Origin of the sequence: Citrobacter sp. Cb028 (assembly GCF_030336705.1) — a bacterium.
Lineage (GTDB): Bacteria > Pseudomonadota > Gammaproteobacteria > Enterobacterales > Enterobacteriaceae > Citrobacter > Citrobacter braakii.
Window position 1 is genome coordinate 1 of sequence record NZ_JAOWCZ010000019.1, and the last position, 56,241, is coordinate 56,241.

At 57.6% G+C, this 56,241-nt stretch carries 58 protein-coding genes and 3 pseudogenes (1 of these 61 only partly in view); 11 read left to right on the plus strand and 50 right to left on the minus strand.

Annotated elements, in window-relative coordinates:
- Positions 1–16: 16 nt before the first annotated feature.
- From OGV75_RS00670 to intI1, 4 genes and pseudogenes are all read right to left on the minus strand, one after another.
- Positions 17–714, minus strand: a protein-coding gene (locus OGV75_RS00670; protein WP_095033700.1) for an IS1-like element IS1B family transposase whose coding sequence is annotated in 2 segments (ribosomal slippage) — positions 17–465 and positions 465–714 — 699 coding nt in all. Because the reading frame shifts where the segments join, the coding sequence is not laid out codon by codon here.
- A gap of 191 nt (positions 715–905) precedes the next feature.
- Positions 906–1,550, minus strand: a pseudogene (locus tag OGV75_RS00675) (SulP family inorganic anion transporter); the annotation flags it as partial.
- Positions 1,551–1,626: 76 nt separating this feature from the next.
- Positions 1,627–1,977, minus strand: a complete 351-nt coding sequence (locus OGV75_RS23520; protein WP_000454193.1) for a DUF3330 domain-containing protein — start codon at positions 1,975–1,977, stop codon at positions 1,627–1,629.
- Positions 1,978–2,179: 202 nt separating this feature from the next.
- A complete protein-coding gene (gene intI1, locus OGV75_RS00690; RefSeq protein WP_000845048.1) occupies positions 2,180–3,193 on the minus strand; it encodes a class 1 integron integrase IntI1 in 1,014 nt (337 codons plus the stop codon).
- Between the two features lie 156 nt (positions 3,194–3,349).
- On the opposite strand from intI1, the gene dfrA1 reads away from it, so the two are divergent.
- From dfrA1 to OGV75_RS00715, 5 genes are all read left to right on the plus strand, one after another.
- Complete coding sequence (gene dfrA1 / locus OGV75_RS00695) at positions 3,350–3,823, plus strand: trimethoprim-resistant dihydrofolate reductase DfrA1 (protein ID WP_000777555.1); 474 nt, start codon at positions 3,350–3,352, stop codon at positions 3,821–3,823.
- Between the two features lie 92 nt (positions 3,824–3,915).
- Positions 3,916–4,707, plus strand: coding sequence for an ANT(3'')-Ia family aminoglycoside nucleotidyltransferase AadA1 (aadA1, locus tag OGV75_RS00700; protein ID WP_001206317.1), 792 nt, complete (start codon positions 3,916–3,918; stop codon positions 4,705–4,707).
- 163 nt (positions 4,708–4,870) lie between these two features.
- On the plus strand, positions 4,871–5,218 hold the full coding sequence (locus OGV75_RS00705) for a quaternary ammonium compound efflux SMR transporter QacE delta 1 (protein WP_000679427.1): 348 nt from the start codon (positions 4,871–4,873) through the stop codon (positions 5,216–5,218).
- Positions 5,212–6,051, plus strand: a complete 840-nt coding sequence (sul1, locus tag OGV75_RS00710; RefSeq protein WP_000259031.1) for a sulfonamide-resistant dihydropteroate synthase Sul1 — start codon at positions 5,212–5,214, stop codon at positions 6,049–6,051. Before OGV75_RS00705 ends, sul1 begins: the two co-directional genes overlap by 7 nt.
- Positions 6,052–6,178: 127 nt before the next feature.
- Positions 6,179–6,679: a GNAT family N-acetyltransferase gene (locus tag OGV75_RS00715; RefSeq protein WP_000376623.1), complete on the plus strand. Its 501-nt coding sequence runs from the start codon at positions 6,179–6,181 to the stop codon at positions 6,677–6,679.
- On the opposite strand, the gene OGV75_RS00720 is transcribed toward OGV75_RS00715, so the two are convergent.
- From OGV75_RS00720 to OGV75_RS00760, 9 genes are all read right to left on the minus strand, one after another.
- Positions 6,662–7,237, minus strand: a complete 576-nt coding sequence (locus tag OGV75_RS00720) for a TniB family NTP-binding protein (RefSeq protein ID WP_000344785.1) — start codon at positions 7,235–7,237, stop codon at positions 6,662–6,664. The genes OGV75_RS00715 and OGV75_RS00720 overlap by 18 nt on opposite strands.
- A 2-nt stretch (positions 7,238–7,239) precedes the next feature.
- Positions 7,240–8,919 carry a TnsB C-terminal domain-containing protein gene (locus OGV75_RS00725; RefSeq protein WP_000179844.1) on the minus strand — a complete coding sequence of 560 codons (1,680 nt, stop codon included), beginning with the start codon at positions 8,917–8,919 and terminating at the stop codon, positions 7,240–7,242.
- Positions 8,920–8,993: 74 nt separating this feature from the next.
- Complete coding sequence (locus OGV75_RS00730) at positions 8,994–9,701, minus strand: EAL domain-containing protein (RefSeq protein WP_000204520.1); 708 nt, start codon at positions 9,699–9,701, stop codon at positions 8,994–8,996.
- Positions 9,698–9,934: a broad-spectrum mercury transporter MerE gene (merE, locus tag OGV75_RS00735; RefSeq protein WP_000993386.1), complete on the minus strand. Its 237-nt coding sequence runs from the start codon at positions 9,932–9,934 to the stop codon at positions 9,698–9,700. Before merE ends, OGV75_RS00730 begins: the two co-directional genes overlap by 4 nt.
- The gene (merD, locus tag OGV75_RS00740; protein WP_001277457.1) at positions 9,931–10,293 is read right to left on the minus strand and encodes a mercury resistance co-regulator MerD; all 363 of its coding nucleotides are present in this window, start codon (positions 10,291–10,293) and stop codon (positions 9,931–9,933) included. The genes merE and merD overlap by 4 nt, the downstream gene beginning before the upstream one ends.
- Before the next feature lie 17 nt (positions 10,294–10,310).
- Positions 10,311–12,005: a mercury(II) reductase gene (gene merA / locus OGV75_RS00745; RefSeq protein ID WP_000105636.1), complete on the minus strand. Its 1,695-nt coding sequence runs from the start codon at positions 12,003–12,005 to the stop codon at positions 10,311–10,313.
- A gap of 51 nt (positions 12,006–12,056) precedes the next feature.
- Complete coding sequence (gene merC / locus OGV75_RS00750; protein ID WP_001340589.1) at positions 12,057–12,479, minus strand: organomercurial transporter MerC; 423 nt, start codon at positions 12,477–12,479, stop codon at positions 12,057–12,059.
- 35 nt (positions 12,480–12,514) lie between these two features.
- Positions 12,515–12,790 (minus strand): mercury resistance system periplasmic binding protein MerP, encoded by a 276-nt coding sequence (merP, locus tag OGV75_RS00755; protein WP_000732292.1) that lies wholly within the window; start codon positions 12,788–12,790, stop codon positions 12,515–12,517.
- 13 nt (positions 12,791–12,803) lie between these two features.
- Positions 12,804–13,154 carry a mercuric transport protein MerT gene (locus OGV75_RS00760; RefSeq protein ID WP_001294663.1) on the minus strand — a complete coding sequence of 117 codons (351 nt, stop codon included), beginning with the start codon at positions 13,152–13,154 and terminating at the stop codon, positions 12,804–12,806.
- 71 nt (positions 13,155–13,225) lie between these two features.
- On the opposite strand from OGV75_RS00760, the gene merR reads away from it, so the two are divergent.
- Positions 13,226–13,660, plus strand: a complete 435-nt coding sequence (gene merR, locus OGV75_RS00765) for a mercury resistance transcriptional regulator MerR (protein WP_000429836.1) — start codon at positions 13,226–13,228, stop codon at positions 13,658–13,660.
- Between the two features lie 1,060 nt (positions 13,661–14,720).
- Here merR and tetR(A) read toward each other — a convergent pair.
- The gene (gene tetR(A) / locus OGV75_RS00775; RefSeq protein ID WP_000164043.1) at positions 14,721–15,371 is read right to left on the minus strand and encodes a tetracycline resistance transcriptional repressor TetR(A); all 651 of its coding nucleotides are present in this window, start codon (positions 15,369–15,371) and stop codon (positions 14,721–14,723) included.
- A 105-nt stretch (positions 15,372–15,476) separates the two neighbouring features.
- On the opposite strand from tetR(A), the gene tet(A) reads away from it, so the two are divergent.
- Positions 15,477–16,676 (plus strand): tetracycline efflux MFS transporter Tet(A), encoded by a 1,200-nt coding sequence (gene tet(A), locus OGV75_RS00780; protein WP_000804064.1) that lies wholly within the window; start codon positions 15,477–15,479, stop codon positions 16,674–16,676.
- Between the two features lie 31 nt (positions 16,677–16,707).
- On the opposite strand, the gene OGV75_RS00785 is transcribed toward tet(A), so the two are convergent.
- Both OGV75_RS00785 and OGV75_RS00790 read right to left on the minus strand, forming a co-directional pair.
- Entirely contained in the window at positions 16,708–17,592 is an 885-nt protein-coding gene (locus OGV75_RS00785) for a DMT family transporter (RefSeq protein WP_000058717.1), read from the minus strand.
- 137 nt (positions 17,593–17,729) lie between these two features.
- Positions 17,730–18,122 (minus strand): cysteine hydrolase family protein, encoded by a 393-nt coding sequence (locus OGV75_RS00790; protein ID WP_001351729.1) that lies wholly within the window; start codon positions 18,120–18,122, stop codon positions 17,730–17,732.
- A gap of 3 nt (positions 18,123–18,125) precedes the next feature.
- Here OGV75_RS00790 and OGV75_RS00795 point away from each other — a divergent pair.
- Both OGV75_RS00795 and OGV75_RS00800 read left to right on the plus strand, forming a co-directional pair.
- Positions 18,126–19,877 (plus strand): annotated as a pseudogene (locus tag OGV75_RS00795) (Tn3-like element TnAs1 family transposase); the annotation flags it as partial.
- 62 nt (positions 19,878–19,939) lie between these two features.
- Positions 19,940–20,311, plus strand: coding sequence for a TraX family protein (locus OGV75_RS00800; protein WP_286480256.1), 372 nt, complete (start codon positions 19,940–19,942; stop codon positions 20,309–20,311).
- A gap of 22 nt (positions 20,312–20,333) precedes the next feature.
- On the opposite strand, the gene OGV75_RS00805 is transcribed toward OGV75_RS00800, so the two are convergent.
- The 9 genes and pseudogenes from OGV75_RS00805 to OGV75_RS00840 form a co-directional block, all read right to left on the minus strand.
- Positions 20,334–20,564, minus strand: a complete 231-nt coding sequence (locus tag OGV75_RS00805) for a DUF2767 family protein (RefSeq protein WP_104652438.1) — start codon at positions 20,562–20,564, stop codon at positions 20,334–20,336.
- Positions 20,565–20,748: 184 nt separating this feature from the next.
- A pseudogene (locus OGV75_RS23595) lies at positions 20,749–20,856 on the minus strand (hypothetical protein); the annotation flags it as partial.
- A 539-nt stretch (positions 20,857–21,395) separates the two neighbouring features.
- Entirely contained in the window at positions 21,396–22,304 is a 909-nt protein-coding gene (gene repA, locus OGV75_RS00810) for a plasmid replication initiator RepA (protein ID WP_286480257.1), read from the minus strand.
- Positions 22,305–22,929: 625 nt separating this feature from the next.
- Complete coding sequence (locus tag OGV75_RS00815; RefSeq protein WP_191219959.1) at positions 22,930–23,478, minus strand: DUF2726 domain-containing protein; 549 nt, start codon at positions 23,476–23,478, stop codon at positions 22,930–22,932.
- 32 nt (positions 23,479–23,510) lie between these two features.
- A complete protein-coding gene (locus OGV75_RS00820) occupies positions 23,511–23,834 on the minus strand; it encodes a hypothetical protein (RefSeq protein WP_008324877.1) in 324 nt (107 codons plus the stop codon).
- An 88-nt stretch (positions 23,835–23,922) separates the two neighbouring features.
- Positions 23,923–24,726 carry a DsbA family protein gene (locus tag OGV75_RS00825; protein ID WP_191219957.1) on the minus strand — a complete coding sequence of 268 codons (804 nt, stop codon included), beginning with the start codon at positions 24,724–24,726 and terminating at the stop codon, positions 23,923–23,925.
- 36 nt (positions 24,727–24,762) lie between these two features.
- Positions 24,763–30,258 carry a conjugative transfer relaxase/helicase TraI gene (gene traI, locus OGV75_RS00830; RefSeq protein ID WP_286480259.1) on the minus strand — a complete coding sequence of 1,832 codons (5,496 nt, stop codon included), beginning with the start codon at positions 30,256–30,258 and terminating at the stop codon, positions 24,763–24,765.
- Entirely contained in the window at positions 30,255–32,780 is a 2,526-nt protein-coding gene (traD, locus tag OGV75_RS00835; protein WP_286480286.1) for a type IV conjugative transfer system coupling protein TraD, read from the minus strand. The genes traI and traD overlap by 4 nt, the downstream gene beginning before the upstream one ends.
- Before the next feature lie 118 nt (positions 32,781–32,898).
- On the minus strand, positions 32,899–33,207 hold the full coding sequence (locus OGV75_RS00840; protein WP_286480260.1) for a hypothetical protein: 309 nt from the start codon (positions 33,205–33,207) through the stop codon (positions 32,899–32,901).
- Between the two features lie 483 nt (positions 33,208–33,690).
- On the opposite strand from OGV75_RS00840, the gene OGV75_RS00845 reads away from it, so the two are divergent.
- Both OGV75_RS00845 and OGV75_RS00850 read left to right on the plus strand, forming a co-directional pair.
- Positions 33,691–33,984, plus strand: coding sequence for a type II toxin-antitoxin system CcdA family antitoxin (locus tag OGV75_RS00845; RefSeq protein WP_286480261.1), 294 nt, complete (start codon positions 33,691–33,693; stop codon positions 33,982–33,984).
- The gene (locus tag OGV75_RS00850) at positions 33,981–34,292 is read left to right on the plus strand and encodes a CcdB family protein (protein ID WP_286480262.1); all 312 of its coding nucleotides are present in this window, start codon (positions 33,981–33,983) and stop codon (positions 34,290–34,292) included. Before OGV75_RS00845 ends, OGV75_RS00850 begins: the two co-directional genes overlap by 4 nt.
- Before the next feature lie 194 nt (positions 34,293–34,486).
- Here OGV75_RS00850 and OGV75_RS00855 read toward each other — a convergent pair whose 3' ends face one another.
- From OGV75_RS00855 to OGV75_RS00975, 25 genes are all read right to left on the minus strand, one after another.
- The gene (locus OGV75_RS00855; RefSeq protein ID WP_286480263.1) at positions 34,487–34,819 is read right to left on the minus strand and encodes a hypothetical protein; all 333 of its coding nucleotides are present in this window, start codon (positions 34,817–34,819) and stop codon (positions 34,487–34,489) included.
- A gap of 50 nt (positions 34,820–34,869) precedes the next feature.
- On the minus strand, positions 34,870–35,601 hold the full coding sequence (gene traT / locus OGV75_RS00860) for a conjugal transfer complement resistance protein TraT (protein WP_191219937.1): 732 nt from the start codon (positions 35,599–35,601) through the stop codon (positions 34,870–34,872).
- 146 nt (positions 35,602–35,747) lie between these two features.
- On the minus strand, positions 35,748–36,437 hold the full coding sequence (locus tag OGV75_RS00865) for a hypothetical protein (protein WP_286480264.1): 690 nt from the start codon (positions 36,435–36,437) through the stop codon (positions 35,748–35,750).
- A gap of 1 nt (position 36,438) precedes the next feature.
- The gene (gene traG, locus OGV75_RS00870; RefSeq protein WP_286480265.1) at positions 36,439–39,681 is read right to left on the minus strand and encodes a conjugal transfer mating-pair stabilization protein TraG; all 3,243 of its coding nucleotides are present in this window, start codon (positions 39,679–39,681) and stop codon (positions 36,439–36,441) included.
- A complete protein-coding gene (gene traH, locus OGV75_RS00875) occupies positions 39,681–41,045 on the minus strand; it encodes a conjugal transfer pilus assembly protein TraH (RefSeq protein ID WP_286480266.1) in 1,365 nt (454 codons plus the stop codon). Before traH ends, traG begins: the two co-directional genes overlap by 1 nt.
- Before the next feature lie 186 nt (positions 41,046–41,231).
- Positions 41,232–41,831: an F-type conjugal transfer protein TrbB gene (gene trbB / locus OGV75_RS00880; RefSeq protein ID WP_286480267.1), complete on the minus strand. Its 600-nt coding sequence runs from the start codon at positions 41,829–41,831 to the stop codon at positions 41,232–41,234.
- Complete coding sequence (locus OGV75_RS00885; RefSeq protein ID WP_008324899.1) at positions 41,821–42,048, minus strand: hypothetical protein; 228 nt, start codon at positions 42,046–42,048, stop codon at positions 41,821–41,823. Before OGV75_RS00885 ends, trbB begins: the two co-directional genes overlap by 11 nt.
- Positions 42,045–42,494, minus strand: coding sequence for a hypothetical protein (locus tag OGV75_RS00890; protein ID WP_286480268.1), 450 nt, complete (start codon positions 42,492–42,494; stop codon positions 42,045–42,047). Before OGV75_RS00890 ends, OGV75_RS00885 begins: the two co-directional genes overlap by 4 nt.
- Before the next feature lie 10 nt (positions 42,495–42,504).
- Positions 42,505–43,287, minus strand: coding sequence for a type-F conjugative transfer system pilin assembly protein TraF (gene traF, locus OGV75_RS00895; protein ID WP_286480269.1), 783 nt, complete (start codon positions 43,285–43,287; stop codon positions 42,505–42,507).
- Complete coding sequence (traN, locus tag OGV75_RS00900) at positions 43,284–45,140, minus strand: type-F conjugative transfer system mating-pair stabilization protein TraN (RefSeq protein ID WP_286480271.1); 1,857 nt, start codon at positions 45,138–45,140, stop codon at positions 43,284–43,286. The genes traF and traN overlap by 4 nt, the downstream gene beginning before the upstream one ends.
- Positions 45,137–45,757 carry a type-F conjugative transfer system pilin assembly protein TrbC gene (gene trbC / locus OGV75_RS00905; protein WP_286480272.1) on the minus strand — a complete coding sequence of 207 codons (621 nt, stop codon included), beginning with the start codon at positions 45,755–45,757 and terminating at the stop codon, positions 45,137–45,139. The genes traN and trbC overlap by 4 nt, the downstream gene beginning before the upstream one ends.
- 10 nt (positions 45,758–45,767) lie before the next feature.
- The gene (gene traU, locus OGV75_RS00910; protein WP_008325100.1) at positions 45,768–46,766 is read right to left on the minus strand and encodes a conjugal transfer pilus assembly protein TraU; all 999 of its coding nucleotides are present in this window, start codon (positions 46,764–46,766) and stop codon (positions 45,768–45,770) included.
- The gene (locus OGV75_RS00915; protein WP_008325099.1) at positions 46,763–47,086 is read right to left on the minus strand and encodes a hypothetical protein; all 324 of its coding nucleotides are present in this window, start codon (positions 47,084–47,086) and stop codon (positions 46,763–46,765) included. Before OGV75_RS00915 ends, traU begins: the two co-directional genes overlap by 4 nt.
- 55 nt (positions 47,087–47,141) lie before the next feature.
- A complete protein-coding gene (locus OGV75_RS00920; RefSeq protein WP_104652355.1) occupies positions 47,142–47,363 on the minus strand; it encodes a hypothetical protein in 222 nt (73 codons plus the stop codon).
- Between the two features lie 107 nt (positions 47,364–47,470).
- Positions 47,471–48,016 (minus strand): hypothetical protein, encoded by a 546-nt coding sequence (locus OGV75_RS00925; RefSeq protein WP_223870245.1) that lies wholly within the window; start codon positions 48,014–48,016, stop codon positions 47,471–47,473.
- Between the two features lie 74 nt (positions 48,017–48,090).
- On the minus strand, positions 48,091–48,411 hold the full coding sequence (locus OGV75_RS00930; RefSeq protein ID WP_008325090.1) for a hypothetical protein: 321 nt from the start codon (positions 48,409–48,411) through the stop codon (positions 48,091–48,093).
- Positions 48,408–49,043 carry a type-F conjugative transfer system protein TraW gene (traW, locus tag OGV75_RS00935; protein ID WP_104652357.1) on the minus strand — a complete coding sequence of 212 codons (636 nt, stop codon included), beginning with the start codon at positions 49,041–49,043 and terminating at the stop codon, positions 48,408–48,410. Before traW ends, OGV75_RS00930 begins: the two co-directional genes overlap by 4 nt.
- Complete coding sequence (gene trbI, locus OGV75_RS00940; RefSeq protein ID WP_008325088.1) at positions 49,040–49,456, minus strand: type-F conjugative transfer system protein TrbI; 417 nt, start codon at positions 49,454–49,456, stop codon at positions 49,040–49,042. The genes traW and trbI overlap by 4 nt, the downstream gene beginning before the upstream one ends.
- Positions 49,453–52,056: a type IV secretion system protein TraC gene (gene traC / locus OGV75_RS00945; protein ID WP_104652358.1), complete on the minus strand. Its 2,604-nt coding sequence runs from the start codon at positions 52,054–52,056 to the stop codon at positions 49,453–49,455. The genes trbI and traC overlap by 4 nt, the downstream gene beginning before the upstream one ends.
- Positions 52,053–52,610: a type IV conjugative transfer system lipoprotein TraV gene (gene traV, locus OGV75_RS00950; RefSeq protein ID WP_008325086.1), complete on the minus strand. Its 558-nt coding sequence runs from the start codon at positions 52,608–52,610 to the stop codon at positions 52,053–52,055. Before traV ends, traC begins: the two co-directional genes overlap by 4 nt.
- Before the next feature lie 60 nt (positions 52,611–52,670).
- Positions 52,671–53,075 (minus strand): hypothetical protein, encoded by a 405-nt coding sequence (locus tag OGV75_RS00955; RefSeq protein ID WP_159137308.1) that lies wholly within the window; start codon positions 53,073–53,075, stop codon positions 52,671–52,673.
- On the minus strand, positions 53,072–53,554 hold the full coding sequence (locus tag OGV75_RS00960; protein WP_137366884.1) for a hypothetical protein: 483 nt from the start codon (positions 53,552–53,554) through the stop codon (positions 53,072–53,074). The genes OGV75_RS00955 and OGV75_RS00960 overlap by 4 nt, the downstream gene beginning before the upstream one ends.
- A gap of 8 nt (positions 53,555–53,562) precedes the next feature.
- Positions 53,563–54,960: an F-type conjugal transfer pilus assembly protein TraB gene (gene traB / locus OGV75_RS00965; protein ID WP_159137309.1), complete on the minus strand. Its 1,398-nt coding sequence runs from the start codon at positions 54,958–54,960 to the stop codon at positions 53,563–53,565.
- Complete coding sequence (traK, locus tag OGV75_RS00970) at positions 54,957–55,697, minus strand: type-F conjugative transfer system secretin TraK (protein ID WP_286480274.1); 741 nt, start codon at positions 55,695–55,697, stop codon at positions 54,957–54,959. The genes traB and traK overlap by 4 nt, the downstream gene beginning before the upstream one ends.
- An 11-nt stretch (positions 55,698–55,708) precedes the next feature.
- Positions 55,709–56,241, minus strand: partial view of a TraE/TraK family type IV conjugative transfer system protein gene (locus OGV75_RS00975; protein WP_008324957.1) — the 3' portion only. 52 nt of this gene lie beyond the right edge of the window; the window shows 533 of its 585 coding nt (coding positions 53–585); the start codon falls outside the window, past its right edge; it ends in the stop codon at positions 55,709–55,711.

A 56,241-nucleotide genomic window follows, 5' to 3' on the forward strand; every position in this document is an offset into this window, starting at 1 on the left:
GGGTAATGACTCCAACTTATTGATAGTGTTTTATGTTCAGATAATGCCCGATGACTTTGTCATGCAGCTCCACCGATTTTGAGAACGACAGCGACTTCCGTCCCAGCCGTGCCAGGTGCTGCCTCAGATTCAGGTTATGCCGCTCAATTCGCTGCGTATATCGCTTGCTGATTACGTGCAGCTTTCCCTTCAGGCGGGATTCATACAGCGGCCAGCCATCCGTCATCCATATCACCACGTCAAAGGGTGACAGCAGGCTCATAAGACGCCCCAGCGTCGCCATAGTGCGTTCACCGAATACGTGCGCAACAACCGTCTTCCGGAGCCTGTCATACGCGTAAAACAGCCAGCGCTGGCGCGATTTAGCCCCGACGTATCCCCACTGTTCGTCCATTTCCGCGCAGACGATGACGTCACTGCCCGGCTGTATGCGCGAGGTTACCGACTGCGGCCTGAGTTTTTTAAATGGCGGAAAATCGTGTTGAGGCCAACGCCCATAATGCGGGCGGTTGCCCGGCATCCAACGCCATTCATGGCCATATCAATGATTTTCTGGTGCGTACCGGGTTGAGAAGCGGTGTAAGTGAACTGCAGTTGCCATGTTTTACGGCAGTGAGAGCAGAGATAGCGCTGATGTCCGGCGGTGCTTTTGCCGTTACGCACCACCCCGTCAGTAGCTGAACAGGAGGGACAGCTGATAGAAACAGAAGCCACTGGAGCACCTCAAAAACACCATCATACACTAAATCAGTAAGTTGGCAGCATCACCTAGGATTACAGGGGCATTCAGTTGAAAGGCGGCCCAGCCACTGGCATCACATACAGCGGATGTCACATTTGAACCGTCAATACAAGCAATCACATTTGTCATCGTTTTATTCCTTTGTTGTTGTGTTGCTAATGGCTTAGTGACCAGACATCATTTTTTCAACTTCTTCTGGCTTATCGTGTACCCCAAATTTATCGACTATGGTGGCACTGGCTTCGTTAAGGCCAATCAACTCAACCTCAGTCCCCTCGCGGCGGAATTTAATCACTACCTTGTCGAGGGCCGATACCGCGGTAATATCCCAAAAATGTGCTTGAGATAAGTCGATAGTCACTTTATCAACCACTTCCCTAAAATCGAATGAATTACTGAACTTATCTGATGAAGCAAAAAAGACTTGTCCAATAACCTGATAATGGCGACCAGTGTCAGCAGCAGTCGTTGTACTCTTAACCACCATAAAACGTCCCACTTTATTAGCAAAAAATAGGGACGCGAGTAATACACCTACAAATACCCCAATTGCTAAGTTATGGGTAGCGACCACGACCACAACCGTCGCCACCATCACAAGGTTGGTTGACATAGGATGATGCTTAAGATTACGGATTGAATCCCAAGAGAATGTACCGATAGCCACCATGATCATCACGGCAACCAGTGCCGCCATAGGAATAAGCTTTAACCACTCTCCTAAAAACACCACCATCACAAGTAAAAAAACGCCTGCAGCGAAGGATGATAAACGTCCGCGACCACCCGATTTAACGTTGATGATCGAATGTCAATAAATTCAAAATTCAATCCTATCCTGACGCAATTTACACATGGCATCTGACATCAGGTTAGGGTATGCCTCAACCTGACGGCGGCGAATCACAAGCGTCCGGTTTGACGCTGGTTTCGGTCGCAGTGCTGGCCCGCGCCTGGAAGCGCTGATAGCACTCCAGCCCGCAGAAATGCTCCACGTACTCGGCCCCTTCCGGCGTGAAGGCGGCATCGAGCGGGATTTCCTTGCAGCACACGCAGCAACTGGTGCTCGGTTCATTGGCGTTCATGGTGGTGTTCCTCCATTGGTTGACGAAGCCGACGAAGGCCGCCGCCGGCATCGGCCTGGCGAACAGGAAACCCTGCACCGTGTCGCAACCCGCCTGCCGCAACCACGCAAGGCAGTCGGGTGTTTCCACACCCTCGGCTACCACCTCCATTGTCGTTTTCAGAAGACGGCTGCACTGAACGTCAGAAGCCGACTGCACTATAGCAGCGGAGGGGTTGGATCCATCAGGCAACGACGGGCTGCTGCCGGCCATCAGCGGACGCAGGGAGGACTTTCCGCAACCGGCCGTTCGATGCGGCACCGATGGCCTTCGCGCAGGGGTAGTGAATCCGCCAGGATTGACTTGCGCTGCCCTACCTCTCACTAGTGAGGGGCGGCAGCGCATCAAGCGGTGAGCGCACTCCGGCACCGCCAACTTTCAGCACATGCGTGTAAATCATCGTCGTAGAGACGTCGGAATGGCCGAGCAGATCCTGCACGGTTCGAATGTCGTAACCGCTGCGGAGCAAGGCCGTCGCGAACGAGTGGCGGAGGGTGTGCGGTGTGGCGGGCTTCGTGATGCCTGCTTGTTCTACGGCACGTTTGAAGGCGCGCTGAAAGGTCTGGTCATACATGTGATGGCGACGCACGACACCGCTCCGTGGATCGGTCGAATGCGTGTGCTGCGCAAAAACCCAGAACCACGGCCAGGAATGCCCGGCGCGCGGATACTTCCGCTCAAGGGCGTCGGGAAGCGCAACGCCGCTGCGGCCCTCGGCCTGGTCCTTCAGCCACCATGCCCGTGCACGCGACAGCTGCTCGCGCAGGCTGGGTGCCAAGCTCTCGGGTAACATCAAGGCCCGATCCTTGGAGCCCTTGCCCTCCCGCACGATGATCGTGCCGTGATCGAAATCCAGATCCTTGACCCGCAGTTGCAAACCCTCACTGATCCGCATGCCCGTTCCATACAGAAGCTGGGCGAACAAACGATGCTCGCCTTCCAGAAAACCGAGGATGCGAACCACTTCATCCGGGGTCAGCACCACCGGCAAGCGCCGCGACGGCCGAGGTCTTCCGATCTCCTGAAGCCAGGGCAGATCCGTGCACAGCACCTTGCCGTAGAAGAACAGCAAGGCCGCCAATGCCTGACGATGCGTGGAGACCGAAACCTTGCGCTCGTTCGCCAGCCAGGACAGAAATGCCTCGACTTCGCTGCTGCCCAAGGTTGCCGGGTGACGCACACCGTGGAAACGGATGAAGGCACGAACCCAGTGGACATAAGCCTGTTCGGTTCGTAAGCTGTAATGCAAGTAGCGTATGCGCTCACGCAACTGGTCCAGAACCTTGACCGAACGCAGCGGTGGTAACGGCGCAGTGGCGGTTTTCATGGCTTGTTATGACTGTTTTTTTGTACAGTCTATGCCTCGGGCATCCAAGCAGCAAGCGCGTTACGCCGTGGGTCGATGTTTGATGTTATGGAGCAGCAACGATGTTACGCAGCAGGGCAGTCGCCCTAAAACAAAGTTAACCTCTGAGGAAGAATTGTGAAACTATCACTAATGGTAGCTATATCGAAGAATGGAGTTATCGGGAATGGCCCTGATATTCCATGGAGTGCCAAAGGTGAACAGCTCCTGTTTAAAGCTATTACCTATAACCAATGGCTGTTGGTTGGACGCAAGACTTTTGAATCAATGGGAGCATTACCCAACCGAAAGTATGCGGTCGTAACACGTTCAAGTTTTACATCTGACAATGAGAACGTAGTGATCTTTCCATCAATTAAAGATGCTTTAACCAACCTAAAGAAAATAACGGATCATGTCATTGTTTCAGGTGGTGGGGAGATATACAAAAGCCTGATCGATCAAGTAGATACACTACATATATCTACAATAGACATCGAGCCGGAAGGTGATGTTTACTTTCCTGAAATCCCCAGCAATTTTAGGCCAGTTTTTACCCAAGACTTCGCCTCTAACATAAATTATAGTTACCAAATCTGGCAAAAGGGTTAACAAGTGGCAGCAACGGATTCGCAAACCTGTCACGCCTTTTGTACCAAAAGCCGCGCCAGGTTTGCGATCCGCTGTGCCAGGCGTTAAACATCATGAGGGAAGCGGTGATCGCCGAAGTATCGACTCAACTATCAGAGGTAGTTGGCGTCATCGAGCGCCATCTCGAACCGACGTTGCTGGCCGTACATTTGTACGGCTCCGCAGTGGATGGCGGCCTGAAGCCACACAGTGATATTGATTTGCTGGTTACGGTGACCGTAAGGCTTGATGAAACAACGCGGCGAGCTTTGATCAACGACCTTTTGGAAACTTCGGCTTCCCCTGGAGAGAGCGAGATTCTCCGCGCTGTAGAAGTCACCATTGTTGTGCACGACGACATCATTCCGTGGCGTTATCCAGCTAAGCGCGAACTGCAATTTGGAGAATGGCAGCGCAATGACATTCTTGCAGGTATCTTCGAGCCAGCCACGATCGACATTGATCTGGCTATCTTGCTGACAAAAGCAAGAGAACATAGCGTTGCCTTGGTAGGTCCAGCGGCGGAGGAACTCTTTGATCCGGTTCCTGAACAGGATCTATTTGAGGCGCTAAATGAAACCTTAACGCTATGGAACTCGCCGCCCGACTGGGCTGGCGATGAGCGAAATGTAGTGCTTACGTTGTCCCGCATTTGGTACAGCGCAGTAACCGGCAGAATCGCGCCGAAGGATGTCGCTGCCGACTGGGCAATGGAGCGCCTGCCGGCCCAGTATCAGCCCGTCATACTTGAAGCTAGACAGGCTTATCTTGGACAAGAAGAAGATCGCTTGGCCTCGCGCGCAGATCAGTTGGAAGAATTTGTTCACTACGTGAAAGGCGAGATCACCAAGGTAGTCGGCAAATAATGTCTAACAATTCGTTCAAGCCGACGCCGCTTCGCGGCGCGGCTTAACTCAAGCGTTAGATGCACTAAGCACATAATTGCTCACAGCCAAACTATCAGGTCAAGTCTGCTTTTATTATTTTTAAGCGTGCATAATAAGCCCTACACAAATTGGGAGATATATCATGAAAGGCTGGCTTTTTCTTGTTATCGCAATAGTTGGCGAAGTAATCGCAACATCCGCATTAAAATCTAGCGAGGGCTTTACTAAGCTTGCCCCTTCCGCCGTTGTCATAATCGGTTATGGCATCGCATTTTATTTTCTTTCTCTGGTTCTGAAATCCATCCCTGTCGGTGTTGCTTATGCAGTCTGGTCGGGACTCGGCGTCGTCATAATTACAGCCATTGCCTGGTTGCTTCATGGGCAAAAGCTTGATGCGTGGGGCTTTGTAGGTATGGGGCTCATAATTGCTGCCTTTTTGCTCGCCCGATCCCCATCGTGGAAGTCGCTGCGGAGGCCGACGCCATGGTGACGGTGTTCGGCATTCTGAATCTCACCGAGGACTCCTTCTTCGATGAGAGCCGGCGGCTAGACCCCGCCGGCGCTGTCACCGCGGCGATCGAAATGCTGCGAGTCGGATCAGACGTCGTGGATGTCGGACCGGCCGCCAGCCATCCGGACGCGAGGCCTGTATCGCCGGCCGATGAGATCAGACGTATTGCGCCGCTCTTAGACGCCCTGTCCGATCAGATGCACCGTGTTTCAATCGACAGCTTCCAACCGGAAACCCAGCGCTATGCGCTCAAGCGCGGCGTGGGCTACCTGAACGATATCCAAGGATTTCCTGACCCTGCGCTCTATCCCGATATTGCTGAGGCGGACTGCAGGCTGGTGGTTATGCACTCAGCGCAGCGGGATGGCATCGCCACCCGCACCGGTCACCTTCGACCCGAAGACGCGCTCGACGAGATTGTGCGGTTCTTCGAGGCGCGGGTTTCCGCCTTGCGACGGAGCGGGGTCGCTGCCGACCGGCTCATCCTCGATCCGGGGATGGGATTTTTCTTGAGCCCCGCACCGGAAACATCGCTGCACGTGCTGTCGAACCTTCAAAAGCTGAAGTCGGCGTTGGGGCTTCCGCTATTGGTCTCGGTGTCGCGGAAATCCTTCTTGGGCGCCACCGTTGGCCTTCCTGTAAAGGATCTGGGTCCAGCGAGCCTTGCGGCGGAACTTCACGCGATCGGCAATGGCGCTGACTACGTCCGCACCCACGCGCCTGGAGATCTGCGAAGCGCAATCACCTTCTCGGAAACCCTCGCGAAATTTCGCAGTCGCGACGCCAGAGACCGAGGGTTAGATCATGCCTAGCATTCACCTTCCGGCCGCCCGCTAGCGGACCCTGGTCAGGTTCCGCGAAGGTGGGCGCAGACATGCTGGGCTCGTCAGGATCAAACTGCACTATGAGGCGGCGGTTCATACCGCGCCAGGGGAGCGAATGGACAGCGAGGAGCCTCCGAACGTTCGGGTCGCCTGCTCGGGTGATATCGACGAGGTTGTGCGGCTGATGCACGACGCTGCGGCGTGGATGTCCGCCAAGGGAACGCCCGCCTGGGACGTCGCGCGGATCGACCGGACATTCGCGGAGACCTTCGTCCTGAGATCCGAGCTCCTAGTCGCGAGTTGCAGCGACGGCATCGTCGGCTGTTGCACCTTGTCGGCCGAGGATCCCGAGTTCTGGCCCGACGCCCTCAAGGGGGAGGCCGCATATCTGCACAAGCTCGCGGTGCGACGGACACATGCGGGCCGGGGTGTCAGCTCCGCGCTGATCGAGGCTTGCCGCCATGCCGCGCGAACGCAGGGGTGCGCCAAGCTGCGGCTCGACTGCCACCCGAACCTGCGTGGCCTATACGAGCGGCTCGGATTCACCCACGTCGACACTTTCAATCCCGGCTGGGATCCAACCTTCATCGCAGAACGCCTAGAACTCGAAATCTAACGTCCGTTCGGGCATCGAGGTCCATGTCGGGGTGGGACGGGCCCGTGGCTTCAAGATCACTTGCAGTCCGACCGCGATGTCTTGGTTGCGCGAGAGGTTGTCGACAATCACCAGCATGCGCACGCCGACCTTGCGCAGCAGTGCCAGAGCCAGTTGCTCCATTTCCGGCAACCGTGGGCGTGGGCGCAGCGGCGCGCCCATCGCGGCGAGCAGCGCGACGTAGAAGCGGATCACGGACGGCTCGGACGGCATCTGCACGACCAACACCGGGATGTGCTCCTGGTCGGCGTCGGAGCTGGCCGGGTGGGTGCGGCGGAACTTCTCGACGATCATCGACTTGCCATTGTTGGTCGGGCCAACCAGCAGCAGGTTGGGCATGCGTTGCTTGTTTGGCCACGCATAAAGGGCTTCCAGCCGGTTCAGCGCCTCGACTGCGCGCGGATAGCCGATCCAGCGGTCGGCGCGAAGGCGCTGGATGCGCTCGTCCGCCGGAAGACGGGCCAAGCCCTGGGCCGCCGGCAGCAGGTGGGACAGGTCGATGATGGGATATTCGTCCACGGCTACCACTCCTCAATCTGGTCGAACGGTTTGGCGGGTGGCAAGTTGTCTGCCTGCGGGTCGGCAATATCCGTATCCGGCGGAACGGGCTTGTCCGGCCGAGCTGATGTCTTGAGGTGCTGGCGGCGATCCGCGTCACGCCGCGCCTTGCGTGTGGCCTTCTGCGCGCTGGTCACAATCTCACGCATCTGGCCGATCATGCGGAACAGCGCCGACTCATCCACCTGTTCGCGCCCTTGCTGCCGCAGTTTCGCCAGCGCCTGCCGTTGTTCCCAGAGGGTGACAGCCGGATGCGACAAGGTACGGTAGGGAATTTCCAGGTAATGCTGTCCCTCCGGTTCCAGGACCCAGATACGGCTGATGTCGCGCGGATCGCGCCGGATCAGAAAGGACGGCCAGCGTTCACGCCGCGCAATCCACGGCTTGAGCGCATCGGCGTAGTAGTGGATGTGGTCGATGACAAAGCCGGTGCGGGTCAGCGTGCGCCGGAGGATCGGCAGAAAATCGACCAGGAACGAAGTAGCGCGTGTGACGACGGCCGGTACGCCGACACGCGCCACGGCCTCGGCCCAGCGCGCGGCCGGCGGTTGGAGCAGGCCGTTGTGCACCGAACCGTGGTAGGTGCCGACCGCCAATGTGAGCCAGCGCTCTAGCTCGCGCAGCGTCAGGGCGGCCTTGTTTTCGGAATCGTAGTCGCCGCGCTGGTCAGGGTTGGAGAAGGTCGTTCCCGGCAGTTCGTCGTGAATCATCTGCATCGCCGTGCCGATGATCCGTTCCACGATGCCGCCATAGTGCGGCTGTCCCAGCGGGCGATAGTCCAGCCGGATGCCATGCTGCTCGCAACCCCGGCGCAGGGCCTCGCTCTTGAACTCGGCCGCGTTGTCTAGGTAGAGCAGCAAGGGCTTGCCGCTCATCTGCCAATCCATTTCCACGTTCAGTCCTTCCAGCCAAGGGCGCTTGTCGCAGGCGACATGCACGAGGCACAGGCCAACCGAAACGGCAGACGGCGCTTCCAGCGTGACGACCATGCCGAGCACGCAGCGGGTGAACACGTCGATGGCGAGGGTCAGGTACGGGCGGCCAATAGGTTGCCGGTCGCGGTCATCGACCACGATCAGGTCGATGACCGTATGGTCTATCTGCACCTGCTCCAGCGGCGCGGTCACGGCAGGAGGCTCGCCGCCCACACCTTGTAGGTCACGAGCGGCATCCTGGCCTTCCCGCCGGCGGATGACCTTGCGCGGGTCAAGGCTAGCGATCCGTAAGGCCACGGTATTGCGCGCCGGCACTCGCAGTTTTTGAGCCTTGCACACCTGAGTGACTTCGCGGTGAAAGGCCGCTAGGCTGCGCTTCTGCTTGGTCAGGAACCGCTTTTGCAGTAGCTCGTGGATGACGCGCTCGACCGGTTCCGGCAAGCGCCCCTTACCTTTACCTCCACCGGACTGGCCGGGCACCAGATCCGTCACGAGGCCGCTGCCTTGCCGGGCACGCCGGATCAGAACGTATACCTGGCGCCGAGACAAGCCCAGCGCCTGAGCCGCCATATCGGCCGCTTCGTGCCCGACCGTCTCCGACTGCGCCAACGGACTGATGATCTCCGCACGACGGCGCGCACGCTCCCAAGCCTCATCAGGCAGAGTGGCCACGCCTTGTTCTGGAATCCGTGGGGTGTCCGTCGCCATGCTCACCTCGCTTTGGTGCACACGAGTATTGAGCATAGTCGAGATTGGTGCAGATCACTTCTGATATTGAACTGTCAGGAGCTGGCTGCACAACAGCCATTACGCCCAATCAACTGGTGCAGTCGTCTTCTGAAAATGACATCCATGCCCAGCCCGTGCGCGAGCTGGATCACCGCCCGCACGATAGTTTGGTCACGGGCATCATCCGGGAGCCTGGCGACAAAGGATTGGTCGATTTTCAATGTGGTGATGGGGCAGCATTTCAGATGTTGCAGGCAGGAATAGCCGGTGCCGAAGTCGTCGGCGGCGAAGCGCACGCCGATGGCGCGCAAGGCGTCGAAACTGGCGAACAGGGCTGGATTGCCGAATGCGACCGATTCGGTCAGTTCGATCTCCAGAAGCTCGGCGGGCAGGGCCATATCGGCCAGCACCCGCTTTACCTCGTCGTCGAACGTTGGCCCAACCTGGCTGGCGGACACATTGATGGCAAGACGGAACGGTTGCCATGCCGGTCCTTGCCACTTGTGCATCTGGCGACAGGCCTCGCCCAGCACCCACGCGCCTATTTCCGGCATCAGGCCGAACGACTCGGCCAGCGGCAGGAACTGGCCGGGCGGCAACAGGCCAAGCCTCGGATGCCGCCAGCGCATCAACGCTTCCGCGCCAGCGATCCGGTGATCGCGCAGATCGACCAGCGGCTGGTAATGCAGGTCAAGCTGTCCGCGCGCCGCCGCCTGCGCCAACTCGGCCGCCGTCCATCCGGCGGGCTGCGAACTCGTCATGATCCGCCCCGGAAGGCGCGCAGCAGCCGCGTTACGGCCAGAACGAACAAGCCGGTCAGCGCGAGCGCGGCAACACCCCAATGCTCGCCAAGGAAGGCACCGGCGGTCGTCCCGGCCAGCACGGCGGCGAGAATCGGCAGATGGCAGGGGCAGGTCAACACGGCCAGCGCACCCCACAGGTAGCCGGAAACGGGTTGGCGCGTCTCGGGCGGCAGTTTGTCAGGGGCGTTCACGGCAATGCCTCCTCGTGCGCCCGCTCGGCTGGCATGGAGGCCAGTTGCGCGTCCAGATGGGCCAACGCCGCGCGCCGCCGCTCGACCAACTGGCGCAGCACGGCAAGCTGCGCTGCGGCTTGTGCGCCGTCCGCTGCGTCGAGCGCACGGCACAGCCGCGCCAGGGCATCCAGGCCGATACCCGCCTCGAAGGCCGCGCGCACGAAGCACAGCCGTTGCAAGGCCGCATCGTCGAACACGCCGTAGCCGCCCGTGGTGCAGGCCACCGGCCGTAACAAGCCGCGCACCAGGTAGTCGCGCACGATATGTACGCTCACCCCAACGTTATGGGCCAGTTGCGATACCGTGTAGGCGCTCATCGCACACCTCCTTGTCCTCACCCGGCGCAGCAGGAAAGCTGCTTCACATCCTTGTTGAAGGTCTGCGCCGCGAGCTTCAACCCTTCGACCATCGTCAGGTAGGGGAACAACTGGTCGGCCAGTTCCTGCACCGTCATCCGGTTGCGAATCGCCAGTGCGGCCGTCTGGATCAGTTCGCCCGCTTCCGGGGCCACTGCCTGCACGCCGATCAGTCGTCCGCTGCCTTCTTCAACCACCAGTTTGATGAAGCCGCGCGTGTCGAAGTTGGCGAGCGCGCGCGGCACGTTGTCCAGCGTTAGCGTGCGACTATCAGTTTTGATGCCGTCATGGTGCGCTTCCGCCTCGCTGTAGCCTACGGTCGCCACTTGCGGGTCGGTGAACACCACGGCCGGCATCGCGGTCAGGTTCAGGGCCGCGTCACCGCCGGTCATGTTGATCGCGGCGCGAGTGCCGGCCGCTGCCGCCACATAGACGAACTGCGGCTGGTCGGTGCAGTCGCCTGCGGCGTAGATGTGTTCCACGCTTGTACGCATGCCGGGGTCGATGACGATAGCGCCTTGCGGGGTGAGCGTGACGCCCGTCGCATCCAGTGCCAGCTTGCGTGTGTTGGGCGCGCGGCCGGTGGCGACCAGCAGCTTGTCGGCGCGCAGTTCGCCGTGCGCCGTGGTGAGCACGAATTCGCCGTCCCCTTCACCATTGATATACGCGACCTGGCTGGCCTGGGTGTGTTCCCTCACCTCGATGCCCTCCATGCGGAATGCGGCCGTGACGGCTTCGCCTATAGCTGGGTCTTCGCGGAAGAACAGCGTGCTGCGAGCCAGGATCGTCACCTTCGCTCCGAGTCGGGCGAACGCCTGCGCCAGCTCCAGCGCCACCACTGATGAGCCAATCACGGCCAGGCGCTTAGGAATCGTCTCGCTGACCAGCGCTTCAGTGGAAGTCCAGTACGGAGTGTCTTTCAGGCCGGGAATCGGCGGCACGGCCGGGCTCGCGCCGGTGGCGATCAGGCAGCGGTCGAATGCCACCACGCGCTCGCCGCCGTCGTTGAGTTGCACGATCAGGTTGCGATTGTCCTTAAAGCGGGCGGAGCCGTGCAGCACAGTGATCGCCGGATTGCCCTCCAAGATGCCTTCGTACTTGGCGTGGCGCAGTTCATCGACGCGGGCCTGCTGCTGGGCCAGCAGCGCCGTGCGCTGGATGGTCGGCGTGGTAGCGGCGATGCCGCCATCGAACGGGCTTTCCCGGCGCAGATGGGCGATATGGGCGGCGCGGATCATGATCTTGGACGGCACACAACCGACATTGACGCAGGTGCCGCCGATGGTGCCGCGCTCGATCAGCGTGACACGTGCGCCTTGCTCGACGGCCTTCAGCGCCGCTGCCATCGCGGCCCCGCCGCTGCCGATGACGGCGATATGCAATGCGCCGCTGCTACCCGTCTTGTCGTTTCTGCCCAGCAGATCGCGCATCTTGTCGAGCAATCCGCCCGGCGTCGAAACTGAGGGGGCATCGGCCAGCGTGGCCCGATAACCGAGTCCAGCTACAGCGGCCGTCAGCGCGTCGGGTGACGTGCCGACCTCAATGGCGAGCTTGGCGCTGCCCTTGGCGTAGGAGACATCCGCTGATTGCACGCCGGGCACTTTCTCCAGGGCGTCCTTGACATGCACTGCGCACGAGTCGCAAGTCATGCCGGTGATTTTGAGAGTGCTCATACCATCGTTCCTTATTCGTGTGGGCCGCCGTGTCGCACGGTCAGCCGTCTTTCACAAGCGCTTGGCGGGGAGTTCGCAGCCGTCCGGTCCGCAACGGCGATGCGCCGGCGACACGAAGTCCCAGATCGACACCCCAATCATCAAGGCCAGGCCGACGTACATCAGGTTCGCCGTCCACCAGTTGCCGAGCAGCCAGACCGTGGCCGCAAACACGATGGCCGGGCCGATCATGCCGAGCAGACTGCGCAGCCATTGCCGATGACTGAACCAACCCAGCGCGTTCGCCAGGAAGGCCAGCGCGGCAAACAGCGGCAGCAGGCGGCTGATGAACAGTCCCTCGTACTGGCTCAAGAAGCCCAGCCCGATGGCCGCGCCGAAGCTGGCGAGGGCTGGAAAGCAGGCGGCGCAGCCCATCGCGGAAACGACGCTGCCGAGCGCGCCGGTTTTATCGGCAATGCGTGTCATCAGTCCCATGAAGCGGCTCTCGCTGTTGTCGTTGGCTTGCTGGCTCACTGCTTGACGCTGGACGGATAGCCGGCGTCTGCGGTGGCCTTGGTCAGCTTCTGTACGCTGGCCTTGGTGTCGTCAAAAGTGACGACGGCCTCGCGCTTCTCGAAGCCCACATCGACCTTGCTCACGCCTTCGACCTTGGAGAGCGCTTTCTTGACTGTGATCGGGCAGGCGGCGCAAGTCATGCCGGGAACCGCTAGCGTGACGGTCTGGGTAGCGGCCCACACCGGGGCAACAGCGGCGGCGAGGGCAAGGGAGGCAAACAGTTTCTTCATGATGAACTCCTGGTTAATAGAAAAATGGAACGACATAGGGAAATCCAAGCGCGACCAGGACCAGCACGGCCACGATCCAGAAAATCAGCTTGTAGGTGGCGCGCACCTGCGGAATCGCGCAGACCTCACCTGGCTTGCATGCCTGCACGGGCCGGTAAATCCGCTTCCAGGCGAAGAACAGCGCCACTAGCGCCGCGCCGATGAACAACGGTCGATAGGGTTCCAGCACCGTCAGGTTGCCGATCCAAGCACCGGAGAAGCCCAGGGCGACCAGTACTAGCGGCCCCAGGCAGCAGGTCGATGCAAGAATGGCGGCCAGCCCGCCGGCGAAGAGCGCACCGCGCCCGTTTTGTGGTTCAGACATACGTTGGCCCTTTTGAATTTGGATTGGATAGCGTAACCTTACTTCCGTACTCATGTACGGAGTCAAGCGATATGGAAAATAATTTGGAAAACCTGACCATTGGCGTTTTTGCCAAGGCGGCCGGGGTCAACGTGGAGACAATCCGCTTCTATCAGCGCAAGGGCCTGTTGCGGGAACCGGACAAGCCTTACGGCAGCATCCGCCGCTATGGGGAGGCGGACGTGGTTCGGGTGAAATTCGTGAAATCGGCACAGCGGCTGGGGTTCAGTCTGGACGAGATTGCCGAGCTGTTGCGGCTCGACGATGGCACCCACTGCGAGGAGGCCAGCAGCCTGGCCGAACACAAGCTCAAGGACGTGCGCGAGAAGATGGCCGACTTGGCGCGCATGGAAACCGTGCTGTCTGAACTCGTGTGCGCCTGCCATGCACGAAAGGGGAATGTTTCCTGCCCGTTGATCGCGTCACTACAGGGCGAAGCAGGCCTGGCAAGGTCAGCTATGCCTTAGCGTGCTTTATTTTCCGTTTTCTGAGGTGCCCCCTAATTGAGCATTTCCAGGCGCTTGCGCCTGGTCAACGAAAGAGTCAGCGCCGTAGGCGCTGCCATTTTTGGGGTGAGGCCGTTCGCGGCCGAGGGGCGCAGCCCCTGGGGGGATGGGAGGCCCGCGTTAGCGGGCCGGGAGGGTTCGAGAAGGGGGGGCACCCCCCTTCGGCGTGCGCGGTCACGCGCACAGGGCGCAGCCCTGGTTAAAAACAAGGTTTATAAATATTGGTTTAAAAGCAGGTTAAAAGACAGGTTAGCGGTGGCCGAAAAACGGGCGGAAACCCTTGCAAATGCTGGATTTTCTGCCTGTGGACAGCCCCTCAAATGTCAATAGGTGCGCCCCTCATCTGTCAGCACTCTGCCCCTCAAGTGTCAAGGATCGCGCCCCTCATCTGTCAGTGAGGGCCAAGTTTTCCGCGAGGTATCCACAACGCCGGCGGCCGCGGTGTCTCGCACACGGCTTCGACGGCGTTTCTGGCGCGTTTGCAGGGCCATAGACGGCCGCCAGCCCAGCGGCGAGGGCAACCAGCCCGGTGAGCGTCGGAAAGGCGCTGGAAGCCCCGTAGCGACGCGGAGAGGGGCGAGACAAGCCAAGGGCGCAGGCTCGATGCGCAGCACGACATAGCCGGTTCTCGCAAGGACGAGAATTTCCCTGCGGTGCCCCTCAAGTGTCAATGAAAGTTTCCAACGCGAGCCATTCGCGAGAGCCTTGAGTCCACGCTAGATCTATCTCATCTGCGCAAGGCAGAACGTGAAGACGGCCGCCCTGGACCTCGCCCGCGAGCGCCAGGCGCACGAGGCCGGCGCGCGGACCCGCGCCACGGCCCACGAGCGGACGCCGCAGCAGGAGCGCCAGAAGGCCGCCAGAGAGGCCGAGCGCGGCCGTGAGGCTTGGACGCTAGGGCAGGGCATGAAAAAGCCCGTAGCGGGCTGCTACGGGCGTCTGACGCGGTGGAAAGGGGGAGGGGATGTTGTCTACATGGCTCTGCTGTAGTGAGTGGGTTGCGCTCCGGCAGCGGTCCTGATCAATCGTCACCCTTTCTCGGTCCTTCAACGTTCCTGACAACGAGCCTCCTTTTCGCCAATCCATCGACAATCACCGCGAGTCCCTGCTCGAACGCTGCGTCCGGACCGGCTTCGTCGAAGGCGTCTATCGCGGCCCGCAACAGCGGCGAGAGCGGAGCCTGTTCAACGGTGCCGCCGCGCTCGCCGGCATCGCTGTCGCCGGCCTGCTCCTCAAGCACGGCCCCAACAGTGAAGTAGCTGATTGTCATCAGCGCATTGACGGCGTCCCCGGCCGAAAAACCCGCCTCGCAGAGGAAGCGAAGCTGCGCGTCGGCCGTTTCCATCTGCGGTGCGCCCGGTCGCGTGCCGGCATGGATGCGCGCGCCATCGCGGTAGGCGAGCAGCGCCTGCCTGAAGCTGCGGGCATTCCCGATCAGAAATGAGCGCCAGTCGTCGTCGGCTCTCGGCACCGAATGCGTATGATTCTCCGCCAGCATGGCTTCGGCCAGTGCGTCGAGCAGCGCCCGCTTGTTCCTGAAGTGCCAGTAAAGCGCCGGCTGCTGAACCCCCAACCGTTCCGCCAGTTTGCGTGTCGTCAGACCGTCTACGCCGACCTCGTTCAACAGGTCCAGGGCGGCACGGATCACTGTATTCGGCTGCAACTTTGTCATGCTTGACACTTTATCACTGATAAACATAATATGTCCACCAACTTATCAGTGATAAAGAATCCGCGCGTTCAATCGGACCAGCGGAGGCTGGTCCGGAGGCCAGACGTGAAACCCAACAGACCCCTGATCGTAATTCTGAGCACTGTCGCGCTCGACGCTGTCGGCATCGGCCTGATTATGCCGGTGCTGCCGGGCCTCCTGCGCGATCTGGTTCACTCGAACGACGTCACCGCCCACTATGGCATTCTGCTGGCGCTGTATGCGTTGATGCAATTTGCCTGCGCACCTGTGCTGGGCGCGCTGTCGGATCGTTTCGGGCGGCGGCCGGTCTTGCTCGTCTCGCTGGCCGGCGCTGCTGTCGACTACGCCATCATGGCGACGGCGCCTTTCCTTTGGGTTCTCTATATCGGGCGGATCGTGGCCGGCATCACCGGGGCGACTGGGGCGGTAGCCGGCGCTTATATTGCCGATATCACTGATGGCGATGAGCGCGCGCGGCACTTCGGCTTCATGAGCGCCTGTTTCGGGTTCGGGATGGTCGCGGGACCTGTGCTCGGTGGGCTGATGGGCGGTTTCTCCCCCCACGCTCCGTTCTTCGCCGCGGCAGCCTTGAACGGCCTCAATTTCCTGACGGGCTGTTTCCTTTTGCCGGAGTCGCACAAAGGCGAACGCCGGCCGTTACGCCGGGAGGCTCTCAACCCGCTCGCTTCGTTCCGGTGGGCCCGGGGCATGACCGTCGTCGCCGCCCTGATGGCGGTCTTCTTCATCATGCAACTTGTCGGACAGGTGCCGGCCGCGCTTTGGGTCATTTTCGGCGAGGATCGCTTTCACTGGGACGCGACCACGATCGGCATTTCGCTTGCCGCATTTGGCATTCTGCATTCACTCGCCCAGGCAATGATCACCGGCCCTGTAGCCGCCCGGCTCGGCGAAAGGCGGGCACTCATGCTCGGAATGATTGCCGACGGCACAGGCTACATCCTGCTTGCCTTCGCGACACGGGGATGGATGGCGTTCCCGATCATGGTCCTGCTTGCTTCGGGTGGCATCGGAATGCCGGCGCTGCAAGCAATGTTGTCCAGGCAGGTGGATGAGGAACGTCAGGGGCAGCTGCAAGGCTCACTGGCGGCGCTCACCAGCCTGACCTCGATCGTCGGACCCCTCCTCTTCACGGCGATCTATGCGGCTTCTATAACAACGTGGAACGGGTGGGCATGGATTGCAGGCGCTGCCCTCTACTTGCTCTGCCTGCCGGCGCTGCGTCGCGGGCTTTGGAGCGGCGCAGGGCAACGAGCCGATCGCTGATCGTGGAAACGATAGGCCTATGCCATGCGGGTCAAGGCGACTTCCGGCAAGCTATACGCGCCCTAGGAGTGCGGTTGGAACGTTGGCCCAGCCAGATACTCCCGATCACGAGCAGGACGCCGATGATTTGAAGCGCACTCAGCGTCTGATCCAAGAACAACCATCCTAGCAACACGGCGGTCCCCGGGCTGAGAAAGCCCAGTAAGGAAACAACTGTAGGTTCGAGTCGCGAGATCCCCCGGAACCAAAGGAAGTAGGTTAAACCCGCTCCGATCAGGCCGAGCCACGCCAGGCCGAGAACATTGGTTCCTGTAGGCATCGGGATTGGCGGATCAAACACTAAAGCTACTGGAACGAGCAGAAGTCCTCCGGCCGCCAGTTGCCAGGCGGTAAAGGTGAGCAGAGGCACGGGAGGTTGCCACTTGCGGGTCAGCACGGTTCCGAACGCCATGGAAACCGCCCCCGCCAGGCCCGCTGCGACGCCGACAGGATCTAGCGCTGCGTTTGGTGTCAACACCAACAGCGCCACGCCCGCAGTTCCGCAAATAGCCCCCAGGACCGCCATCAATCGTATCGGGCTACCTAGCAGAGCGGCAGAGATGAACACGACCATCAGCGGCTGCACAGCGCCTACCGTCGCCGCGACCCCGCCCGGCAGGCGGTAGACCGAAATAAACAACAAGCTCCAGAATAGCGAAATATTAAGTGCGCCGAGGATGAAGATGCGCATCCACCAGATTCCCGTTGGAATCTGTCGGACGATCATCACGAGCAATAAACCCGCCGGCAACGCCCGCAGCATCGCGACCGTCATCGGTGAGAAGTTCGGCAGGTATTGGGTGGTGACAATGTAGGTGCTGCCCCAAATGGCAGGTGCTATCGCTGTGAACAATAAATCGGGCGTGCGTAATGACATGCGATTACAAGACCTCCGCTACGGCGATGGGTTTTTGAGAGTTGCAGGCGCCGCGATGACCGCACCCTGACTTGGACTGGCCCTGCCTCGCACCAATCCACCTGCGGCTATGGCCGCGATCATGCGAGGCCCGAAAATTACACGACCTGTACACGTCCGCCGAACCCGGAACGCAACAGAGCTTCGTGGGCATCCCGATCCGGGTCGTAGCAGCAGTCCTGGACCAAACGCACGTCGTAGTCCGCATCACTAGCCCAGGCGACGCTTGAAAGAACAACGCCGGTGGTGCTTATCCCGGCCATGACAAGCGTGCTTACGCCGCGCGTCCGAAGGTCGGCGTCGAGCGCCGTGCCATAAAAGACGCTGGCTCGCGGACATGCATAGAAAAGGTCGCCCCGTTCGATCGCAAGCCCTTCGACGGGCAGACCGGTGCGAAATCGTCCGCTCGGGAGATACGGTGAGATTTGGCGATTCGTCGCCGGCGGCGCATGTTCATACTCTTCGCCGAGCGAAAAGTTGGGGAACAGCACGGGCCGGCCGCGCAAGGCGTGCTGGCAGCCGTGCAGACCCTGCGTGAGATGAACGCCGACAACCTGCGCAAGGTGCCGGCCGATGCACCCACGGCCTTCATCAAGCCGCGCTGGAAGCCGCTGGTGATCACCCCGGAAGGCCTCGACCGGAAATTCTACGAAATCTGCGCCCTGTCCGAGCTGAAGAACGCCCTGCGCTCCGGCGACATCTGGGTCAAGGGCTCGCGGCAGTTCCGCGACTTCGACGACTACCTGCTGCCGGCCGAGAAGTTCGCCGCACTCAAGCGCGAGCAGGCCCTGCCCCTGGCGATCAACCCGAACAGCGACCAGTACCTGGAAGAGCGTTTGCAGCTGCTGGACGAGCAGTTGGCCACCGTCACCCGCCTGGCCAAGGACAACGAGCTGCCCGATGCCATCCTCACCGAGTCAGGGCTGAAAATCACCCCGCTGGATGCGGCGGTGCCGGATCGGGCGCAGGCGCTGATCGACCAAACCAGCCAGTTACTGCCGCGCATCAAGATCACCGAACTGCTGATGGACGTGGACGACTGGACGGGCTTCAGCCGCCACTTCACCCACTTGAAGGACGGGGCCGAGGCCAAAGACAGGACGTTGCTGCTGTCCGCAATCCTCGGTGATGCGATCAACCTCGGGCTGACCAAGATGGCCGAGTCGAGCCCCGGCCTGACCTACGCCAAGCTGTCCTGGCTGCAAGCCTGGCACATCCGCGACGAAACCTATTCGGCGGCCTTGGCCGAGCTGGTCAACCACCAGTATCGCCACGCCTTTGCCGCCCACTGGGGCGACGGCACGACCTCATCCTCCGATGGCCAGCGCTTCCGCGCGGGTGGCCGGGGCGAGAGCACCGGGCACGTCAACCCGAAGTACGGTAGCGAGCCGGGACGGCTGTTCTATACCCATATCTCCGACCAGTACGCGCCGTTCAGCACCCGCGTGGTGAATGTCGGCGTCCGCGATTCCACCTATGTGCTCGACGGCCTGCTGTACCACGAGTCCGACCTGCGGATCGAGGAGCACTACACCGACACGGCCGGCTTCACCGATCACGTCTTTGCCCTGATGCACCTGCTAGGCTTCCGCTTCGCGCCGCGCATCCGCGACCTCGGCGAAACCAAGCTGTACGTGCCGCAGGGCGTGCAAGCCTACCCGACGTTGCGCCCGCTGATCGGCGGCACCCTGAACATCAAGCACGTGCGTGCCCACTGGGACGACATCCTGCGCCTGGCCAGCTCGATCAAGCAGGGCACCGTCACCGCCTCGCTGATGCTGCGCAAGCTCGGCAGCTACCCGCGCCAGAACGGACTGGCCGTGGCCCTGCGCGAGCTGGGCCGGATCGAGCGCACGCTGTTCATCCTGGACTGGCTGCAAAGTGTTGAACTGCGCCGCCGCGTGCATGCCGGCCTGAACAAAGGTGAGGCGCGCAACTCGCTGGCCAGGGCGGTGTTCTTCAACCGCCTTGGGGAAATCAGGGATCGGAGCTTCGAGCAGCAGCGCTACCGGGCCAGCGGCCTCAACCTGGTGACGGCGGCTATCGTGCTGTGGAACACGGTGTACCTGGAACGCGCCACCCAGGGGTTGGTCGAGGCCGGCAAGCCGGTGGACGGCGAGCTGCTGCAATTCCTGTCGCCGCTGGGCTGGGAGCACATCAACCTAACCGGCGATTACGTCTGGCGGCAGAGCCGCAGACTGGAAGACGGGAAGTTTCGGCCCTTACGGATGCCCGGAAAACCTTAGCGTACGATTTTTTCCGAATTCTGCGGGCTCCCCTACAGTACAGGTACGGAAAAAAAGGGCTGATGGCTGGCGTACTGCTGCTGGTCGTCCTGGTCTGGCCGCTGAGCCCGGCCAGTTATGGCCTGGCGGGTATGGTTCTGGCCACCGGCATGGTCATAGCAACGGGCGGGCAGACGTCTGCCGTGCAGCGCACGGGGGTTATCGTGTCCGGGCTGTCACTGTGCTGTCTGAACGGGGTATCACACCTGCTGAGTCTGCCGGCAGACACGCTGCTGTTCGCCACCCTCCCCACACTGGTTTTCCCCATTATGGCCATTTACCTGAGCATTCAGCTGTGCCCGGAGGGCTGCCCGCGCTTTATGCCCCGGCATTTTTTCTACATCGCCTATGCCGGCCATCTGCTGGTTCTGCTCATCCTGATGCAACTCTGGTGAGAGAGCCACCGTTTACGGGGCGTCAGCGTGGCCCCGGAATTCTGCGTCCCTGCTCCAGCAAATCAATGGCCAGTTGCAGATAAAGCACCTGGTCCGGCGCCCATTTGCCGGTTTCGGCAATCTCATTTCGCAGCACAGTGACGATATTTCCACTGGTGGAATCGTGTCCTGCCTCCACAAGTGAAAAAACGATGCTGCCCACGACCTGGCACATTTCTTCATGCTGGCGCAGGAACGCTTCTGAATAGTCCATCCTGTTTTCTCCACTGCGAATCTGTTCAAAATTACGGCGCATGCTCATTATGCCGCGTAGCGGCATGGAGACGCCAGCAGGAGTCACACTGAGAGCAGTCGGTGGGAGGCGTCGTGACCGGCGCAGCCGTTACGGATTGATAGTTTCTGCCTTGCCCACCACCTTCCCTGCAAAGCCAAACCCACTAAAAGCCACTCTGTAGCCGGTTTGCGCCGTCGGAGTGGTCACGACAAGGCATGGCCGCAGTCGGGGCGTATCTCCGCGTTTGTGGGCCGTGAGGCCCGCTTACGGGCGTGTACTAAAAACTGCAAGCGGCACCACCCACCGCGACACTGAATTCTAGTTACAACATCCCTTCAGAAGCGAGGGTGTTCCGGCCCTTCGGGCCGGGGCAGCGTCGGTCTGGCAGGGTAAGGGGTGTGCTCCGGGGTGGGTTTCTGCGCCACCGGGGCCCGTCGCCAGGCGACGGGAGGTACCTTTGTCTTTTTTCTGAGCGCGCGGCCTGGGGCCGCTGCATGCGAAGGCATTATCGATTTTCCCCGTTATCCACAGAAGTTATGCAGTGAACAGGAGGTATCTTTTGTGAATATAAGTAAAGGGTGAAACCCTGAATATTTTGCAGGTATCTGAATGTCAGTTGCAGGTAATCCTTTTTCCCTGTTTGCGGATATATGTGGATAAACGGGCCGGTATGGCATCCCCTACGGGAAATCACGCAGGCTGTTGCAGGAAAAGGGATACATTCACGGGGCTGGTGTTCAGAAAACAGGCAGGGATAATGTCGGGACGTGAGAAGGCCTCCGCCGTCAGGCGGATAAACCAGAAAAGGGGTCAGTGCGGCGGGGAAGCGCCCGGAATGGCCAGGTCGACCAGTTCCAGCTGGTACAGCTGTGACCAGACCATTTTCTCAAACTGGCGGGGCGTCAGGTGCTGCGTCCGGCCCTTCAGACTGCACCAGAGCTGCTCTGACACCTGGCGCTTGCGTTCATCAAAAGGCAGGTCAGACAGTTTCTGACGCATTTTACCTTCGATGGCCCGGGTCCGGCGGCTGAGAAGGGTCTGATGCCGGCAGCGTTCGTACCAGCGGCGACGGGCGGCTTTCAGGGACAGGGTTTCGCCGGGCTTCAGCTGGCCATCGTCGATGGCCTGAAGACGCATCTCCTGCTCCGCGCGCAGCCTGTCCATGTTCACCCCGGTCAGCTGCCAGCCTGCGTCAGTGATAATGACGTGTTTCGGAAAACGGCAGCCGTTCACGCAGTCCCATTCCGCCGGCGGGCATTCGACCACCCCAAAGCGCTCCAGCTCGTGGATCAGGCGCGAAACGCGTGACGTTGTCACAGCCTGCTCCGCAATGATGTGGTCATCCGCATCCCGCGGGCTGAGCGCGGCCGCCAGGGCAGAGACATTGATGGTCACCACACTGGTGGCCAGATCGACTTTGTTGATGAAAAGGATGAACAGCGCATCCAGCAGTTGCCGGCGCTCCGGACGGAATGCCCGCCGACGGCCGGCAGTATTACGCAGGAACACAAAGACGGGATCGGCAGAAACCCGGCGGCGCACCACCCACTGACCGGTGGTTTTATCCCGGCTCATCAGGTTACGCAGGGCACGACCGTGCTCCCGGCTTAAAGGTTTGTAGTGCGACGGCCGGATATAGACCGGGGCCGGGCATTTACAGGCCGTGGAATGAAGGCCACGGGCACGCCTGTCGGCGCGGGGGATCAGTATTTCATTCACGCCGGCCTGTTCTTATGGCGGCCGGGTGTTGTTTTCTATGGTGCATGCGTTATAATCCTTCACAGGCAACGCGCCTGCTTTTGGACCCCCTGATATCTGACGTTCCGCCAAGTTCGTAGCAGATTTCGGGGGGTTTGTGCATTCAGGCTCCGGGAACTCCCCGTCACCTGCTCCTGAGCGTCTTTCCGGACACGCTCCCGTCCATGTTCCTGCTTCCGGAAGTCCGCATTTCTTCCGAATAACGTTCTGCCACCTTCCAGCCTCACCACAAAGCCGTCCAAAATAATTTGGTTCAGGTCACAAAACTAAACTGAATCAACAGACTGCCCCACCACAAGACACCTGAAGACGCTGACATTCTACCTTCTCACACCTGAATTTGCCATACGAAATGATCCCGGATCATGGTGGGATACCGCAGGATCGACAGCAAAGAAAAGGGACAGACGGGAAAGAGAAAACATCGCAGCGCTCGCCGCAAGGTCAGACCTCTGGTCTGACTGAGGAAGCGCCAGGGCGCAAAGGCCGGCTCGGGCAGGAACGCACCGGGGCCACCTGACAGCGATTTCTGGCGGGAAAAGGCTGTCAGTCTCATTACTGGTACGTGACCGGGGCGGTCACTAACTCAGCTGCGCGGGCAGTCGCCGGTACTCTGTAAGGCAAGAAATTCAGCGGTCATTGTCTGCAGCGCCTGACTGTCACGGCTTCTCAGCAGCGGAATACCGGCCTGGCGCATGACCTCATTCAGCAGGATATCGCGCCGGCGACGGCTTTTTTTCAGGTGCGAGGCATCATCCAGCTCCAGCGCGGCCACAATCCGGAATGTCAGCCGGTCCACGATGACCACATCACAGTGCCAGCGGGACACCAGGCTGAACAGTTTCCACCACGCCCGGCTGCGAGCCCTGATGCGGGGGGCTATCTGCACAATATCGGCCACCCGCACCTGAGGACACAGATACCAGCGATTCATGTCCACAGTGCGGAACAGTCCCTGAATAAAATTCACTTCCCGGTCCGTCATCAGGTGTGCCTGACGCGCCAGGAATACGCCGCCGGCGATGAGATGCTCTGTTTCTCCCGGCCGGATGCCCGCCTCCCTTAATGTTCTGATGAACGGAGACTGAGGGCTGTTCGCTTTTAACACGCGGAAAAATAGCGCCAGCATGACCATCAGCGGGAGGATAAACCACAGAATGGTTGTATTCACGGGTGCTCTCCTTCGCCGGCGGATGTGGTATTCCCGGACACGGTCCACAGCTCCGGGTGGTCAGCAGGGACGCTCAGGGAGAACCCGGCGGAGAACAGCCAGCCGTCCAGCGTGACCCGGTTTTCAGGTTCGTCAGGCGCACACAGCGTAATGCTTTGCGCTGTAACGTCTGTGATTTCAAAGTTTTCCTCCGAAAGAATGCGGATAAGGTCATCACGTGAACGGATAATGCCCTGCCCCACCAGGTTTCTTAGCGCTCTTTTTAAAATTGTGCAGGCTTCTTCGTTTTCTTTCTGACTGTCTCGGTTGTCTTCTGACATGCTCTTTCCTTATCTGACCGGAACGTTGTGCCCCCGGGCGACACGGTCCCTGGCCTGTGTCATGCGGCCGGCTGGCCGCGCCTGATGATTACGGTTTCGGATTACCCGCGGCGGTATTAATTGCCCTCTGCAGGGTATCTGCGCGGGTAAGTCCGGGGATGACGGTCACCCTGCCGGCACGGGCCCCGGCAGAAGGAAGTACCACCAGGGCAGGCGTCCCGCTGAAGCCCAGTTGCTGCGCCAGCGTCTGAATTCCGTCCAGCGTGCCCTGTACATCAGCCGCCTGCCCGGCGTCGAAATTCACGGCGGTTGCCGCCGCACGGATATCGTCATCCGTCAGCCGGCCCTCGTTATGGCCGGTGGCATACAGTGTGTTGTGATAGTGAAGCCAGGCCTCAGCCCCTTTCTGCAACCATATCTGCAGCCCGGTTTTCGCTGCACGCCCGGATTCCGGCCAGCGCGTCTCAAATATCGGGAGTGCCTTGAACACAAAACGCACGTCCGGGTTGGCCGCCATGACTTTCTGGAGCACCGGAGCCAGTCGGGCACAGTAGATACACTGGTAATCGAAGAATTCGACGACCGTCACCTGCGCATCAGCGGGACCATACGACGGGGTGCCTTTATCATCCAGCAATGCCCCCTGATGCTCAGCGACAGCCGCCGTCATGGCCTGCATCTGCCTTTCCTGCTGCTGTTCCTGCAGTTTCTGGCTGACGTTAACCAGTACCTCCGGATGGGCGACGAGGTAGTCTGCGGCCACTTCGCCAATTCTGGCCTCCTGCGCCGGTGTGAACACCGGCTGAGGGGTTGCTGCGCGTGCTGTCGGACCAGAAATAATGAATGTTGTAACTATTAGTGAGGCTAAAACTGTTCTGCTTGTGCTTTTCATTTGCATATGCCTGATTTCATTGTGGTAGAGGCTGGATTAACGTTCTTTCTGGATGGTACGGCTGAGGGTCTGTTCTTCGTGTTCCGGCATCCGGCCACGTTCCTGCGTGTCTGTCTGCCGTGCTATATCCCGCTCATTACGGGCAAGTTCAGTCACCTGACGGGAGACACCGGAAACCTCAGCAACGCGTCCCGCATCGTGCTCCTTATCGGTACGTCGTATTCTTGCGAAATCACTGTCAGAGTTTCCCTCTCCGCCCGCAATCCTTCTGAGTGTATTCTGGTCCGGTTCAGGCTCACCCTGTTGCCCCTGCATATCGTTAAAAGAGGCTCTGACATTCAATTCCTCTTCGGCGGGGAAAACAATCCTGCCAGGTATCTGTTCCGCTGTTTCGCTGCCTGCTTTTGCTGCGCTGATGGCCAGATTTTCTTCTGCGTGACGACGCTCTGCTTCCTGTTCTTTTACCGTACTGATGTCCACCGGGGGGCTCTCTTCATTCCGTAAATTGTCCGTCCCGGGCAGGGCAATTTCGCTGTCTCTCTGGCTGATGATTTGCACTCTGCTTTCTTCGACCTCCCGACGCTCGCCACCACTGATTTTGAGCAACTGAGCCGCCACGGATTCATCCCCGGTCTGCCACACCACACCGTCCTGCGGATGAGTACGGACAGCGTCGAGCGCGGCGGCCAGTTCACCGACCACACGGGTGTGACCCGACCGGCTTCGCTGCAGCAGCGCCCCGCGCCCCCGCTCACTCATCACCATCCGGGTGTCACCCTGCGTCAGTCTCCCCTCCGGGCTGGCAACCAGTGAGACCAGTGCCAGACCGGCACCTTTACCGTTGTTGTCGTAAACAGGCAGGGCCAGTGCGGGCTCCGGGAAGCGTCGCGTCGCCGGGATAATTTTCGCCGTCAGCGACGTCTCCTGCATTCCCTGATGCCGCAGCCAGGCCCGCCCGATGGCGGTCTTACTGACGGGCTGCCCCATTGACCAGATGGCTTTCGCCTGTTTACGCTGCGTCTCCGGGGCCAGCGCATCATGGGCCGTTTTGATATCACGTTCCGGGGCTTTCACCGCCCGGACCCAGTCCGCTTTCCCGTCGGTATAAATCTGCACATGCTCCTTCACACGCGATGCGGAAATATAGAAGGCCCGACGAGTGGCCAGCATCTTACGCCCGGCGTCCGTACCCTCCAGTGAAATAACGTAATCCGTGCTCGCCCCCTGTGCGCCGTAGCCCGTCACCGCCCAGCCATAGTCGATATGCTGCTGAGCACGGACCGCCTTCGGGTTAATGATGATGCGGCCTTTTTCTGACGTCAGGCGGATATCCCCTGATTCGCTGACAGACTCCACGGTATAACGCTGGTTACCGGTCTGTCCCTGCTCGCGGTCCGTGAGCGTAAATTTCAGCAGGTCACCGGCCCGGACTTCCCTCTCCTCGCGCTGAAACAACTGTACATCGCCGGTGATAAGCTCCTTCGGTGAATACAGCCCGATATTGCCCTCTTCATCACGGACGGTGACCGTGCTGCCGTGCCGGTCTACAGCCAGCACATCCTGATAGCGGTCGCCACGTTTCACCACCATTCCCGCCTGCCAGGCCTGCGTCTGGTTGAATTCATGGCGGGTGTGGGTGATTTTCTCCAGCACCGGCACCCTGACCGCCAGCCCCCCCAGCTCGCCCCGCGCGGTCAGCGTGTCATGAATGCCGGCATTCACCGCCCGGCGGTCAGCGTTCAGCTGCGTGATGATAAGGGTCCGCGCCCGCGCATCCACGGTCCGGCCTGTCCAGTCCGCCACAATATCGCCCACCGGCGTGGCCGTTTCCTGAAATGCACTGGCCGGGACCGGCACGCCAGCCTCACGTGCCACACGGTCAGCGGGCTGCGCTTCTATACGATTCAGGGCCGCATCGATACGGTTATCGATAATGTCATGCACCGCCCCCCGCAGGTGAACATCCTTCTGACGCACGATTTGCTTCATGATGGCCACATCCATCGGGCTGCGCTCCTGCATCAGCTTAAACGGTGCCCCGGAATCGACTGACTCAAACTGGTCAATATCCCCCATCGAGACTGCGCGGCCCTCCCCGGCAGCAATGGCCTGAAACAGGGCGGCCGTGTCCTGGTTACCCACCATCGAGGACTCATCGATGAGAAACACCTGGCCCCGGTAGTCAGGTTTTTCACCGCCTGCAGTGGCCTGTTCATACTCCACAATAAAGGATTTAATGGTCTGCGCCCGGACGCCAACGTCGCTCATCTCTTTCACCGCCTGATGTGTCGGGGCAAGTCCCGTCAGCTGCGGTCGTACATCTGACGGCAGCGTATCGAGTGCCGCGACCACCGCCTTCATCTGCGTGGTTTTCCCCACCCCGGCATAACCCTGAATCCCGATAAACTGGTCCGTGGTACCGAGCACCAGGGTGGTGGACTGTTTCTGCCCCTCTGTCAGCCCGTTCAGCACCACATCGGGAACCTGATCCAGTAGCGGAAGCTGGGTGTTTTTACCCTCATCCACCGTGCGCAGAATGGCTTTTTCCATCTCCCACGTTGAGCGGGCAATCAACAGTGGCTCCCCCCGGACCGACACACGCAGCAGTTCCCCGGCCTTTACCATTGCGGCAATTTCATGCTCTGTCTGCTCAATGTCAGGATGGTATTTCCCTGCAGCCTCCGTGAGCGCCAGTTCGCTGAACGCCACGCTGCGCTGGTCATTCACCGCACGCCAGACGGCCAGGCTGGCATCGGTCCGCACGCCGTCGTGCAGGCTTCCGACCGCCTCACTCACATCCTCTTTTCCACTGAGGCTGCGCACCAGTTGCACGGGGGAGACGTTAGTCTTCATTCGCTGCAGGCGGGCTTCAGCCCGGTCCTGCACTTCGGCGGTAAACACCTCCGCGCGATGCCCGCTCTGTGCCAGTGAGTTCATGGTCTGCGATGAAATATCCCGGCTGTTGAGCGCTGCCAGGACCACGCCCCGGTCGTTATCACGCCCCCCCGGGGCGCTGACGTAGGCATGCGTGACATACAGGGGCCGGTCTTTCGGGAGAGTCAGTGTGTCGGTACCGCGCGTGACCTGGATACCCTTCTCACTGATGCCAGTGACCCCGAGGCGGTCTTTTGCCTTAAGCCCATGCTCCCGGTCGCCGGCAACGGCTATCAGCCGCTCCCCACTGGCGACGTTCAGCGTCTCACGGTTAAAGAGACGCCAGTCGGCGGTGACATCGCTGATTTTCATCCGGGTCAGGACGCCGTCACCGTCAATCAGGGACAGTATGCGCGTGTCCTCATGGACACGGTCGATAACAAATGAATGGCGTTCTTTCGCGTCGCTGCGGTTCTCGAGCACCATGCCCGGACGGTACGAGCCCGGCATACGCCGGGTCTTACTGTCGAGCCACACCGGGGAACGGGTCTCAATGCTGATGCCGTTGCGCTCCAGCTGCCCGGCATTCTGCAGCGCATCCCGTATCAGGCCGGTGAGGTGGGCCTGTTCACGTTTACCAACCACCACGGCGGTGACGTTTTCATCCCCGCCGCTCAGGTCCGCGAATCGGGTGGCCAGCGCCTCATAGCGGTCACGTTTGTTGGCAATACTCACCACGTCAGCCTCCAGCCCCGGTGCCGGTTCGGTGCGGCGGGAGCGCGTCACGCCGGCAGACTCCAGCACCGACATGGCGTTGCCATTCGCCTGACGACCGGCGCTGTCGAGAAAGACCAGCTGCGCATCCTGCGCCCGGGCCTCGCCCAGCAGAACCAGCGTTTCCTTCAGCCCCAGACGTTCAGCCCCTTCAATAATCAGCGTGCTCTGCGGTTTCAGCTGGAATTCACCGCTCAGCACATGCTGCCGGCTGATGATCCGCTCCCGGAGGTCATCGGATTTGGCCAGCGAAATGGCGCGTTCGGCAGAACTGGCCAGCACCCGGACGTCGCGACCGCTGGCCATGGAGATACCGGTCAGCTGTGTGGTCAGATCCCGGATACCAGCCACGCCGGACGGGGCATTCATCAGGACCAGCGGGTCAGTCTCCACGACCGCCAGCGCCGGCGGCGCATACTGCTGTGGTCGGGTAAAGCTGACCACCTGCGTGGATTTCAGGTGGTCCTGGCTCAGCGCCTGAATGGAGAGTTCGTCCAGCAGGTGGATGCGGGAAGTGAACACGCCTTTCTCGCTGTCCAGCGGCACAAGCATACCGTCCTTCAGGGACGCGTCGATGGCCTGGCGAATGACATTCATGTCCGGCAACTGTTCACTCAGTTCGGCGGTCGTCAGCATCAGCTCCCCGAAGGTGAAGCGGGTCCGGCTGTCGCTCAGCTGCGAGATGGCCATTTTCACGGCGTCCTTCACTTCCGGCGCCAGTTCCGGCACCTGTCTGGACGGCATGGCTTTTGACCGCTGAACGGACGGGACGTCCGGTGCCGCCTGTACCGGGCTACTGTGAGTCTGCTGCGCATCAGGCTGCCGGGACGGGGAGCCTGCAGATCCCTGGCTGTGTTCAGCAGGAACACCGGTTTTCTCTTCCCCTTTGGCAGAATGTTCAGGTAGTTCAGGTGCCCCGCTTCCCGGTACCTCCGGCGCTGACGGCTCCGGCTCCCGGCGTCCGTCCCGCATCGTATCCTCGCGCGGTACCACGCTTTCCTGATAGGCCTTTAAATCGTAGCCTTTATCCTTCATCTGACCGAGCCACCGCTCCATCAGGCGCAGGCGGGACGGATCAACCTTCGCCCGTCGGGTGTCTTTTGCCGCCACATCGCGGCTGCGCAATGTGGCTTCTGCGCCGATAGCCCCCTGAATCTCCCGGCCGCGCGATGAAAACTCTTCCCGGACCGCTTCCGGCACGCCCTTTATCTCCCACATGCCATGCTTGCCCACTTCCTCCACCTCATGGCCCAGCGCCTCCACGCGCTCACGCAGTGCGCTGCGGTAGATTTTTCCGAGCGTGACCTGCATTTTCATCACCGTTTCGATAAAACCGGCATTGTGGATGTAGTCGGTGGCCAGCGCTTTCCACTTCCCGTCCTGCTCTGTCATATTGGCCACCAGAAGGTGGGTGTGCAGCTGGGGATCAAGGTTTCGCGAGGTGTCGTGGGTGAAGGCCGCGGCCACCATTTTACCGGTGTGCACGATGGAGGTGACGCCGTCTTTCGTATCCCGGGCCGAAATCAGTTTCTCCACATACCCTGCCGCAATACGGACAGCATGGTTATGGGCTTCCAGCATTGCCTTATCCCCTCCGATGAGTGCCAGGATGGAGACACTTTTGGGGGCCGAGAAGGTCAGGTCATGACCGGGACGATGAACATGGTTGCCATTAATCTCTTTACCGAGACGTGACCCGTCCGGCAGACGGCCTTCCAGCACTGCCGTCAGGTCAGCGCCCCGGACCTGTCCGTCCAGACCCAGCGCATCCGCGCCTTCGCCCATCCAGAGGCTCTGCAGGTTGCCGAGAAAATAATAGTTATCGGAATTGCTGTAATAGCCGGCAGCATCCGCTGCCGACGCAATGGGGGCCACTGACATCATAGTTCAGGCTCTCTGTCGTAGTAATGGTGATCGTTCTCGTCGTACCCCGGGTCGTCTGCATCGCGATGACGGAGAATGTTTTCTTCGTCCCGGGCCAGCAGGCGGTTCGTCCGGTGTTCCTCATCCGGCCTGTCCGGTGACACCGGTTTTCCGGCCGTCGTCACGGTCAGTTCCCCGTCTGGCCGGACGGTCACCTGCATATCCAGGTTCATGGACTCACCGCCTGCCCCCCCGTCTTCCTGCGGACCTGCACCTGTAACAGCAGGGCGCTGGCGGGCCCTGTGCAACATACTCAGGCCGGATGTGGTTGGCGGTTCGGGCTCAGGATGGCGATGGCGGAGTGCACGCAGTGCTGCCGGTAATGCAACATGCTGTCCGTCAGGTGCCGGAACAGAGGGTTCCGGTGAAACCGTTGCCACAGTGGTGGATGCAGGTAAAGTGCCCGGGGCTGGTACGGGAATATCTGCATGATCCTTTTCTGCTGAGTAAGAGGGCTTCACTGCACTTTTGCTAACAACTGGCGGGGTGATGACCGATGACGTCTGGCGATCTGACTCCGGAGCCCGGACAGGTTCAGGCAGTATGGTCTTTTTCACCTCCACGACCCCGGGCTGCGGAGCCGTCCCCGCTGTGGCAGTGGCAGCTGCTGTGCCAGAGCCTGCGCCTTCCAGCACTTCGTCCCCGGTCGGGAAGGTCAGCCCTGCAGCAGAGGCTGCACGCTCATTTTCCTGAATCACCTTCTCGAGTTCCGGACTCAGCACATCGCGGATATTCCGCGCCATCAGGCCGGGGTGATGCTTCTTCACCTTCCGGTATTTCAGCTTCAGGCGGACAACCGGGTATTCACCGGGCAAACGAACATAAAAGCTCAGGTTCGGCAGACGCATGACCTGGTCATAATCGACAATCGGATCGTTAACCTCATCCTTGCCCAGCGACACCCCGTCACGAACCTGGTCCAGACCGTAACTGTTTTGTTCGCGGATTTTTCGTTTACGCTGATGCCCCAGCTCATCCTCAACCACTTTGGCCATCTCCGCACTCGGGGAACGCCCATACATGCGGGTGTTCATCAGGTCAAAGATACTTCTGGCCAGTTCCCGACCATAAACATGGATCATCTGCGCCGTGTTCTGCATGCCCAGCACAAAACAGCCCCCGAATTTACGGGCTTCTGCAATCGTTTCGGCCAGCTCGGGGATACGCTGCAGGCTGGGAATTTCGTCACAGATAAACCACACCCGCCGGTCACTGTTCTCCCCCATACTCTGCAGATACAGGGTGGACAGCGATAACCAGAGGGAGATCAGGGGACGGACGCTTTTGCGGTGCCGGGCCTGCGTGGAAATAAACAGCCAGCTGTTGTCATAGCGCTCCTGGGTCATCCATTCCCGGATGGTAAACGGAGGCTTCGTCCCGTCATCCAGTCCCTGCAGGTAACGCAGTGCTTTGGCGTAGTTGGTCACCACGGAGCGGATCGAGATGGCCGTTTTCTCAATTTTTTCCTCGACCAGGTTGGCCGACGGCGTGTTGGCCAGATAATCACGCAGACTTTTCATACTGAGTGACAGCAACGTTTTAAGGAACTTCTCAATGCTGCGGTCCGGATCGGCAGACATTCGTATGGCGAGATCAGCAAAGATGGTACGCGAACTGGACACCCAGAAGGGGTCAGACTCCCCTTCCACGGGGATCAGACTCGCTGACAGGTTGTCATAATCCACCGCATCCACACATTCCCCCCACATATGCCAGTTGGCACAACGTTCATCGTGGGCATTGAGAATAAAATCGGTGTCGGGGTTATAGTGTGTCTCGGTAAACGTGCAGCCTGAGTCATAGATAATGGCGCGGTCACCGCGTTTCCGGATGAAGTCCAGCAGCCAGCGGATCAGTGTCGACTTGCCCACACCAATGGTGCCGTGGATCAGGAAGTTCATCACTTCAGCCATCCTGACCATATGCAGTTCGCCCACGCGCAAGTCGGACAGCTCGCCGTTTTTACGCAGCAGCCGGTTCACCTCGGCTGGTTTTTCTGTCAGCTGCATACCCGAAATGTACTGGTCTTCGCTCTCCCTGCGCCCGATGCCGGCAATGTACCAGGCGATGGCCACGAACACACTCAGGCTGAACGTACCACTGGCCAGCACTGCCCACTGCAGTTCACTGAACACCTGATCGCCCATTGCTTTCATATACGCATCGGCGTAAATCTGCGGCAGCGTCATTTTCAGAACCATGTGCGTCTGTGTGGGGGCATACCAGTAATGGACGTCATAGATTTTCGGCGTGCCCGTTGCCGGCATGAGGTCGATAAAACTGCTGTTAATGCTGGCAAACCACCACAATGAACCGTTATCAAAGGTCTCCTGGGGTATACGCCAGAAGAAGATGGCCGAGGCCAGTACCGCAAAAAGGATAAAGATCCAGAATCCTATCCAGTTGTTAACCTGAAAGAACATGCGCCACCGGTAGGCAGTCATCTGCCCACCCTGCGTGAGATTTTTACCTGCGAAGCTCATAGATTTTTGTCCGGCAGTCATCGCATCACCGGTGAAGTGATGACGTAGTGTGTGGTAAAAGGGGGGAAACAGGCTGTCGCCGTCACAGCGACAGAGGATCTGAAGGGAAATATCCGGGTTATTCGGGCGGGCTCAGCTCATACTCCGCCTGCAGGCATCCGGCCCGCCAGTCTTTTTCATTGACCAGCATGGCCAGAAACCGGACCGATGCGGCCACATCAACATAACCCGCAGTATGTCGTTCACAGGCTTCCATGCCCCGGAAAGTGAACACATAGCCAGCCCAGTAGGCTACGGTCGCCATGCGGTGATATTCGGGGAGTGAGCCAAAGACGCTCAGAAAAGCCTTTGCTCTGACCAGCTCGCTTTCTAACTGGATGAGTGACCAGAGTTCTTCTGAACAGCCCTCATTCACACAGGGTTTCATTGTGTTATTCCTCATCTGTCAGGCAGATAACCGGGTTCTCAGAGATTTAAGGGCACCGGAAGTAAGACACCGCAGCGCATATAAGACTGCGTCACCGCCTTTAAGAAGAAATCCGCAGAACCAGGTGCAGAACAAACCACCAGTAAGGCAGAGCAGGAAAGTCGTCAGTGGGAGAAGTACATCCCATTGAGGAAACCCACTGTATTTCAACGCATTCAGATATGAGAAGAACATTGAGTGTGACAACTGATACTTAATAATGTCAGGGCCGTACATTTCCATGAGCAGGATTGTCGAGACAATTGTGATTAAGACGTAAGACAGAACGGACAAGGCAGTCCGGGAGTTGTATGAGTTCATGATGATTGACCTTTGGTTGTTAATAATTCAGCGCTCGCCGCAAACATGACTGCACCTGTGCAGTCATGTGAGGAAGCGAAGTATCACAGGGATAACCACGGGCACTTACGCTCAGGAGCATAAATGCGCTATATTTATGCGCATACAAGATGCGCAAAGGATTTAACAATGAATACGACTATGCGGTCGCGCAAAAGAAGCACCAACATTTCGCTGGATGCCGCCCTGGTGGACGAAGCGAAGATGCTTAACATCAATCTTTCCGCTGCCCTTAACTCTGCGCTTGAACACGTGGTCCGTGCTGAACGTCAGGCCAGATGGCGACAGGAGAATAAATCAGCTATTGATGCCATGAATCAGTTCACCGCTGAACATAGTATTCCCCGCAGCAGTACAGGACTGAGAGTGTTTAAATGAATCAGGGAACAGTATTCAGAAGGCCGGATAATCCGGAATACCCGTATTTCGTCATCGCTCAGTCCGATCAACTTATCGATCTCAACACCCGGGTCATTATTCCTTTTGTCCGGTGGCGTCAGTCATTACCCGGGATGAGCAAAATCAATCCCGTTGTTAACATCGATGATGAGCGATACATTCTGATGACACAGCTGATTCAGACGGTTTATCTTCATGAGCTGGATGAGGAGGATATTCACAGTAACCGCCCTGAGATGAGAGACCTCATCGTCAGCGCGGTAGATTTCCTGACAACGGGAAGTTGAAAGGGGTTACATAATGCCGGCAATGGATTTGGCCAGCTGCGCTTCCAGAACGGGTTTTGCCTCTTCAAAGATGATTCAGCTTATCTAGACTACATATGTGAATGGGTGAAATATTACCGTCCTGAGATGAGGGATTTCATCGTCAGGGCGGTAGATTCTGGTGGAGGATCTAACTCGTTGTTGTTACAACAGCTTTACCGACCAACATTGAAGCCTTTCACCTGCATGCAGCTACGCCAGGTTGAACCAGGCGTGCCATTATCAAGAGCGGTGGATTCAACGTAAGGAAATCCTTTAATAAGGTGAGTTTCCTGAGAAGAATCACCTACCCGAACAATAGTCGCTTCATCTTTAATAAGAGACGTTAATTTCGTTGTGCCTGTTTTATTTTTTGATGCAGTTAGCACCTGATCAGAGCATTGTCGTGCTGCGGTCATTTCCGGCTCTTCCTGCGATGATTTAGATGATGAACACCCTGCGAGTAAAGCTACAACTAATGACAAACCTACAATTCCAGCTTTTTTCATTTTAAGTCCTTCTCTTAAATATAAGGGCGGAATTTTACCGTCCACGGTCCTTACATAATGCCGGCGATTGATTTGGCCAGCTGCGCTTCCAGAGCGGGTTTTGCTTCTTCAAATTTGAGGTTAACTTTGTTGGCGTTGGATACCACGCGGGTCTGATATTTTGCCCTGTTTCCCTCTTCTGTGCTCGTCTGCAACTTAATACCGGAGGTTCCCTGCTTCAGAGCAGCAATATTATCCGTCGTAACTTTGGCTTTGCTGCGTTCGGAGATTTGCAGATCAGTCACCATTGTATAGTTAACATCTTCCACCATCGCATCTGCGGCCATACCAATCAGGCCAGTGGCCAGCCCGACACCCAGGGTCGCACCTGCTGAGCTGGAATTGTAGGCAGTGATGCCAGCCCCCAGAGCAGCGCCCATTGCCGCCCCTTCATAACCGGTTTTCAGGAATCCCTGTGCTTCACGCAGGTCCATCTTTTCAGCTTTCAGTACGTTTGCCTGAATCCAGAAATAAGCACCATCAGGTGAACTAGTGACACGATAACCTTTTGCTGCCAGTTCGTTGGTTATTTGAGACTGAAGGCCGGACATGTCTTTGTCAGAGGTATTGCGGACCTGGAGGTAAACTGTTTTTTCAGATGAAGGCTCCAGCCAGATGGTTTCGCTCATCTGCGTTTTAACCTCGAGATTACGCTTTTTCACCGCGGTGGACATGGCGCCACAACCAGACAGTGCCAGGGTGGAGGCAATTAAAGTTACAACGGCATATTGTTTTAATTTCATGTATTTTCCTTTGCATAAAAAAATGTCCTGCTAACGGCGGAGCGCTAACAGGACTGTTATCGGCAGATTAGATGAATATTTTAGGTTTTAAATAATTGGAGTCCGTAACTAAACGTGGGAAAGGTAGTCAATCACTCCCATTTCACTTAGTAACCACGATTAGGGTCATACGTATTTGAAGGTTCATTGAAGTTTGTTCCCCAACTGTTCCCGTGTATATCCAAACCTGAGATACCTCCAGCCATTGGCATACCCGAGGCAGGGTTTACAACTAACCCATGATCGAAAGCATCATTCGAGGAACTATTTAGAGGAATGCTAAAACCATTATTTTGAAAGCTCGTTTCACCACCTGAAAAGTTAACTATTTTCATGTCTTCCGTGAGTATGTATTGGGTGTCATTATCAGCAAGTGGTTGAACCATTCCACCTCTGCTGACATATAACCTGCCAGTCTCTTCATCCCTTAGAATGATATTATTCTTATATCTGCTGGTTGGACGAAGGACTACACCCGCATAGCCGAAAGCTATGAGCGAATGAACGACAATCCCAGCTATTAGTACACTTTCTGCATCGCTTCCCACGAAACAAACTAAGGATGTAAGTAACAGAGTAAGCAGGATGTTACTAAGCAGGGTGATTTTTAAGCCACTACCTTTATTACCGCTTAGTAACTTCCAAAAGCATATCAAATATATCGAGCTGGGAATTATTGATAAGACCATACTTTTGGCCATGAACTGCACATCATAAAGCAGTTGCTCGCTTAATGAATAAGTCGCATAAATGCAGATTGGTATGAAACAACAGTAAGCACTTATTTTTTTGTTCACCCTACACTCCTGTTCTTTTCCTTAATTCAACTACTTTTTTCTGTAACTCATCAGGTTGGAGATCATTAAACGGGTTTAATTTACTTGATTGGTCGATTTCAGCCTCAGTACGACCAAGTTTAAATCTACTTTGACCAATTAAGCTCTCTCCCTTCAGAATATCACTGGATGCCTGAACAGTAGATTGTTTTTTGTCAATTTCGCCAGCAGATTTATTCATATTTCGTTCAATTTCAGATCGTTGTCCCGCAACCTGCCGCTGTAAATCATTTTGCGCTCCAAAACCCTGCCCGGACTGACCGTGTAATCTCATCTCATTCTCTCTGTAAACGTTCTGCATATCATTTCCGGTAACATTCTCCCCTCTGATAACAGTGCCCCCCCGCGAAGGAATGTCACCTGACGAGCCATTTTCACTGGCATGACCCTGAGCCTGATACGGGGCTTCTGTTACATCTGCCCCCAAACCAGAATACGGGGCTGAAGTACCAGAAAAGCCGCGATTATTGCCCTCTTCCCGGTCATAATGTTGTTCAGGTTGCCCGGTATAATTCCGGGGTGAAATTCGCGAGCCAGACTGTTCATACTCCTGACTGCTCTGAATTTCTGACGGATACACCCGATCGCGCTGCACATCATAGCCGCCCCCCGGGCTTTCATGACCCTGTCCTGCGGTCTGCGTGTTAGCCGGAGAGTACTGTCCGCCTGCAGTCACCTGGCCTCCGGAATCACCGTTACTCATCGATGGCGTGTGAACGATATGGGCTCCACTGAAGGCAGGATGCTCTGCCCCGCTTTGAAGGTCAGACCGCCCCTGATGGTAATCCCCCATAATTTCAGGTTTGAGACGTTCATTAACGAACTCCATCGCTGCTTCGCGCGCACTTGGGGCACTTGTCAGAATGCCCTGAGCCTTATCACCGTACTTATTCGCAGCCCAGTCCACAAACTCCTGGGTGTAGTTAGTATCGAGACTGGCACTCTGGTTTTGCGCCAGCGTCGCCATCCGGCTGAATTCGTTGCTGTTGGTGGAGCTGGTTGTGTACTGATGATACTGGCTTTGCGCATCATTCAGCGTGGCAGCAAACTGCTGAACATTACTGGTCGCCGCATTCTGCGCATGGCTTGAACCGTCCGTCACACGGCTACTGGTAACCATGTCCATCCCCTGCCTGAAATCGTTAACAGTCTGGCTGTTCTGGTCATGCCGCGTATCTTGTGAATGAGAGTCTGAGTTCTGAATCCCTCTAGAACTGCCAGTTGAATGTCTTATGTCGCCTGAAACACTTCCTTCAGCACCTAATTTAACGACACCTAAATTAACGCCGCCCCCTGCAGTACCTTTAATACCTGCAGATACAGAACCCTGATTACTTATATCCATCAGCTTGTTATAGGCTTCCTGGGTGGAAATGTTATTTGCTTTCGCGTAGCTTTCCGCTGCCGACATCATCATGCTGGCACCACGCGTGGCGTTAGCCACCTGGCTGTTCTCACTGCCCTGCGTCAGACTGTCGCTGGTACCGGTCTGGTTTGACACCTGCGAAAGCTGTGACCAGCCACTGGTGACACTGTGGTTATAGCCATCCAGCGCGGTCTGCGCCTGAACCTGCGACTGCCGCGCGGACTCCTGGAACCCGCTGCTGGCCAGCTGGCTGAGCCGCATATTCACCGGCAGGTTTGACATCGCCCCTGAACCATCTATCACCGTGTGACCACCGGCAGTCATCGTCTGCGAGGAACCATTATCAGCCTGCCAGGTCTGCTGGCCCTGACGTTGCACCAGGTTGGTATCCATCTTGTTCTGGTTAACATTGTCCATCGACATGTTGTTAAACGACCAGTTCCCGTCTGCCGTGGTTGATGACACGCCGGCTGCCGTGAACGCCGCCGAGCTGAGCATTCCGCCCGCCACCTGGGAACCTATGACTGCGGCCCCCCGGGTCAGGTAATACGACAGTACCGGTATTGAGAGCGACAGATAACCGGCCAGATTCGCCACATCCGAATGCTGGAGTGCCACAATATCCCGGTTGGCCAGGACCAGAAGTGTCCCGCCGGTCTTTGACTGCAGCCAGTAGTTCGAGGCGTAGTTGAGGATCGCAAACATGATGGGCCACATCTGGAAATAGATGAACCCACCCACATAGATCTTCAGTGTGGTCAGGCCGAAGAGACTGTGGCTGGTTGCTGCCAGCGCTATCATCAGCGGGAACAGACACACCAGGATCAGCATCAACAGTGACTGCGCAAACGGCAGCGTCCTTGTGGCCAGTTCCGTCCCGGATGCCCAACTGAGACGCTGTTTGGTCGCCGCGTTTTCTGTTGCAAGATTCAGCAGGTTGGCTGTATCCGAGGACCGTGCCGCAAATCCTTTTATCCCCTGGCGCACTGCCGTGTTGGTGATGTTGTTCTTCATGATTTGCGCCGCACTCATCCCCCCGGCATAGAAGTAACCATAACTGTCTCCCATGGCATTCGCGAGCAGGGTCGCCCCGTTGACCTTGTTGCCAAATATCTTCTGTGTCAGCCAGGTGAAGGTGGCGCTCCCCAGGTTCGCTTCAATATTGGCCAGGGTTTTGATTTCCGTTGCCGCCTGCTGGCAGGTCAGAAACTGCCGTGAAGAGGACGTCATTTTAAAAATACCGCGTAACGGACTCGGGTTGCTGGTGATGAGCGTCAGAGGGTCAGTGGAATTCAGCAATTCGTTGATCGAATATTTGCCGTTAAGCAGAATGTCTCCTATCACACAGTTTTCCACATAATCCGGCAGCATCTGTGCCAGTTCAGGATTCTGCGTGGTGAAATCACTGGTTTCGGCCACAATCTGCGAGCCAAACAGCATCCCCGTCCGGCTGTAAGTCACCGAGTCAGGTCTGGCCATCAGGGAGTCGTACAGCGAACTCATCCTGTAGCCGATACTGGTCGACAGCGAGGCAATCCCGGCAAGCCCGACCGGCACATTATCGGTTTTCCAGACCGCGCCCGGGTCAGAGATATCGATAACCTGCACAGAGCGTTTGGGTACCAGCAGCACCGTGCTGATAATCATAAATACAGCCAGCCAGTGCACAAACACCATCGGGTTGTGCTGTTTGATAAACAGGACAAGGGCGGCCAGCACCCCAAAGGTGCTGGCCATACGCAGAAGTGTACTGAAGGTACTGGAGCCAATGAGGGTGACAATCGCATCCAGCGCTGTTTTCCACATTCCCCCGCCGTATATGGTGTAAATCTCAAGCATCAGTGCACCCCCCAATGGTAATTGCTCTGGTATGAGCCCGAAACGATGGTGGAGACCTGCTGTTGCAGGTACTGCATATTGCGATCAATACCATCCAGCGCATTCTGATCTGCGGCTGACTGCAGTTTCATATCAGCCAGTAGCCCCTGGGCATGAATGACATTGTCACGCAGCTTCGCAGCAGCTTCTTCCGGAAAGTTCTTTCCGGCCAGTGACATGCTGGCCTGTTTAACCAGCTCCTGGAGATACTGAATCATCAGGTCCTGCGCGATGAAATCGGACACCTGCAACAGATAGGTGGCACTCATTCCCATGCTTTGCGCATTGGTCAGGTATTTCAGTACCGGAACCGACGTGGTATTCACAAACCCTTTTTCCTGGTCGGTCAGCGGCCGGTCATCAACCAGCTTGTTCTGCATGGACAGCATCAGGTTCTTGACCAGTGTGACAAGGGCATGTGACTCGGAGATACTGAGATTAGCAACCACCGGCCCCAGGCACAGTGAGGCTTCATCGCATCCATACACCTTTGCCGTCCCGCCGCGCATCAACACCTTGATAAGGTCACGGTTATCTACCAGCGGGGTCAGGATAGTGACGTCGCCGTCCTTGTTAAAAATGATGGAGCCGACCGTACTCATAACCAACTCCTTCAGCGCCCTGTCACCACCCAGTAACCCATTTTTACTGAGTGAATCCCAAATGAGATTTTTGTTTTTCAGTACCTGGTCTTTCTCAGCATCACTGGCTTTGCTGGTTACATTGTCGCCCTGTTTCCCGACAGTACACCCCTGACGCGACGCAGCCCAGTCAGCAAATAAGTGGTTTTCTCCGGCGATGTCCTGACAGATTTTTTGCTGGGATACCTGCGTCACCGGCCACAGCCCGCCGATGATGCCCTGTGCCGCCTGACACGAACTCATGTTCATCGAGTTCACATCGCTGGCCAGTTTCTGCAGGAAGTCTTTGGCCTGCTTCAGCTCGGGCACCATTGTCTGCAGTGCCAGGTCAAAGGCATATCCGAGGGCGTTACTCATAATCTGTTTGGCAAAGCGCTGGATTTCCTCGCCGCTGATCATACTGAAGGCCCCCAGATAGGAATCAATGCCGCCACAGCCGGCGTTCAGGGACGGGAGCTGCATCGAGATAAGCTGGACATTTTTCACCGGGTTACGCAGGTAGACTGACCCACCTGAAAAGTAACCGGCCGCCTGTCCCTGCCAGGCCTGCGCCTGGGAGACGTTACCGCTGTAACCCAGACTGCCGAAAAATCCGTTCAGGTCGCCATTGACGTCGGCCTGTGCCGGGGACACGGACAGACCGGTGAAAAAAATGCCGGCGGCGACCGCCAGTGGCTTAATCATTAGCATTCTCCTTTGGTCCGGGCTTCTGTAGCTTCAGCTCCGTTGTTAAAAACGTCTCCGCCAGCCTGCCGACAAGGAAGCCAGAGCATGTTGCGGACACAGGCAACGTCACGCTGGATAAAAGCCAGACGCGCCCGGTACGCGATAACGCATACGAATGTGAGGTCATTTTGTAGTCCGGTTGGTTTACTGAGGGGTAACCTGGCTGCTTGCCGGCATGGGGGGCAGCATTTTCGGGTCAACATTGTCCAGGTCAGCCTGAATGAGACTGGCCATACGGCTTTCAAGGGCGGGAATATCCATCACCCCCTGGGTCAGCGGGTAGGCTTTGAGCGTATTGACGTTCACCATGAACGCCGTTGGTGTGGCAATCGGCAAACCGTTGCCAAAGAAAGTGATAATTTCATCGGCTATCGGAGACGCCGGATCGGTCTTACGTGGGATCAGCGGTGTGGGAAACGATGTATCACCGCCTCCATCGAGCGTATACGGATAGATTTTTATCTGATGCTGATCGGCCCAGCCTTTAACCAGTGGGTCAAATTTTGCGCTGTACTGGCAGTGAGCCTGCATAAACAACACCACCGCATAGTCCTTCATATTTGCCTGACGACCATCGGGTAACGCCATCAGGCTTTGTGGTGATACGGCGGATTGCGGTCTGGCAGATACCCCGGCCGGAACGTTCGTTTTTGCGGCATCCAGCGCGGCCAGCTCATCACGGACACCTGCGCCGGCCAGCAGAGGAAACATAAGAAGCAGACTAACAGCGAATTTACCGGCCATGCGTCACCTCCCGGGCTCGTCTGGCGAGCCATTTCAGCCGGCATTCGTGCACGGCGGTGATGGCCAGCAAAACAGCCGCCACTGCCCACATCAGATACCCGGCCCACAGCAGCAGGCCCTGGGTGAACGTCACGGACACCGAAATTAACTCACTGAGGCACTTCGCCACCATGCCCCACCAGAAAAGAGGAACCAGCCTTACAACACATGATTTCATGATTTCATTTTCCTGAAAACGTTATGGGGAATGGAAACACCAGGGAACCCGTTGAAGAGCAGCCAGATGACCAGCCCCAGCAGGGCGGACGTCAGATACAGGGAACGAATGGCGCTGTCCGTCTCTTTCTGCCAGCCCATTGCATCCACATGGACAGTCGCCCGGGTGCAGATGACCGGAGGGGGGGGATTTATCTGTCTCACCGTTTCTGCCCCGTTTTCCCCGGGAGGCAGCGGCACAACCTGACACGCGGGCAGATTCACTTTTCCTTCCGGGGCATCCGCAACAAGCGTTCTCGCCTCTGAAAGAAAACGACCGGCAATCGACTCGTTGAAGGACAGCATGATGAACAGGACAAACAGCATCAGGGAGGGGGCCGTCACCAGGGAAAAGAAAACGGCACGGCGCAGTGCCCGGGAGGCACGCGCAAAGGCAAATTTATTCACAGGAGTATCCTTAAGACTGGGGTTTAAAACCGGTGGACACATTCAGGAATCGCTTGGAAAGTTCATCCTGTGTCATGAAGCCGTAAGACAGCGCGCGGAAGGTCTTACCTTTCGGGTCAACCAGAAACAGTGCCGGGAAATGCGTGATACTCATGGTGCGGGACTGTCCCGAATCAGGCCGGCTTTGTGGCAACGATGCGGCAACCTGGCCGTCCACCGAAACGGGGATCAGCGATATGCCGTTGGTTTTGGCAAAGTCAGCCACCACGCCGGCCATCTGGATATCAATCGGGTCACTGCCGCGATAGAAGTAGAAAAGGCCGTAACGCTGCGCTATCTGTTCCACTGCATTCTGCCGGGCCTGCTGGTCACGGGTCTGCACGAACGGGGCCATGCTGTTGTAGTGTGGATATTCCAGGTTGTAATCCAGGTCCGGGTGGCTGAGTTGCGCCGCCGCAAATGACTGACTGAACATCGACCCCCTGTCCGTCCAGAATTTCTGCCAGCGCAGGAACGTCGCAGTATTCTCCCGAGTGGGGTAAAGGATGGCGCGGTTCAGCGCCTCCATCGTGTACCCCCGGAGGACCTTAGCCTGCTCCTGCGCCGACAGTTTACTGAGGTCGGGAACCGCCTGCGGGGGCGGTGGTGATGTCTTTTTTGGTTTCTCAGGCGGCGTTTTCGGCTCGTTGTACCAGAACCAGCCGGTAAACGGGTCAGCCGGCGTCACAATGTCCTCAGCCGTGGCGGACAGACTGACGACCAGTAACGCCAGCGCATAAAAACACGGCTTCATTTCTGGCCTCCCTGACTTTTCTGCTGATTGACCTGCGCGGCAATGCGGTCCTTGATGAGTTTGACCTGCGTCCCGGTATCCGGGATTTTCTGGTTGTTCATCAGGTCCTCATAGAAGTCTGAGAAATTGATCAAGTCGAAATTGATACCCTGCAGCTCACTGACAGAGATCCCCCGGCAGTCCGGATTTTTACCACTGCCAAAGCCTACGTGTAGCTGGTCACGACGCCCCTGTTCCTGGATAATCCGCGCCAGTTTTCCCTGGAACACGCAGTACACCTTACTTTTCTGAAGGCAGACGCCCAGCACCGAACGGTCACAGCGTTCTCCCACACTGACGGTGATTTTTTTCGCTTTCGCCTTCGCCAGTGCCATCTCATCACTGTTGCAGGCCGCCAGTCCCGAATCCTGCCCCCAGCCTGAATCCTTGCAGCAGTTTGAGAAGCCTGCGACCGCTTTCCGGCAGCTCGTGGCCTGACCGGTGAACGCGCGGACATCCATACCATTCTGGGTGTTTTTCACGTCATCCGCCGCTGATGCCAGCCCGGCCAGTTTTGACACCGCCGTATCAAACCCGCTGTCCCCGGCCCCGCCGGTATCACTGCAGTCCCCCGTTTTGCAGAAGTACTCCCCCCCGCAAATCACGCCACCAGACGTGAACGTCCGCTGACATTCATAGTTCACTTTTTCGTGTTCACAGTAAGCGCCGTTCTGCGTCAGGCACTGTGTGCCGGTCACCGTGCAGGCCGGGTTCTTCATCAGAGGCTCGCAGGTGCCCTTTGATCCTGACTGAACCAGATACTGGTCTGTGTATTCCCAGCAGTCGCTCCAGACCTGCTGGACGACACCATCAATCGTGACCGGGCGGTACCCGCCTGCAACGGAGCAGACGCTGGAAACCGGGACTGTCGCTCCCCTGCCGGACATATTGCCGCACGAATCAGTCCACACTACTTTGGCCACACTGCTGTTTTTTTTGACCCTCAGAACCAGCCTGATGCTCATCGGTACGTGCGTTTTAAATGACTGCGTGCCCGAGCCGTCCCTGAGCTTATGGGGGTGGGACGACGTAAAGGGCACACCGGCGGTCAGCGTCGCCGGTACGGGGCTGAAGCTGACATTCTGAAAGTTACCTTTATTGTGCCAGGGAATTTCAGCCCCCAGAATGGAAACATCCATAAAAAACCGGGGCTTATTACCATGCTGGTTTTGCCATGAATAGGTGGCCTGAATAATTTCGCCCCCAACCTGCGGAACGATGGTGACGATATTGCGTCCGTTTATTTCCTGCATGGGCAGCTGGCTCAGCTCGTATTCCAGCGTCTGAGTTTCCCAGGATGTGTCCCCCTCAATCACAATTTTTGCCGTCCGGTTACAGCTCTGTTCCACCCACACATCCCGCTCACAGGTGTACTTGTCGAACACGGATTTCGAGACCGTGGTTTCCTGACACTGCTGCGGGTTTCCTGTCCCGTTGATCATATTGCCCGCATTCGACTCCGCACTTTTGCCTGCCGTAATAAAAGGGGCTTCAGGATCAATCGCCGGTAGCGGGTTTTTGATCCCGGAGTCGATAATCGCCTGGCCGGCCTGGCTGTCCTGCAGGGCGTTTTGCCCTTTTTCTGCCAGCCCGCCGTCACCGCCTTTCACGCCGCCGTAATAACCACTTTCCGGCGGGTTTGAGGTATAACCAGGAATATCGCCCGTGACCGCGTCCGGATTTTTCAGGCTACTGGTCCCCTGTCCCTTATTCCCTTTTCCAAATTCCGCTCCGGCATTAAAGGCATCACTGGTTGCATCTGCCAGCACCAGTGAGGGCAACAGGATTAGCGCCCCGACAAGACGAGATTTCATTCTCCCTCCTTCAACAGTTGTCTGGCTGTTGCTGCACAGTCCCCGTTTTCAGCCACTCTTTCCAGAGCCTGTTTCAGCGGAAGGCTGCCGCGAATCACATCAAAATGGCCAGGGCAGGTCACCACCAGAGCCGGTATGGTCGTAATGTGGAATTCGGAATACAGCGTCGGGTCAATCTGAACACCAATGTTTTTATCCTCTTTGGACAGTTCAAACATCGCGCTGGCGGTCTGTCGCAGGTCGTTATTTACCAGTCCACGGAGCGTGGCGGGAATACCGTAACGGTTTGCGTCCCGGAGCATCGGTAACAGACCTTCCCGGGGCAGCCCCAGGCTGACAAAGTAGATGGCAGGGAACATTTTTTTTTCGCCCCCCGGGCGTTCTCCCTGCTGTCGGGCCACATCCCCCTGCATCCGGTTTATCAGCGCCTGTTGTTCCGGCGGCAGAGACAGGGTCTGGCCCTGAAGATTCTGTTTAAACGCGTCCATCGCCTGCTGTTGCTGTTTCATCCACGTCATATCCCGGGGGGACACACCTGCCTGCTCACTGGCTGAAACCAGCGACGTACAGGCCATCAGGGCACTGGCAAGCAGTACCCGGTACAGAGTCTTGTTCATGGGAGGAACCTCATGTATAGACGCAGTTGCGTTTGCGCCAGAGCAGATAACCGAAATTTTTCTTTGAATGGGGCGCGTTGTGCGGTGTCCCCCAGGTCTGGGTACTCGCACCAAAAGCGTGGCAGCTGTTGGTTTCGGGATACATGTTCACCATCTGGTAACGCCAGCGTTCTTTCGGCACGATGGGTGAGGGATACTGATAACACACGGCATAATCAGCCCCCACCGTATTCATCACCAGACCTTCCCGGTGCAGCTTGAAGGCCATTCTCTCACTGACCAGCAGTGAGGATTCCAGCGGCGAAAACTCCCCGCTGGTATACCCCGTAAAGGGATACATGCTTCCCTGGCTGCCGGCACACCAGAACAGGGGAGATAACGGTACGCCAGCGGTACTGGCCACCGCATCGGCCGCACAGGCCGCCTGCGCAATCAGGTTGCCAAACAGTGCGGCCTCCGGGTTAATCATCATGGACAGCGTACTGTCATTCCAGAGCGGGTCGACTTCAGACATGTAGGCAATATCCATGTCGCCCCCCTGAAAACAACCGGTGCTGGTCATGATGCTCAGCCACGAAATCAGCGGGTATTTATACCAGTGAACATGGTAGAACGCGCCGGCAGCGGGTCGATCGCTCTGACCGGCGGTGCCGGTTCCCGTCCGCCCGAGGTCTATCTTAAATCCCCCCATGTTGACCATCACCCCGGGCTCGCGGGTCACATCCGTCATGGCTGTGGGCTCCCAGTAGCCAATTGCCAGCCCTATCCGGTACAGCACACCGTATGAACACATCTGAATAGGAATGGAGGGGTTGCTGGTATCCGGCTGCGGTCCGGACGCCAGTTTGATACTCCCGACCGACATCGGGAACAGGCACTTCCAGCAGACATCCGAGATGGGGTTTACCCACCGCCCCTCCCCGGCATTACTGCTGGCTGCAGATACCTGCCCCGGCGTCCATACCGTCAGCGCCAGAATCAGCGCGGCAAACCAGACACCGCGTTTCATGGTGCCTCCCGCAGCCAGACACAGACGGGTCCGTCTTCCGTGTCGTGAATGGAGCCGGTAAACCAGCCCTCGCCGGCAGGCATGGAGGGCTGCCACTCACTGATGTCGCAGGCGCCATGCTCCCAGGCGTCAGTGACATGGGGAGGGGCGTCGTTCTCCAGCCAGCAAAGTGCGCAGACCAGATTGTTCCGGCGCAGCCAGTTATTGAAATCAGCCCGGGAGGCTTCATCGCCAGCAGGCTTAAAATAGCGAGGGTGAGTCCAGAAGCCGTTACGGTCACGGGTCACCGCCACCGGTCCGACCGCTGTTGAATGGGTCATGGGGTATCTCCGGATATGCCCGGGCCACCGGGATGATGGCGGGCGTGGGGAAAAATCAGTGGTTCCGGGCGTTGCTGGCCGCTTTCATGATGATGGCCAGCCGTTGTTCCCGGGTCATTTCATACAGGGCAAGAATGCCGCCGCGCATTACGGCAGAAGGTTTGTAGAGCGGATTTTCATTGAGGATCTCATCCAGCTGTCTGGCTGAACCTTCATCGTGGCGTAATGACGAGATGGCAACATTCCGGCCCTTTTCACCTTCAGGGTCTTTTTTCATGGCATTACCTTGTCAGGGTTTTAAGAGATACCGGGAGGGGAGCCCGGCTGAGGCGAAGCGCCACGCAGTGAGCACCGGAGAGCCTGAGTGCCTGGGCGGTTGAAACATCAGAACGAGGCAGGCCGGATAACCAGGAACGCGTAACCACAGCGGTGCTCATCAAAATTGCTGCCCTCTGACGCGCCCGCCGCAATCGCGTCTGCCGCCTCAGTCAGAAACCAGGCCAGTGTGTCGCAGGAGGTGCGGGGTGTCCCCTGGAGGATCACATAAATATGGCGGGCCAGACTCCCCTGCGACAACCGCCCCGCCATTTCCAGCCAGGGCGGAAGTGACGGACCGTCCTTATCAGGAAAAAAAGCCTGCTGGTCAGTGCACAGGCGGGCATGAACACGCCAGTGCACTGAATACTGAGGGACGGCGACCCCGGTGTAACCATAATCCCCGTGATAGTGGCATCCGTCGGTGCTCACAGGCAGTCCGTTTGTCCGCAACGCGCCGGCCGCGCGCGCCAGGCAATACACCAGATCGCGCGTTAACATGCCCGGCTGTGCATCCACACTGACGGTTACCTGCGTAAAGGGGGACGGCTGTTCATCTTCCTCCTGCGGGGGCAGTGCCCCGCTGTCTTCGCATTGACCGGAATACCTGTGCATCCTTTTTCCCGGTGCGCCCGACGCCAGACAGTGCAGCCCGACCAGCAGGGCCCATAAAAGGCAGCCGAACGACGTTAAATCCATGCTTCCGTCTCCTGCATATGCCTGACTATCAGACCGACCAGATAGTCCGGGAAGCGTTCGTCACGCGCCTGCGGTTCGACCAGCGCCATCTGATTTTCCCTGAGCCAGTTAAACCAGGCCTGGGTAACCAGCACAGGGTTCCAGGATTCAATCTCGGGATACAGCATTTTGAGCCGGTCCGCCGTTCCCTGACGGGTAACATGACGGGCGGGTTTCCCCGGCGATTCTGGAGTGGGATGGCTTTTTCTTTCCCGTCCCGGTACCGCATGACGCATTTCCGGGAACAGATCACCTAACGTTGTGGCTGTCATTTCTTTGCTCCTTTTACGGGGATCTCCTCAACGTTCAGCATGCGACCGTCGCGGGATATCCGAGCGGGGATGTGTGAGAAGCCAAACTTGCGGGTCAGGATACCTGCCTGGTCGAAGTAGATACGTTCATCAAGCGCATCACTGGTTTCCTTTATATTGCCGTTCACCAGGATAACTTTGCTGTTCGTCTGTCCGGCGATTTCCTTTCGGGTCCACTCCACCTGTGCCTGGTCATCACCATCGATGAAATAGAGCACCTGGGCGAAGGGCACCTTATCAAGCGGGTTGATCGTGTCACCTTTACGGGCAATCACTTTCCCCTGCATATCCGTAATGGTTTCTTTCACGGTAAATGTCGGGTCCCAGGGGAAGCTGCGGTATTTCACGGCCCGGCTCAGCCCCTCAACCGGGGCCGGGCGAACGGCATTTTTTTTCACCCGCGCCGTAGCTTCTTCCCGCAACCGGTCGAGTTCCCCGCTTTGCTCCATCCCCTTCAGTCGGGTCTGAATAAAGTCCAGCATGTCCTGCTCTGCGGGTTCAAAGACGTTCCCCCAGGTACCGAGATCTCTGGCACCACTGCCGGCTGACAGTGCCAGCAACAGTAATGCCATCAGTGGCTGACGTTTCTTCACTGCCCCTCCTGCGTGCGCCGGGCAATGTCGCGGCGAATATCGGGTGTGATATCCGGCAACGGACTGACCACCGCAGGTTTCACCAGAATGATGGCGTTGTGCGAGGTTTGCCACGCCGCCAGGCTGTCAGACATTGCCGTGTTGAAACGGGCCGTCAGTACTTTCGCTTTTCCTTCATCGAGCTGCAGCTGTGCCGACTGCTGCATAAAGAGGTCGATGGTGCCTTTCATGTCGAAGACCACCACGTCCGGGGACGTGGATTTCATATATACCCACGTTATTCCGGTCATGACCAACTGTGAAATCAGCACACAGGCGGCTATTTTCACGCTCCGGGCTTTCAGCCAGTCCCGCGGCTTTATACCTGCGCGGACAGTGGCGGCCTCATACGGTTGTTCATTCTGTTCACTCATGCGGCTTTTACCCATTCTTCAAGTTCACGAAGTTCGTCACCGAACTTCTTCTCGGCCAGCAGATATGCGGCCTCATCTGCCGTGGCACCGGCTTTCTGTGCGTTCTGCATATAAGCGAAGTCCTCCCCACGGGAACTGAACATGGCGCGGGTAACAGGATCGACAAACAGGCGATGAAACGAGCTGTACTCCCCGGCGCTGATAAGCAGCGAGCTGTAACCGGTCTGCAGTGCAGGCTGGAAACCCCGGATAACTTCTTTTTCCATGTCCGAGAACTGGTCCGGATTGTCGGAGAGGTACTGTTTGAAGGCTTTCGCATCCTGCAGGAGGGTGATTTTGGTCGAACTGTTGTTCCAGGCCGCTTCCGCTTCTTTACTGGCGCTGAAGTCCCTGATGCCCTGCGTGATGGTGATGAACGCCCCACGGTGACGGCGCACAGTACGGTAGCCGGTTTCAATAAAGCGGGCTGCATGTGGATTGGAGCCACCGAGCAGTCGCCAGGCCTCGTCGATGATGCAGACTTTTTTGAGGTCACGCGGGCTGTGATACATCTTTTCCTGAATCGCCAGGATGAGCGAAAACAGAATGGACGAGAGCAGTTTCGGTTTGTTCTCCAGACTCAGCAGCTCCAGAACGGCAAAACGTGTGTCACCATCCAGCGTCGGGTTGTCCGCATTGAAGTATTCGCCATCCGGTCCCCAGGTGCAGTAGGTTTCCAGCAGCATGGCCAGTTCAGCCAGACGCGCCGTGATGGTCGGTTTTTCGGCAAAGCGCTGATTAACATCAGCGCTGGTCAGGAAACTGAAAACGTCATCAATACGCGCCTGACAGCCTTTTTTCTCCCACGCATCCATCACCGCTTTCTGCAGAATCGCTTCACACACAACATCCAGCGGCTCGGTCGGACTCGCCAGTACCGTCAGCAGACGCACAATACCTTCAGCGGAGTGCCTGATGTCTTTCACGTTAGCAAACGGGTTAAAGCGAAGCTTCGAACCGTCGAGATAAACCCCGCCAGCCTGGTGACAGTAGTTCTTGTAACTGTCACCCATATCGATGACCCAGGCAAAACCGCCTGCATTCAGGACATCACGGAGAACACCCTGCGTCAGGAATGACTTACCGGCCCCCGAGGTTCCCGTGACAGCGATGTTAAAGTTGGTGCTGCCGTTTTCTTCCCCGAACATATCAAAGAAAGCCACCTGGTTGCGGTAGGTCGGCAACGGCATGCCCACATGCGACAACTGGCGCTCAGCCACCACAGGCATCAGGCTCACGGCGTTCCAGGATTTCCCCCGCAGGGTGGCCCCCGTCATTTTGAGATCTTCCCACATCCCTTCCTGCATCACGAACGGGAAGCCGGCCAGCCAGTTACGCATCTGCTGGTACTGCACCGTAACCATCTCCAGCTCGTTCTTACGGAAGACGTTAATGGCGGCCAGCTCACACTTCTGCGCCTCCGTATTATTGTCGGGCGTGAACAGCGTCAGGTTAAAGTAGGTCCGGCAGAGGGCGATTTCGTTGGTCGACAGTTGTTCACGGGTTCTACGCCATTCGTCTGCCGCTTTTTTGGTCCCGGGGAAAAGCGCCCCGTAGGCTGAGCTGGCCTTTTTGGACAGGTCCGTATCCTTGCGAAAGGCCTCACTCTGGCTTCTGGTCTGCTCCTCCAGTTCAGTGGTCCAGGTGATCATAAACGGGCACGGAATACCGAGATCAGGAAAGCGGAGATTCTGCAGGTTATCGGCTCCCTGCCAGAGTGCGAACCGGCGGGGATTTTTGCTCAGTTGCATATTCACAATCCGGCAGGCTGAAGCCGGAAGTCGTGTCCCGTCTGTTTCGATTTTTTCCGGTAATTCGATACGGATATGTGACGGGTGAACACTCAGGTCAATGGCAGGATCGACCACCTGACGGTTGAGCAGCTCATCTTCGTTATAATCACCCGGCGACATCATGACCTGCTCATGACGGTAGTTCATCAGCTCACGCATGACCGACAGGAAGGCATTCACATCGGTGTTAACGGAATCTATCCGCGCCGCCCCCAGGGAAACGCGAATGGTGTTGCGTATCTGAACCAGGTCATCCATCACCTGCTGGGAGAACCGTTTCACCGCTTTACCGTAGACGATAAAGATACGGTAGTTTCGCAGATAGAGCGGGTACTCACGCTCATTGGCCAGTCCGTGAAGTGCCGAACGCTCCCAGAACGCACGGGTAATTTTATTCAGATGATCGGCCATCTGACCTTTCCACATATCGGTACTGACACCCCGCGCAATACGCTCGCCCACACATTTACTGGCAGTCAGAACAACGGTGACCGGTGTTTTACGCGGGAGTTTTTTACGCAACATGTCATCCAGCGCGGCCATCACCTGCTCATTGGCGCCAGGCAACGGCGCCAGTTCCAGAACAAATCCTGCAGTACCGGTATTGATGAAAAGCTCATTTTTTTCATCGTAATAGCGATAAGGCAGACTGGCCACCAGGGAGGGATAATCCCAGGTCTGTTCAAGGTTGGCACGCGCGGTCGCGGCACCGTCCTTACGCCGCCCGCTCTCAATCAGCCCCATCAGGCTGTCCAGGACACTGCTCATTCCCCGCCCTCCCCGATAACACGGAAGCTTTCGTCCCAGTGGGATTTGTTTTTCACAAACTCAACCACAGAAGGCTGATGGAAGTTGTCGTCCGTATCCACCCACGGTGCAATCCACAGACGCTGGGTCGCATCCGGGATACGCTGGACCTGTACGCGTCCGGCCGTATTAACAGGGGTGACCGGAACAACGGGACGCGGACTCACGCGAGGTATCACGCCCGCCAGCATGGTGCCTGCCGGTGCCGTGGCCAGCGGACGTGGCGCGATGAGCGGAGTAGCCGGGGTTCCGGTTGCTGCGACTGATACAGGACGTGACGCATTCACGACAGGTGCCACGTTACGCAGTGCCGGCAGGGTTTCACCCGCAGGCTTTTTTGCGGTTTTACCGGCGTTAAGTTCGTCCAGGCTTTTGCCCTGAGCGGCGAGTTTGTTGGCCTCGCCGGTCGTCAGGCACTGGTCAGTTGCAGTTTTATTGCAGTCGAAATCAGAATTCATGCCGGCACAGCCGGTCAGCGCGCTGCACAGCAGTGCAGCGCCCATCAGTTTTTTCATGGGATAACTCCGGTTAATTTATGGCAGAACCAGTAAGGAATGGGGGCGGATAAGGTTGATTTAATTTTTCTGGTGCAGGACTAATATAAAAACAGCCTGGGCCACTGCGCTTAAAATAGTGCCAGCCAGAAAGAGGTCGACATTCATACGCGCCATGCTCATATCAATAAACGCCCAAATCAAAGAACGGCAAAGCAGTATCAGCCAGGGCGCTATAACCCCCAGGGATGTGAAAATAATCCCTTCGATTCGTTCCCCGAAAGTAACGGCTGCTGTACAGAAAAGAAGGAACAGCGCAACAAGCAGACCAACACGCCAGCTACTCCACTCATACGTCACCACCCCTTTACGTATCAGTACCGCCCAGACAGTCAGTTCAGTGCTGTAGACCATAAAAGGAATGAACACATGGCGAAGGTCAGAAGCACATTTCATGATGCAGGAGGATTCGGAATTTAACGTCACTGGTTCCTCTCCTTGCCGGGGTTGCTGTCGGGATGGTTATGAAGGAACTGAAAGCGACCCGTTACGGATGATTTACCAGACAGCCTTTCCACCTGAGTTGCTTTTTCCTTTTCATACCAGCGTTCCACAGCTTCACGTGTAAGTACCCGGTTCTCCACAACCGAGGCCTGTAACTCCCGCCATGCCACAGGGTCAAGCGGTTTATACCGGGCCAGTTTCCTGTCCAGAGCATCAGGCCATGTCCGGGGTTTACTGTCGAAAAGCCGCTTGAATAAGCACAGAAATAAGATTATTCCCCCAAAGCTGGCTGTACACTGAAGCCACCAGGTGATGTCCAGATACATCCATACCCCGCCGTTCGCAAAAGCGAATATCAATGAAAAGGTGTAAACCCACTGTTGATGTGGGGGATAATGGTTAGCCTGCCACATATGCAGGTCCACCCGAATATCGTTCAGCAGTCTTCGGTTTGTATCCATCTTCCACCTCAGTTTATTGTGTCACCGAGCCGCAGCTGGCTGGCCTGGCGCAGAACGTCATCCGGGTTGATGTTGCCCACCGATGTGGTGCTGTGCGTGGCGGTCTGGTTGACAGGCTGCGGAGTCACAGAACCCTGTGCGGCGTTACCGGCTTTCTGCAGCTCTTCTTTCGCCTTCGCGTCCTCAGCATCTTCCAGCGTTTCAAGACGGAAGCCTTTCTGGAACACCACAGTGACGCGGTTCCCGGCCCCGATATCAATAATCGGATGATACTGTTCAGCACGTTTTATCCAGTACTGGCTCAGGGTGTCAGCGGCTTTACTCGCACCGCCACCCAGCCCCTGTTTAAACACATCACCGGCACCGATATCGGCAGTGGCCCCGAGGCCGACCGATGGCGTGGCGGCCGATTTAATCCCCTCACCAAAACCGGAGAGCAACCCGGCGGCACCGGCATAACCGACAATCATACCGTTACGCATAACCGGCTTCCCTCTGATGCCCCCTTTGCCCTGGTAGCTGACGTGTCCGTCAAACTCCATATCGATATGTTTGCCGTTCTTCAGCACGCAACTGATAGACCGGGTTCTGACCTCACCGCGCTCACTGGAAATATCCCCCCAGATTTCCCCCACAACGAAACAGCCATCAGCACTGTATTCCTTGTTATTGGGCATCTGGATATTCCCCAGCAACCGGATAGTCACGGGGCGGGTATTCTGCTGACCGGTGACGCTGGCGTTGGCGTCTGCACCTTCAATCATAATGGCGTCAGAGAACGACCCCGAAGGTATCCACGGCAGTTTCGTGGTTTTCTTTTTAAGGTTCTCGTAGGTAAATTTTGAGGTGGTAAGGCCCCCGGTCATACGTTGCCCGGAGCCCCCCGGATAGAAAGCTGCGCCCTGCCCCATATTGACTGCACCACTGGCGGGTGGTGCTCCTGTCGGGGTGACGGAGTATTCTGCGGGGCGGGACTGGCCGGCGGCAACGGGACCCGGGAGTGGTGTTCCGTTCTGGTCTGCAGGTGGTGTCTGCGGGTTACTGCCGGCAGGTCTTTGGTTAAGTTGCTCAGTCAGGCGCTGAATTTCAGCGTCCTTCCGGGCTATTTTCTCGTTCGTGTCGAGTTTGTTCTGTTCAAACTGTTGTGACAGTGTGGCGAAATTCTGCTCCAGCGCTGAAGTTTTAGCCTGCTGTTGTGCCAGTGCAGCATCGTTCACCTGTTCATTAAACGTGGCAGTCACCACGCCGGTCATATTCGGCACAGCAGCTGGCGGAGGTGCTTTCTGCTGTTCCTGATAATGCCCGTACCAGGCAACGCCACCGGCCATTGCGGCCCCGGAGGCAATTACTGCCGCCAGGATGGCGATCTGTTTGCGGCGGGTTTTCAGGTTTTCATTCAGACTCATGAACGTGGTTCTCCGTCATCTGAAAACACAATCCAGGCATATCCTTCTCCGCCCGCATAAAGCTGATGCTGTGAGAGCATGACGGCGCGAACCCCTTTCTGCCAGAAATCACGCTCTCGCAGACTCTGTGTGATATTGCCGGGATTGCTCATCCGAAAACGCACAATGCGCAGATGGTTGCCCACGAACTGACGTTCCGGCGTCAGACGAACGGTTGCGCCCGGGTGGTATGCCGTCATGCGGCTGACCGGGTATTCCTGATAGTCATCAGGCACCTGGCCGTTAACGATGGCACGGGACAGAGAGACCAGCGTTTTTTCGTAGCTCTGTCCCTCTTCCCAGGCTTTTGCATCGTCATTCCTGCGCAGTGGCGGTGACATCGGGGTAAAGCGCAGCGTTTTCCCGTTTCCGGGTTGAGGACGGACGTTAAGGCTCAGGGAAGACCCGTGGTCAGTCTGGATAAAGACAGTAAAATTCTGAGCGACAAGTGGCGACAGAATAAGGGCGCCGTCATCGGTCTGGCTCTGGTCATAGGCACCGGATGGGCCGCTGATGCTGGTGATAAGTTCTCCGTTAACAACAACTTTGGTCGGGTTGGTGTTGCTGAGCGTGACATTAAAGGCGGCGTCGTTCTCAAACGGAATGGCGGCGGGAGCGGAAGCGGCCAGAAGGCCGCTGGTAAAAAGTCCCGTTGCCAGTAACACAGCAGCAGCTGCCGGTGAAATTGCGTTTTTCATGGGCAGTCCTGTCAGTTTGTGGTGGTGACCGGCTGGAGTTCTTCGAACTGGTGAAGTGTGACCAGCCCGTCGATGTAACGGATTTTCAGTCGGTATGTTTTTTCCAGGTCTTTAAGCGGAATGGTGATGGCGCCGTTTGTTGTGGAGGATTTCAGCGTACCGCTGAATTCGACCACACCAGGCGCATCCATGACACGGATTTCTTTCGTATCAAAGCGGGTGGTTATCCCCCCTTTTTTGATGCGTTCAGCTTCAATATCGAGCGCTTTTTTCAGTTCATCCCGTTCGACGGAGGGGACGAAACCGAGCAGCATTTTCTGGTTATTGTCGACGTTCTCCGGGCTGACATTCAGTCGCCAGTATATAAAGGCAGAGGCGAACATGGTCATACCGGTGGCATCTGCGCCGGAAGCATCTGAGGTGAAGGGTTGATTAAAAGACATGGGCGTGGTGACGGTTTTCTGTGTGGTGGCAAAATGCCACGCCAGAGAGCCGGTCAGCACATTTCCCACCCCACTCAGCAGAAGCAATGAGGCCAGCGCAA

Bases quoted from the DNA above. Each gene is read 5' to 3' on its own strand.
- OGV75_RS23520 (WP_000454193.1), bottom strand. From the start codon at position 1,977: ATGGAGGTGGTAGCCGAGGGTGTGGAAACACCCGACTGCCTTGCGTGG.
- intI1 (WP_000845048.1), bottom strand. From the start codon at position 3,193: ATGAAAACCGCCACTGCGCCGTTACCACCGCTGCGTTCGGTCAAGGTT.
- aadA1 (WP_001206317.1), top strand. From the start codon at position 3,916: ATGAGGGAAGCGGTGATCGCCGAAGTATCGACTCAACTATCAGAGGTA.
- OGV75_RS00705 (WP_000679427.1), top strand. From the start codon at position 4,871: ATGAAAGGCTGGCTTTTTCTTGTTATCGCAATAGTTGGCGAAGTAATC.
- sul1 (WP_000259031.1), top strand. From the start codon at position 5,212: ATGGTGACGGTGTTCGGCATTCTGAATCTCACCGAGGACTCCTTCTTC.
- OGV75_RS00715 (WP_000376623.1), top strand. From the start codon at position 6,179: ATGGACAGCGAGGAGCCTCCGAACGTTCGGGTCGCCTGCTCGGGTGAT.
- OGV75_RS00725 (WP_000179844.1), bottom strand. From the start codon at position 8,919: ATGGCGACGGACACCCCACGGATTCCAGAACAAGGCGTGGCCACTCTG.
- OGV75_RS00730 (WP_000204520.1), bottom strand. From the start codon at position 9,701: ATGACGAGTTCGCAGCCCGCCGGATGGACGGCGGCCGAGTTGGCGCAG.
- merD (WP_001277457.1), bottom strand. From the start codon at position 10,293: ATGAGCGCCTACACGGTATCGCAACTGGCCCATAACGTTGGGGTGAGC.
- merA (WP_000105636.1), bottom strand. From the start codon at position 12,005: ATGAGCACTCTCAAAATCACCGGCATGACTTGCGACTCGTGCGCAGTG.
- merC (WP_001340589.1), bottom strand. From the start codon at position 12,479: ATGGGACTGATGACACGCATTGCCGATAAAACCGGCGCGCTCGGCAGC.
- merP (WP_000732292.1), bottom strand. From the start codon at position 12,790: ATGAAGAAACTGTTTGCCTCCCTTGCCCTCGCCGCCGCTGTTGCCCCG.
- OGV75_RS00760 (WP_001294663.1), bottom strand. From the start codon at position 13,154: ATGTCTGAACCACAAAACGGGCGCGGTGCGCTCTTCGCCGGCGGGCTG.
- merR (WP_000429836.1), top strand. From the start codon at position 13,226: ATGGAAAATAATTTGGAAAACCTGACCATTGGCGTTTTTGCCAAGGCG.
- OGV75_RS00785 (WP_000058717.1), bottom strand. From the start codon at position 17,592: ATGTCATTACGCACGCCCGATTTATTGTTCACAGCGATAGCACCTGCC.
- OGV75_RS00800 (WP_286480256.1), top strand. From the start codon at position 19,940: ATGGCTGGCGTACTGCTGCTGGTCGTCCTGGTCTGGCCGCTGAGCCCG.
- OGV75_RS00805 (WP_104652438.1), bottom strand. From the start codon at position 20,564: ATGGACTATTCAGAAGCGTTCCTGCGCCAGCATGAAGAAATGTGCCAG.
- OGV75_RS00815 (WP_191219959.1), bottom strand. From the start codon at position 23,478: ATGGTCATGCTGGCGCTATTTTTCCGCGTGTTAAAAGCGAACAGCCCT.
- OGV75_RS00820 (WP_008324877.1), bottom strand. From the start codon at position 23,834: ATGTCAGAAGACAACCGAGACAGTCAGAAAGAAAACGAAGAAGCCTGC.
- OGV75_RS00825 (WP_191219957.1), bottom strand. From the start codon at position 24,726: ATGAAAAGCACAAGCAGAACAGTTTTAGCCTCACTAATAGTTACAACA.
- traI (WP_286480259.1), bottom strand. From the start codon at position 30,258: ATGATGTCAGTGGCCCCCATTGCGTCGGCAGCGGATGCTGCCGGCTAT.
- traD (WP_286480286.1), bottom strand. From the start codon at position 32,780: ATGAGCTTCGCAGGTAAAAATCTCACGCAGGGTGGGCAGATGACTGCC.
- OGV75_RS00840 (WP_286480260.1), bottom strand. From the start codon at position 33,207: ATGAAACCCTGTGTGAATGAGGGCTGTTCAGAAGAACTCTGGTCACTC.
- OGV75_RS00845 (WP_286480261.1), top strand. From the start codon at position 33,691: ATGCGCTATATTTATGCGCATACAAGATGCGCAAAGGATTTAACAATG.
- OGV75_RS00850 (WP_286480262.1), top strand. From the start codon at position 33,981: ATGAATCAGGGAACAGTATTCAGAAGGCCGGATAATCCGGAATACCCG.
- OGV75_RS00855 (WP_286480263.1), bottom strand. From the start codon at position 34,819: ATGAAAAAAGCTGGAATTGTAGGTTTGTCATTAGTTGTAGCTTTACTC.
- traT (WP_191219937.1), bottom strand. From the start codon at position 35,601: ATGAAATTAAAACAATATGCCGTTGTAACTTTAATTGCCTCCACCCTG.
- traG (WP_286480265.1), bottom strand. From the start codon at position 39,681: ATGCTTGAGATTTACACCATATACGGCGGGGGAATGTGGAAAACAGCG.
- traH (WP_286480266.1), bottom strand. From the start codon at position 41,045: ATGATTAAGCCACTGGCGGTCGCCGCCGGCATTTTTTTCACCGGTCTG.
- trbB (WP_286480267.1), bottom strand. From the start codon at position 41,831: ATGGCCGGTAAATTCGCTGTTAGTCTGCTTCTTATGTTTCCTCTGCTG.
- OGV75_RS00885 (WP_008324899.1), bottom strand. From the start codon at position 42,048: ATGAAATCATGTGTTGTAAGGCTGGTTCCTCTTTTCTGGTGGGGCATG.
- traF (WP_286480269.1), bottom strand. From the start codon at position 43,287: ATGAAGCCGTGTTTTTATGCGCTGGCGTTACTGGTCGTCAGTCTGTCC.
- traN (WP_286480271.1), bottom strand. From the start codon at position 45,140: ATGAAATCTCGTCTTGTCGGGGCGCTAATCCTGTTGCCCTCACTGGTG.
- trbC (WP_286480272.1), bottom strand. From the start codon at position 45,757: ATGAACAAGACTCTGTACCGGGTACTGCTTGCCAGTGCCCTGATGGCC.
- traU (WP_008325100.1), bottom strand. From the start codon at position 46,766: ATGAAACGCGGTGTCTGGTTTGCCGCGCTGATTCTGGCGCTGACGGTA.
- OGV75_RS00915 (WP_008325099.1), bottom strand. From the start codon at position 47,086: ATGACCCATTCAACAGCGGTCGGACCGGTGGCGGTGACCCGTGACCGT.
- OGV75_RS00920 (WP_104652355.1), bottom strand. From the start codon at position 47,363: ATGAAAAAAGACCCTGAAGGTGAAAAGGGCCGGAATGTTGCCATCTCG.
- OGV75_RS00925 (WP_223870245.1), bottom strand. From the start codon at position 48,016: ATGCACAGGTATTCCGGTCAATGCGAAGACAGCGGGGCACTGCCCCCG.
- OGV75_RS00930 (WP_008325090.1), bottom strand. From the start codon at position 48,411: ATGACAGCCACAACGTTAGGTGATCTGTTCCCGGAAATGCGTCATGCG.
- trbI (WP_008325088.1), bottom strand. From the start codon at position 49,456: ATGAGTGAACAGAATGAACAACCGTATGAGGCCGCCACTGTCCGCGCA.
- traC (WP_104652358.1), bottom strand. From the start codon at position 52,056: ATGAGCAGTGTCCTGGACAGCCTGATGGGGCTGATTGAGAGCGGGCGG.
- traV (WP_008325086.1), bottom strand. From the start codon at position 52,610: ATGAAAAAACTGATGGGCGCTGCACTGCTGTGCAGCGCGCTGACCGGC.
- OGV75_RS00960 (WP_137366884.1), bottom strand. From the start codon at position 53,554: ATGGATACAAACCGAAGACTGCTGAACGATATTCGGGTGGACCTGCAT.
- traB (WP_159137309.1), bottom strand. From the start codon at position 54,960: ATGAGTCTGAATGAAAACCTGAAAACCCGCCGCAAACAGATCGCCATC.
- traK (WP_286480274.1), bottom strand. From the start codon at position 55,697: ATGAAAAACGCAATTTCACCGGCAGCTGCTGCTGTGTTACTGGCAACG.